This window comes from Fibrobacter sp. UWT3 (genome assembly GCF_900230125.1).
Lineage (GTDB): Bacteria > Fibrobacterota > Fibrobacteria > Fibrobacterales > Fibrobacteraceae > Fibrobacter.
On sequence record NZ_OCSS01000002.1, the window covers coordinates 643,701 to 700,684 of the forward strand.

A 56,984-nucleotide genomic window follows, 5' to 3' on the forward strand; every position below is an offset into this window, starting at 1 on the left:
GCGTCCGCTCACGTGATAGTCGATGAGCTCGCGGGCGTATTCCTCGTGGTCGCGGCGCAGTTCCTCGTCATCCGTTTCTTGCAACAGCATGTCGTAACGCACGCCGCTCCCGATAAACAGGTGCTTTACCTTCGGGTGGTTGCGCACTTCGCGGTAGAGGCTCAGAATTTCGGCATGGTGCGTGTCCATGTTGTCGCAAATCTTGGGCGTGAGGCAACTCGGTCGTGCGCATTTCTGGCATCGGCTCTGGTCGCGGCCGCGCATGTTGTACATGTTCGCGCTCGGGCCGCCCAAATCGGTGATGGTGCCGGCGAATCCGTCCATCTTCGTAATCAAATCCACTTCACGTAGAATGCTTTCGCGGCTACGGCTTGCGATAAATTTGCCCTGGTGCGCGTTGATGGCGCAAAAACTGCAACCGCCAAAGCAACCGCGGTGCGTGTTGATGCTGAACTTTATCATGTCGAACGCGGGCACGTTGCCGCGCTTCTTGTAACGCGGGTGCGGTTCGCGCGCGTACGGGTATTCAAAGCTCTCGTCTAACTCGCCGTATTCGAGCGGCGGGTACGCGGGGTTTATTACCACAGTCTGTTCCGCGACATCCTGCAATACGCGGCGCTGGAACCACTTGTTGCATTCGATATCCACCTTGCGGCAGTTCTCTATCTGGTTCCGCTTGCTCTCGAGGCATTCCTCGTAGCTGGCGAGCCGCAGGTCTTCCCACTGGTTGCTCTTCGGCACATTCCCCTTGGGCGCCAAGTATGCGGTTTGCGGTATGGAATGCAGGCTCGAGAACGGCACGCCTTTTTTCAAGAGTCGCACCATCTCCTTCAGGGGTTTTTCGCCCATGCCGTAAACGAGAAGGTCGGCCTGCGTGTCGAACAGGATGCTCGGTTTTAATCTGTCGCTCCAGTAGTCGTAATGCGTCACGCGGCGCAGGCTCGATTCCAGCCCGCCAATCATCAGCGGCACATCGGGGTAGAGCTGCTTTAAAATCTTTGCGTAGGTGTACGTCGCGTAATCTGGGCGGAAACCCGCCTTGTTGCCCGGCGTGAAAGCGTCGTCGCTTCTCAGGCGTTTTGCGGCGGTGTAGTGGTTCACCATGCTGTCCATGCCGCTACTGATTGCGAAGAACATTCGCGGGCGTCCGAGTTTCTTGAAATCGCGCAGGTCGTCGCGCCAGTTGGGCTGCGGCAAAATTGCAACGCGCAAGCCCTCGTGCTCGAAAAGCCTTGCCACCACGGCATGCCCGAAGCACGGGTGGTCCACGTAGGCGTCTGCGCTGATGATAATCACGTCCACGTAATCCCAGCCGAGTTCGTCTAGGTCTTCCTTGCAGATGGGGAGGAAACGCGGATCGTACATGGGGCAAAAGATAGTTAATAGTTGTGCCGCCGGACATTCCCGGGCCGTCGACAAACTTATGCCGTGGACAAGGGCTTTCCCGCCTCCATATGAAACGCTGTGTTTCATAAAAAGCCTAAATAACGGAAAAATCAATAAAAAATATGTTATTTTTGTTTAAAAATCGTTGATTTTGTTTCATCATTAGGGTAGATTTATAACAGGGTAAGCCATGAAACCGATAACTGAGTATTCAGACTACCGTAAGTATATGCGGGATTATTACGAGGAACGCAAGAAGGGTTCCTATTTCTCGTGGCGCGAGTTCGCGAAGCTTGCGGGGTTCACGTCGTCGGGGTACCTCAAGCTGGTATGCGACGGCAAGACTCGTCTGAGCCGCGGAGGGGCGGCGAAGGTTGCCGGTGCCATGGGCCTTACCGGGTTCGGTGCGCAGTATTTTGCCTGCTGGTAGAATACTGCGATGCGCCGGACGCAAACGTTCGTCTCGAGATTTTCTCCCGGATGCGCGCCCTGATGGAGGAGAACGGGGTCCGCATCCTGGGAGCCGAGGCGTTCGACTATTTCAAGTCGTGGATAAACCCGGTGGTGCGCGAGCTGGCGCCTATCATGCCGGGCGCGAAGCCTTCCGAAATTGCAAAGATGTGCGTGCCCGAGGTGACTGCGGGCGATGTACGCAATGCGCTTACGCTTATGGTGCAGGCGGGCCTTTTGCAGTTGAGACCGGACGGTTCTTACGTACAGACTAACAAGGGGCTTTCGGGCGACCCTGCGCTTGTCGCGGGCGCAATGCATGCCATGCAAAAACAGTTGACGCTGCTTGCAGCCGATGCTCTCGATGGTGTCGCCCGTGAAGACCGCAACATTTCTGGCCTTACCTTCGGTGTGGACGAGAAGACTCTGTGGCACCTTTCCGAGGAACTGGACCTTTTTCGCCAGAAAGTCAAGGATATTCTTTCTAAAGTTGAAAACTATGACCGCGTATATAGATTAAATTTGCATTTATTCCCGCTGAGCAAGGCAAAGGAAGGCAAAAATGAAAATCAGGGCTAGTTTTGTACAAAGTATCGTTACGCCGTGTGTGGCCTTGCTCGCTTTGCTTTCGGGCTGTGCCGGCTTTACCGAGGATGTTGCCGGGAATGCGATGGCGGATTCCGAAAACGCCGCGCCTGATGCTGGAACTTCACCCGATGCCGGCACGAAGGATGGTAATGGCTTGCCGGATATAAGTGCACCGCAGGGTACATCTGACCCTGTCGAACCGACTCCGAGTGAAGATATTCATCCCACGACTCCGAATGGGAGTGCTTATGACATTGTTGTCGCTGCAAGGTTCGAGTCGGCGAAAATTCGGAGCACGGGCAAGCTCTTGCGCAGCGCTGCTGGTGACTCGATAACCATTGTCCTCGAAATAAACGGCGGTTGCGTCAAGGATGGAGAATCGTTCGCATACGACCAGAACTTCTTCTTTGCGGATTCGAATACTTTTGCCTACAGTTTCCGTGGCGATACGCTCTTGCTCTCGAAAATCTCTGAACCCGACCCGTATGAAGCGGACCAGCAGAAATACGAGGAATCGTTTATCTTCGTGGGCGGTACGTCGGGCAAGCTTGATGGAATCTGGAAACATTCGCAGTGCCGCTATCGCGAAGACAAGATGTACTGCATGAATGATGGCTACGATCAGTTCTTCAAGTTCGATGGCGACAAGGTGGAATACCGCGTCACGGACCGTGTAGATTACGACTACATGCAGACGGTATTCGTGGACCAGCTGTTCGATTTCATCGGGAACGGAGGCTCCATCCAGCTCGAAACACCCTATTACTACTCGAGTACGAAATTCGGGCAGGAACGCTCCGGCATCGTCATTCTGGAAAAGACGAATACTTCGGTGAAGTTTACCCAGGCGGAAAGGACGTTCGACCTGAGCGTGGATTATGCCCGCTATAAAGACAGCCTGCACGTGACGCTCAAGTCGGGAGATGTTTCATGCGTGGGGACGGTCCGCAATATGGATGATGTCTTGCCCGGAATGTGCTCTGATGACAATGCAGATTATTTGTGGAAATCGAGCTCGGGCGCGTACACGTACGAGCGGATGAACTCTCGCGAGTTCGAGGCCTGCATCGACGGTATTCTCGGGCGCAATCAGAACGATTGATTCGCGTGTGATTTGGGGAAGGAGGAAATGTGAGACGCTTGGGAAGGCTATTCCTGTTGCTATTAGTTTGTCTGCCATTGCTTGCGTGGGCTAGCGAAAAATCAAGTGACAAGTTCAATATCGGAGTTCGCCTGGGGGCGCAGATTTCGAATCTTATGACGGATGCGAATTGGGGGCCGTATCCCGACATCTCGGGGCCGGGCGGAGTGCTTTCGGTTGATTTCTCGCATGGGTTTACGGATAACTTTTACCTGCATACGGCACTTGGGCTGGATTTTCGTGCATACTATACGCATGTCGAGATGGGCATCGCCTGCGATGGTGATTGCGGCGGGGCGTGGGACGGCGACGAAATATATTCATACCTCTACCTGGAGGTCCCCGTGATGGCGCAGTGGCGCACGTCGGTACTGTTTTTTGAGGCGGGGCCGGTTGTAGACGTGATGCTGCTCTCCGACAAGGAGTATGTTATACCCGAGAGGTATCGCGGCCAGAGCGACGGTTGTTACGATGATAAGCGCTTCGGTGCGGGTGTCGTCGCGGGTGTCGGCCATATGTTCGATTTCGGGCTTTCGATAGATGCGCGCGTGTTGTTCCAGTTCACGGATGTCGTTGATGGCGGCAAGAAATGCCTCACGATGCATTCCGAAGAAGTCGAGATGCGTTTTGACCCCGAGACGGAAGAGACTACGACCAGGGTTCTCTGGGAATCCGATGATTATATGGGCGGATCCTACTACAAGTTGCTGAAATACCAGATTGGTATTGGCTACTGGTTCTAGGGTGTAGCGCCTTCGCTTTTCTTGGCTTCGCGCTCTTCGGCTTCGCGTTTTGAATACGCACACCCGCAGTAGTTTTGACGGTAGAGGTTGTATTCGGCAGAGAGTTCTATGGAACGCTTGTTGCCGCCCTTGCGCTTGAAGTCGCTGGGGAGCGCCTTGACGCCGTAGATTGCCCCCTGTTCCTTTGCGACCACGTTCAGCACCTGCTCGTCCTTCTTGGGGCTGATGGTGAGCGTGGTGGTAAAGTAGTCGAATCCCAATTCCTTCGCGAGCCTTGCCGTTTCGCCGAGTCGCAGTTCAAAGCACTTGCGGCAGCGCTTGCCGCCTTCTTTCTCGTCTTCGAGCCCGCGTGCAATCTCGTAGAACTTCTTGGGGTCGTACTCCCCCTCGATAAATTCCACCGGATACTTTGTCTTGAATGTGGAAACGAACCGCTTGATTTCGGCGACGCGGTGGGCGTATTCCTCGGCGGGGGCGATATTCGGGTTGTAGTAGAAAATCGTTATCTTGAAGAACTGCGAGAGGTACTCGATGCAGTAGGTGCTGCAGGGCCCGCAGCAGGCGTGCATCAGGAGCGTGGGCACGTTGCCCTTGCGCTGGTTCCACCGGATGATGTAGCTCAGGTCTCGCTGGTAGTTGTGATACGCTTCAGGCATTCTGCAAACCTTAGATTCTTTCGTCTATCGTCTATCGTCTTTCGTCTAAAAATCGAGCGTTCCGAACGCGGTTATCCAGAAGCAGATGGTTGCCCCGATGGCAAAGAGCCCCATGACGGTCTTTTCCTTGTGGCTCGTGCTGAAGAGCACCGTGGCGGTGTAGAACGTGAGGTAGACCGCAAAGAAGAACGCGAGAATGCGCGTAATCTCGAACGGGAAAAGCATCGGGAGAACCTTGCCCGCGCTGAGCAGCGTGTACATCGCGATTAGCTGCATGCAGATGGGGATGATGAACGCCTTGCGCACTTCCTTGGGCACCACCCTGTTGCAGCCGTTCATGGCGTACATGCCGAGAGGTGCACCGAACGCGAGAGCGATATTCAGTGCGATGGATGGCAGGAACAGAACTGCCCCGATGACGGTCGCGATAATCATGCCGTAAAGATAAAAAAAGGACCCCTTCAGGTAAAGGAGGTAACCTAAAGGGGTCAGGGAGTGTTTGGGTATCTATAAGATACCTATTTGCAGGGTGGATTTGCTAAAAAATCGGAGCATTCTTGTTTACACACGTGAACATGGGAAATGGCGAAAAATGCCGTTTTTGAACGAAAATCGCCGTTTTTGGGTGTGTACAGGGCGGTTACTGGCTGGTTACGGCGTTCCTAGAAAAGAATTTTTGAAGAAATTTGGGCGTGGGCGGGCCGGATTTTGGCCCCTTCGCTTTTCTTGAAGGTGGCGATGAGCGAGAACTCCAGGAAGTCGCAGGTGAGGCGTGTTTCGCTCCGGATTTGGAGGTTTTCGTGGGGGAGGGCGTCGGGTGCGACGAGGGTGACCTTGAACAGGTCCTCGCGACCGCCGGACTTTTTTTCGGAAACGGATGCGCCGATTTCGATTCGGGGCCTGCTCCAGGATTTTTCTGTGCGGTCGTGCTGCGTGCGTGCGCTGCCCGTAAGCATTGCCGAGAGCGTGCTGAATTCGCGGGTTGTGCCTGCGGTTCCCTGGAAAATAGTTTGTCTGCAATTCTCGGAGGCCTCGACGCATGTGAACTTTGCGCCCATGCGGAGTGCGGGCGGCCCGCCGGAAATATCGAGCGCGAACCTTCCCGATACGCTGTCGGAGTGGAGCGGCGAGAGTATGCGGGCGCTTGCCGATACCCGCGTGTCAAAAAATTTCTTTGCGCGGTACGTGACGCTCTGTGTGGTCCAGAACCTGCGTTTTGCAATGCTCGGGCTGAGCCTTGCCGGCGGGGGGAGGAAATCGCCGTGTATGTAGCCGGTCGTTCGCCACGAGAAGGTGGAGGAATCCCTGCCGTGCAGGCGGAAGTGTATGAGCGGGGCGGGCTCCCCGAATTGTTGCCAGTATGCGACCTGCCCGAAGGGAAAGGCTGCCTGCGCCATGACGGAATACGTGTCGGCGGTTTTCCACAGCGATGCGCCTGCCGTGAAAGCCTTGCCGCGCGTGTAGCTGGCGTGCGCCCGCAATATCCCGGAGGTGTCGACGAGTCCGGCGAGCCCGAGTGCACCGAAGGAGTAGGCGAGTGCGGTTCCCCAGAGCGTGTCGAGCGGGATTCCGGAATGCAGCTCGCGGGTGGAAATTTGCCCGAAGTGCGCCTCGCCCCGCTTGCCCTTGTACGTGAGCAGTTCCTGCGTGCCGAGCCGGAGCGTTGCCCGGTGGAAATTGAACAGCAGTTCCTCGCGATGCGCCGTAACGTGGCCCGCGGAATCGTACCGCACTTTTGCCGCGAGGTGCCCGCTGTAGTGACGGGAAGGCTTTTTGACCCGCGACTTGCCCGCGGTTTTATTGCCCGCGCGCTTCTTGCCTGCGGGCGTATCGCCTGCGGTCCTGTTGCCTGCGAACTCGTCGTCCGCGAAAACTGCCTGCTCTCCCGTTCCGCAGGGTTCGTTCGCGTAGATTTCTGCAAGCGCGCACACTTCCTCCATTTTGCCCTCGTCGATAAGCGTGAGCATCTCGTTTGCCTCCTCTGCCCCGATGGTGCCGTCGTCCCACCATTCAAAGACCTGCGCTTCCGTGACGTCCGCAGCTTGCGCCTCCGCGATTTCCGCAGCCTGTGTCGCGAGCGGGGAGAACAGCATTCCGACTAGCGCTGCGGCAAGCGTGAAAAGTATGCTTATCGCGGATTTTGCCCGCTTTTTTTCCGTATCCATAGGATTCCTCTACCTATATAAACGGTTTCGCACGAAAAATGAGCCAAAACGCCCTTTTTTTTCTAGGAGGTTTTTAAATTTGGGCTATGGCAAGCGATTCCTGGCATAAGAGTCCCAAGAAATGGTCCGGCCGTACCCCCGCTCGTGCGGGCAGTACCGCCGGCCGCGATTTCGTGCCGCACCTCAAGGCTCCGCGCACCGAATTCCCGCTGTTTAACGGGAAGCGCGTAAAGCCCTCGCTTGAGGGACTCGACAAGTTGTTGCATTACTACGGCGTGGAACTCGAACCCGCGACGCTTGCGCAGTTCTGGGAGTTCCACCAGCTGCTGCGCGCGAACAACGAAGATCAGGACCTGACGCGCCTCAATGCGTTTGAAACGATGGTGGAACGCCATTATGCCGACTGCACCCTCATCAATGCGTACGTTCCCGAATGGCCCGCCCGCATGATCGATGTCGGGAGCGGCGCCGGATTCCCCGGAATTCCGCTCAAGCTCGTGAACCCGCATATCCGTCTCACGCTCTGCGAGCCGCGTCCGAACCGCATCAACTTTCTCAACATGGTCATTGAGAAGATGGGACTGAAGGGTATTGACGTGTTCGGCCACAAGGTGACGAGCCGGAGCATGACCCTCCCGGTCGACGGAGTCATCAGCCGCGCATTCGAATGGATGGAAAAGACCCTCCCGCGCCTCGCGAATTCCCTCAAGGTAGGGGGCCGCGTGTACTTCATGAAGGGCCCGGGCGTTGCCGACGAGCTGAAGGTCTTCCACCCCGAAGATTTTGGGTACAAACTAATCGCGAAGCATTTCTACACCATCCCGAACAGCACGCAGGACCGCGCACTCGTTATCCTCGAACGTGTAGAGCAGTTTCCCTGAATTTCTGCTTTTCTTCGCTCAGGTTAAGGCCCGGTATTTTCTTTTCAAGTTCTCCGGCTTGCGCCAATATCTTTTCGGCGAAGGCGTGCGTGGCGGGCGATTCCGGGTCGGCAATTCTGTGGTTCGCCATCTTCATGAGCTTTTCTACCTGTGCGATATCCGCGCGGGTCTTTTCGCTGCAGTAGCTTTCTGCCATGCGCTCGAAGATGTATTCCTCGGCGGTTTTGGATAAGTGAACCATGTCGTCGGCATAGAAGCGGTAGTCGCGCAGCTCGTCCATCACGATTTCGTAACTCGGGAAGTAGCTGACCGGCAAGGTCCCTGAGCTTGCCGAAGGGACTGTGGTGACTTTGTTTATTACGTTGTTTACAGCGAGTTGCAGCGTCGCCTTCGAAAGCGTGTTGTTGTGCGCACCGTCGCCCATGTGCCGCAGCGGCGATATGGTAAACACGATACGGATGTCGGTGCGGATTTTTCGCAGGTCGTGCACGATTTCCCGAAGCGCCTGTGCCGCTTCCTCGACCGTAATCATCCTGCGTTCAAAAAGTGCGGGGTCTTGCCGGTGGCAGTTTGCGACTGCGCGGCCGTGCGCATCCCCGTTGCCCGTCGTGGCGGAAGCGTCCTTGAGATAATACACGAACGCAGTCCCGAGCGTGATGAACACGACATCGGCTTGCTGCAGGAATTCCCGCGTGCGGGTTGCCGCGTTGTTCAGTTTTTCGATGCATTCCTCGCGCGTCGAACCCGAAAGCGAACTGTGCGCATCCCAGCTGTGCCAGGGCCTGCGTGCATCTTGTTTCCATCTGGCGTCCTGTTTCCCGCTATCATCCTGAAGTCCACGGGCATCTTGGAAAACATCTTTTTCCCCAAAAACTTTCCCGTCGGCAATCGCCCTAATCTGCCTTGCGATAGATGCCGGGTTGTACACCGTCCCGAACGGGTTCGCGAGCACGCCAAACTTGCGCGCTGCAAACTGTGCCGATATGTTGTCTGCAAAGCACGACCCGAAAAACGCGATGCGGCTCGTGTAATCGATGCGAATGCTCGATGCGGGAATGTCGATTTTGGTGAAAAGTTCCATGCCGTAAATATAGGTAAAGGCGGACTCCTTGAAAATAAGCGTGTCGTTGCATTATAGAAAAATGCATATTTTTTATGATTTTTAAAATAACTGTTGAAATTTGAATAAAAACGCAATTTTTGTATTGCGAAATAAGTTGACTTTTGCAGAATAAGAGGTATATTTAGAGCGTAACCCACCCAGAAACTGGGAATCGGTTAGGAGGAAAAATGAAAGATGTCTTTGAATATACAGGCTACCGTCAGTACATCGCGGACTTTTACGCCGAAAGGAAGGTGAAGTCTGCGTTTACCTGGCGGGAGTTCGCAAGGATGGCGGGGTTCTCCTCGTCGGTCCACTTGAAGTACGTGAGCGAGGGGCGTTTCAACCTGGGCGAAGATGCCGTTGAGCGTGTGGCAAAGGCCATGGGGCTAAGCGGGAACCGGCTGGAATATTTCCGCGCGATGGTGGAGTTTGATCATTCCGTTACGGACAACATAAAGAAGGAAATCTTCGAGCGGATGCTTTCCATTGCAAAGCAGAGCAATGCCAAGGTTATCGAGGGTGACGCTTTCCGCTATTTCGACAGTTGGAAAAATCCGGTGCTTCGCGAACTTGCTCCTGCCATGCCCGGGGCAAAACCGCTTGCGCTGGCAAAAGCGTGCCTCCCGAAGATCACTGCCGCTGAAGTCAGTGAATCGCTGAACTTTCTTGTCAAGGCGAATCTGCTCTTGAAAGATGCTAATGGCAACTACGTGCAGACCGACAAGTTCGTGACGACCGGCCCGATGGAGGCTGCACCCGTCGCCATTCGCGGGCTGCACCGCCAGATGGGTGAAATCGCGCTCGATACAATCGAGGGCGTGCCGCAAAACGAACGCCACTTTTCGGGCGTGACGCTGGGTGTCACGCGCAAGGCCTACGACAAGATTGTCGCGGAACTGGATGCGTGCCGCAGGAAGATTATCGAAATTGCCACTGGGGAAGACGAGACGGACGAAGTGTACCGCCTGAATATACAGTTCTTCCCGATGACGAACAAACAGAGCTTAAATAAAAAGGGTTAGGAGGAAACCATGAGTTACTTAAAAATGAGCAGTAAAATTTTCTGCACACTGGCGATGCCGTTCGCCATGATGTTCACGGCATTCCAGGCAAGTGTACTTGTCGCGTGCTCCGACGACAAGTCTGTTACGGGGGGCGCTTCCGAAGAAACGAGGGGCCTCGCTTCGCTGGAAAACATTACTGTTGCCGGCCGCGCACTGAATCTGTCCGTGTCGGCGCAGTTGATGGGTAAGGGCGAAAATGAACATATGACGGTCTTTTCGGGGACCGCCTACGCTGAAGATGCCCTGGTTAAATTCTTTAGTATCGATACGGCTACATTTGAGATGTCTGAAGAGCCTTTTGCTCAGGTGAAATCGGGCAAGGAGGGAAATTTCGAAGTGAAGGGAATTTCTCCCGAGAGCCCGTACGCCGTTGTCGAGGTCTCTGGAAAGATTGCCGTTGATGCGAAGAACCCTTATGCCAGAAAGAGTTCTTTCGATTCTCCCGATAATTCGCTGGGCTGGACGACTTACCGAAACGTCGTAGATTTACGCGAAACAAAAGACGTGAAGGTCAATATCCTTACGACTCTTGCCGCGTCCCGCACCGTGGGTCTCGCGAAGTCGGGCATTACCTTTGCGGAGGCGAAAGTTCAGGCGGAAAAGGACGTGCTGCTTGCGCTCGGAATACGCGACTCGCTGGCTGCTTTTGACGAGGTGTCCTATTCCCAAAAATCGAGTTCCGTTTTCCCCGTGTTTATCATGGCCAGCTACCTATTCGGCGGTTCTTCCGATGCGGTTGACCTCGCTGCGGCAGACATTGCCGAGAATGGAACCTGGAGAGCCCTTACTTATGAACGTAACTTGGATGCTAAGGGAACAGAACGCGATTTTCACCTGCTTCGCGAAATGGATTTCCTTGCCCTGCTGGGGCTTGGTTTGGGTGATATCCATGTTGCGGAATTGGCCGAAAAGTATTTCTTCAATGTGATCGGAGTGATTCCCATGAGGAAGGGACTCTGCACCGACGACAGGGAGGGTGAGAAGAATGACTTTGGCTCTTTCAACGAATTTGTTTGTGAATCTGGCTATTGGGTGCTGCACGATAAGGAATTGGCCTACCAGAAAAAGTTCGGGACAATGACGGATGAGCGTGATGGAAAAACGTACAAGACGTTTACGGTTGAATATGATGGCGAATCTAGGACTTGGCTTGCAGAGAACCTGAACTACACTGTTGATAATTCGTGGTGCTATAACGATGATCAGGCCAACTGCGAAAAGTACGGGCGTTTGTATTCGACGTGGGCCGCTTTCGATATTCCCCGTGATACCCAGTATATTGCCGCGAGTTGGGCGAATGATTCCGCATGGTATTTTGAAGTTGAGGATGCAGAGGAATACGCGTATGCTTATGATACGGCATATGACCATCTGGTAGATGTCCTAGATTCAGTGGATGGTCAGGGTGTTTGTCCGGAAGGCTGGCGAATCCCGACTCCGGATGATTGGGGTCACCTGCTCAGCGCCATCTATGAGGTCGACAAGAATGCCAACATTCCCGCTGCCTTGAAATCAAAAACCTGGACAATGGGGATGGATGGGTTGGATGTCGTAGGGTTCAACATGCTGCCTTCTGGTTTTGCCGACAGGCGGATCATTCCGGACTGGTCTATTGCCGATGGCTACCTCGAAGAATTCTTCCCTAAGGATGGTTTTACGCGTACGAACGGATTCATGGATTATGATTTGGAAAATTCGGCTTGCTACTTACTTTATGGAAAGAATGGCGAAACGGTGATCAGGTCAACGAATGCTGTGTTCCAGGTTGGTGGATTGGTGCCTTGCATTGATGTTTCCAATGATGGCAAGATGAGGGTACTCCAAACTGAACCGGAATATGGCAACCCTGTCCGTTGTGTCAAGGACTAATATGTCACACTTCTGTTAGGAGGGAAAGCAGGAGGAGAAAGGGGAAGGAGGAAAGAGGAGGAGAACAGGAAGGCGTGCGAAAGCCCGCCTTCTTTTATATTCTGAATTTATTGTGTAAATATGGCGATTTTTAAAATAAATAGCAAAAAACTGCAAAATTTAAGCAAAAATTTTAAATTTTTATTGTAAAACTATTGACTTTTGAAAAAATTGGAGTTATATTTGTTCTTGTTAGGAGGAAAAATGAAGGATATACTTGAATATACGGCGTACCGCCGGTACATCGCGGACTATTACGCCGAGAGGAAGGCGAAATCCGCGTTCACTTGGCCGGAATTTGCAAATGCGGCGGGGTTCACTTCGCCGGTCTACCTGAAGTACGTAAGCGAGGGGCGTTACAACCTGAGTGGCGAGGCGGCAATTCGCGTTGCGCAGGCAATGCAACTTGCGGGCTTTGAACAGGAATATTTCTGCGAGATGGTCAGGTTTGACCATGCGAAGAAGGATGCCGAGAAGAAGGCGGTATTCAACAGGATGCTCGCGATTGCCGATGCGCACAAGGCGAAGGTTCTGGAGGGGGACTCCTTCCGGTTCTTCAGTGATTGGAAGAATCCGGTGATTCGCGAACTTGCTCCCGCCATGCCGGGCGCAAAACCGCTCGCGCTTGCGCATGCTTGCCGCCCGAAGGTAAGTGCCGCCGAGGTGAGCGAGGCGCTCAAGTTCCTCGTGAATGCGGACTTGCTCAAGAAAGACGAAGACGGCAATTACCAGCAGACGGAAAAATCGGTGACGACCGGCCCGATGAATGCGACTCCGGTCGCGGTGCGTGGGCTTCACCGCCAGATGGGCGAAATCGCCCTCGAAACAATTGAGGGCGTGCCGCAGGATGAAAGGAATTTTTCGGGCCTTACGCTCGGTGTCACGCGCGATGCCTACGAGGAGATTGTGCGGGAGATTGCCGAGTTCCGCAAGCGCGTCATTGCGATTGCTACACGGGAAGATAAAACGGATGAAGTCTATCGTATGAACATCCAGTTCTTCCCGATGACGAACAAGAATACAAATAAGAAGGGTTAGGAGGATATCATGAATTACTTTGAAATGAGCAGGAAGTTTATCTGCAGTGTGGCGATGCCGCTCGCCCTGATGTTCGCGGCGTGTTCTGACGACAAGTCTGTTGCGGGCGGTTCTGCCGAAGAGACGGGGATTGTTGCCTTCGAGAATATAACCGTCACGGCTGCTGCGCACCGCGTTGTGCTGGAAACGCAGGAAGGTGATTCCCTGCAGAGTGGTGCATTTGCCATGGAAGGGTACGAGTCCCGTTCTGTTGCGTGGCTTTACGAACTGGATTCGACCGACTTTGTCGAGACTGGTGTTTCGTATTCGGATACGCTCCAGCACGATGGCGACAAGTTTAACTTCGAGAATGTTACCCTTAAGAGCCCGTACGTCCTGGTCCGCATATTCGGTAAGAGCATCCATGGCTACGGGGGGACTGTGCAGGCGATTGCTGATGTCCGGAAAACGAAGGACGTTAACCTGAATTTGTTGACGACTCTTAAGACATCGCTCTGGCGTTATCTGGCAAAGGAAGGCGTTGCTAGCGATAGTCTTGACGCTCGTGCGGAAAGGGCCACCCTGGATGCGCTTGGCATTGTCGAGAAGTTCAGTGGATTCGAAAGCAAGGAAATCCTGGAGAACCAAAAATATGTCATGGCGGAAGCCGCTGTTTCGTCGATGCTTATTTATGAATGGACTCTTATTCGCTGGACAACCCTTGATTCTACCATGAACACCCTTGAATTGTATGGCAATCTGGATAACCTGGATTCCCTGGTGCGGATTGAGTTTATGAAGAACCTTGCTAATGACCTTGCGGACATGAAATGGATTACCCGCGGGAAAGAAGATGTTCTGGATTCTTCGACCATAGATGATGAAGTCAAGACCCTCTATGACTTTAGGCGAACCTTTGCTAAAGTTCTGGCGGATGTGTATGTGAAGATTGCGGGCGAAGACCGCTGCACGGAGGCCCGTGAAGGGGATGAATTGAAACTTGCAGGTGTCGACTTGTCTATAGTCTGCCGATCGGGTGGCTGGAGGGTCGAGGTTAGTAATGCCGGTAAGGTGCTCCCGGAAAACGGGACAGTGATCGATGCTCGCGATGGCAAAGCATATCGGACGGTGACCTACAATTTTGGCGGAAAGTCGCAGACCTGGATGGCGGAAAATCTCAAGTACGAGTACGGAAAATCCCGTTGTCTCGATGATAGCGAGCGTGAGTGCGGATTGTTCGGTCGGCTCTATACGTGGGCGGATGCGCTTGCCCTTGATTCGTCAATCGTCTGGACCAAGGAAGAATGCGTTGAAAACTTTAGTCAGGATTATGCACAAGAATATATTGAAGGATATGAGGCGTGTGTAGCGAAATATAAGGATCGTGAAAAATCGGATATCGAAGAGGAATGTGGTTTTCCCTTGGACGTATCTGCGGAGTGTGAATCATCGATGAAGGAGGGGGGCATCGAAAATTACAAATACTACATGGCGAAGGATCTGATTGACTCGGTGAATCACCAGGGTGTTTGTCCCGATGATTGGCACGTTGCAACGGCGGACGATTGGAAAGGCCTGTACAAGTACATAGAGGATGCATACAATGTGGAGGAAAGGGATGTCGTGTGGTACCTTTTGCAGTCCGAATATACGGAAGGGCCTGTTGGATTTGGCCTCCAGTTGTTGCCGACATCGGAAGGTTGGCGCACATACCGTCAACAGGAATGGGAAACAACCGGTAAGCGGCGCCTGTTCTATGTGTACACTCCGATTTATGCGACTCCAATTTACAGGTATGGAGATGAACCTGCTGAGGAATTTTCCGAGGCGTACGAGCCTTGGCGTGGTTTGCCATTGGGATACCAGAATGTGTGGCATGTGGAGGGGGACTTATGGGGCGTAATGTTTGGTTACGAAAGATACGGAACCTTGCTTGTTCAGTCAGGGAAAGATAATGAGTGGGCGACTGTAAATATGCCTGTCCGTTGCGTGAAGAACTGATATGTTGAGAATCTGTTAGGAGGAGAAAGGGGAAGGAGGAAAGAGGAGGAGAACAGGAAGGCGGGCTTATGCCCGCCTTTTTGTGTTATATATCACGCGCGGGTGTCGTTTTGGGGTGAAACGCGTTCCAAGTTGGAATAAAAATGGGGTCGCAATCGGGCCTGCTCTATACTATATTGAATAGGTTAGGGCCTGCCTATGAATAGAATCAAGCTTACCGCATTTTCGCTTGTCGCATTCCTCGTGCCTGCCGCCTTCGCGCAGGACGTGTTCATTACCGTCGACCAGTTCGGGTATCGTCCCGATGCAAAGAAGGTCGCCGTGCTGCGTAGCCCCGAGTTGGGTTACGACGCCACGCTCTCGTACACTCCGGGCGATGTGATGGAAGTCGTGGATAGCGCGACGGCGAAGGTCGTGTTCTCCGGCGCACCGGTCGCCTTCCTGGAAGGTGCAATCGATACTGCGTCGGGCGATAAAGTCTGGTGGTTCGACTTCTCGCAGCTCAATACGCCGGGTACTTACTTTATCCGTGACAGGGCGGATAACCTGAAGCAGTCATTCTACTTCCGCATCCGGGACGATATTTACAATGACATCTTGAAGGCGGCGATGCGCATGATGTTCTACCAGCGCGTCGGCATGGCGAAGGAAGAAAAGTATGCGGGCAAGGACTGGGCCGATGATGTGAACCACGCGCAGGACAAGGCGGCCCGCCTGTTTACGGACAGCACGAATGCCGCGACGGAACGTGACGTGAGTGGCGGGTGGTTCGATGCGGGTGACTTCAACAAGTACACCATCTGGAACGGCAACTACATAGAGACGCTCCTGCGCGCCTACATGGACGTGCCACGTGCATTTACCGACGACTACAACATTCCCGAATCGGGCAACGGGATTCCCGATGTTCTCGACGAGGTGAAATGGGGTATGGATCATTTGCTCCGCATGCAGAACGAGGACGGCTCGGTGCTCTCGGTGGTCGACGAGGACCACGTATCGCCCCCTTCGGCGGCGACGGGCCGCAGTTACTACGGTGCTCCCAACGCGATGTCGGCCTACTCAGCGGCGAAGGCGTTCGCGCTCGGTTCCATTGTGGCGGGCAAGCGCGGGAATACCGAATATGCGGCGGCGCTCAAGGATGCCGCCCAGCGTGCCTACAAGTGGGCCGAGGCTCATCCCGATTCCATGTTCTACAACAACAAGGCGGAATACGGCACCAAGGACCTTGCGGCGGGCCAGCAGGAAATAGATACCAATTACACGTCGGGCGCGCGTTTTGTGGTGAAGGTGGCTTCGGACTTCGCGATGTACGAACTCACCGGCGATGCGAAATACCTCGGGCGTTTCGAGGCGGCTCCCGATAGTCTGCCCCTGATGCGGCAGTACGGCAGCTGGGCGCTCGACCAGTACCGCATTGCGCACGACCTGCTCTACCTGCAGTACCTGGGCTACAAGGATGCGGATGCCGACGTGAAGGGAATCGTGCAGGAACGCTTCGTCTCGATTTTTGGACAAAGTAAATACATTGCGGCGGGCCTGGAGCACGACGGCTACCGCTCCTACATCCGCGACTACAACTGGGGTTCCAATTCGCACAAGGCTTCGAGCGGGCTCCTGTTCGACCTGATGGCGGGTAGCGACGGCGCGACCTCTGCGGAGGCGGGCAAGTGGCACGATGCCGCGGAAGATTACCTGCACTACCTGCACGGCGTGAACCCGTTCGGCATGGTCTACCTCTCGAACATGGGTGGTTATGGTGCCAGCAAGAGCGTCACCAAGTTCTATCACGGGTGGTTTACGGGCGACAATCCCGCTCCGGGCTACGTGACGGGCGGCGCGAACTCCCGCTATGCGTGGGCGGCCTGCTGCAAGCAGTACGATGCCGACAACAGCGCGAAGGGCTGCGGGAGTGCCGCGAACAACGCGCTCTGCTATGCGGTATCGCTCCCAGTCGGGGAACCGCACGCGAAGATGTACGCGAACATCAACGAGGGCTGGCCCATCGATTCCTGGGAACTCACGGAGCCCTCTCTTGGGTACCAGACGGCGTATATCCGGCTCATCTCGCGCTTCGTGAAGCAGAAGGGCGTGGATATCGGGGAAAAGTTCGGGAGCGACTCGACGGATGCCGTGAAGCCTGTCGCCGCGCCCGCGCTGGACATGAACGTTGCGTTCGCGGGCAATAGCCTTGAGGTCGTGAGTTCGGGCGACATTCGCGAAATCCGCCTGTTCGACGTGAATAATCGCGAAACCCTGCGCTGGAATGGTAATGCCCGCCGCGTTTCGCTGGATATTTCCACGCTGAAGCCGGGAGTGTACGCCGTGAGGGCGGTTTCGGGCGCAAAAACGGTGACTCGCCTGGTGCTCAGGCGGTAGCCGCGCCGAAATATTGTATCTTTATGGGACATGTTCCGCTCGTGAACGAAGGAATTGATTATGAAACCTGGTAAGACCGAACTTCGCCTGAACGCTGAAATCGAGAAACGCGGTGCGCTTTTTGCCGTGCTGCTGGACCCCGATACATCGGACGAGGCCGCGTTCGTGAAGGCGGGTGCGATGGCCGCGGAGAACGGCGCCGACCTGCTTCTGGTGGGCGGTTCTTATCTGGGTAACTTCACGCTCCCTAAGCAGGTGGCGGCCCTCAAGGCCAACGTGGACCTGCCCGTGGTTCTTTTCCCGGGTGGCGCTTCGCAGGTGGTTCCCGGTTTCGACGCGATGCTCTTCATGACCCTCGTGAGCGGCCGCAACCCGAACTACTTGATTGACGAGCAGGTGCGCGGTGGCGCGCTCGTGCGTGCGCTCAACATGGAAGCCATCCCGACGGCATACCAGCTCATCAACAGCGGCAAGCGCACTACTGTGGAATACATCAGCGGTACCATGCCCGTACCCGCGAACAAGCCCAAGCTCAGCATGGTGAACTCCATCGCGGCAGAACTCATGGGTATGCGCTATGTGTACCTGGAAGCGGGCAGCGGCGCCGAAGAGCCCGTACCCGTGGAACACATCGCCTATACCCGCAAGGCGACCGAGATGACCATCATCACCGGCGGTGGAATCAAGGACCCGCAGACGGCCGCCATCCGCGTGGCTGCAGGCGCGAACATCATCGTGACCGGAACGCTGTGGGAAAAGGTCGAAGACCCGAAGTTGCTCAAGGAATTCGCCGCCGCAATCCACGTGAAAGGCTAAAAGCGTCGCAATACTTCGTTGCCCCCGACCTCAATGGTTGTCACCCTGGAGCTGTAGGCGATAGGGTCCATACATTTTATACCCTCACTTTTTCTGCCTAGCGCGGGCTGTGCAAACTCGACCCGGATTTTGTATATTCTATCTGTTGTATGCAAATAACTAAGATAACAGTATCCCAAGCGGTTCAGTTTTTTAAAAAGAAGGATTTGTGGGCCAAAATAGCCCTTACTGTACTCTTCCTTTCGTATTTGTCTTTTTGTCGAGCATGTTTTTTTAATCCGATTGCGGGGGAAATTTATCCTATTTATAAATACGGAGATAAAAATCTAAATCAGTGCGAACTGAATGGCAAGAAAATTTTCCTAGAACGGGAGAATCAGAACGAATCTTTTTGGTATGATTTTTTTGTTGATACCAATGCTCCTTGTGTTTGGCATCTTCAATATCAGGATGATGATGGTTCTAGAAAAAATATTTTGACATATAGGTTTGTGATCGATGGAGGTGTTGCGGGCGGTGGTAGTCTAGGACCAGATATTGGAATTGATGAACGACAAGATTCTATCGTCATTATTTATGATGCAGAACCATTTGATGGTTTCACAATAGAGCCAGGCCCGTTCAGCGATAAAATTGTACTTCAGAAAGGAGCTTCGAGGAAAGACATTATTTCAGCTCATTGCGCTATGGAGTAGTCCAATTGATTAAGAAATTGATAGAAAAATTCTTTACTTTGACTGCGTTTATTTCCGCAGCATGTTTGGCGGTTCATTATGCACCAACGTCCATAATTTTTGTAGGTAATCGTCTTGATTTTATTGCCGACAGACCGCTTGGCTTAATTTCGTTTTTGCTTTCTTTAATGATGCTTGCCTCGGCTATTTTGTTATTACTTGATATGTTCTCGCAGAAATTCAAGGTTGTCCAAAGAAAGGCTTGGATGGTGTTTGCGGCGATTGGAACCGCTCCGATTTTGCCTCTTGCCTTGTTTTCGTTAGTCGCTTCTGTGTGGCTTGTTATCTGCGGGATATTAAAGTAGTTTTTGCGGAATTTATACTTCGCTTGTTTTAGAAAGGGTATCTTTTTTCCAAAAAATAGAGTATATATAAAAGCATATACTCGAGGTGTTTATGGACAAAAGGTTCACTTTCGCGTTTGCGCTTGCCTTGGCGGCACAGGCGTTCGGAGCCGTGTATTACGTGGCGACCGATGGAAGCGACAGTGCGGCAGGTTCTAAGGACAAGCCCTTCGCGACGCTCAACAAGGCGAACAAGGTGGTGGCCGCGGGCGATACCGTTTGGATTCGCGGCGGCATCTCTTTTTGAACTGCGACTCCCACGACAACTATGACCCTACCGGACGCCAGGGCGATGGCGAGAACGCCGACGGATTCGAATACGATCTTTCGAGCAGTTCTGTGGCGTCATCTGGTTCTGTTGCTGAATCATCTTCTGGAACGGCACGAATCATGCCGCAAAGGACGCCTGACGGCGAAACGCCCGCCCGCAAGGGTTACCGCGACCTTAAGGGCCGCCACTACGAAAAGCTGATCCGCTATCGCGTGATGTTCTAGCGGTTTTGTTTGCTACAACTTGCGAATCTCTTCTTCGGAAAGGCCGGTCCGGCGAATGATGATTTCCATCGGGACTTTGTCGTCACGCAATCCCTTTGCCATTTCGCGAGTTTTGTCAAGGACACTCTCGGCAACCTTCGCGTTGATCTCGTCCGCGAATTCTTCAAAGATGCCATCGACCATGGCGTTGTGGTCCCATTCCTTGTGATACACTTTCTGGTAGGCCTCGAATTCCTTCTTGGAAAACTTAGACACTTTTGAACTTTCTGTCAAGTGTTCGAACTTCTTCTCGTCCAGTTCTGCAGGCAGTTCCTTCAGCCGGTTCAAAAAACGAAAGAAAAACAACCACTTGCTCAGGTCGTCGGACTTCTTTTTAATAAAAAAGGGGACCTTCGAAAGTTCGATGGCCGTGAAGTTGTAGGAGTCCACAAACTGTTCGCCGGTTTCCAGGTCACAGACGGTCGCGCGGTGAACGATGCGCTCGTCTTCAAACACCTTGTGTTGGGCAAACGCAATCACGTATGTCGGTTTCACGTTGAATTTCCAGCCTGAGCCCGTTTGTGCCTGGTTCGCGACCATCTCGCTGGCATAAAACGCGAGCCGCTTGCGGAAGTTCTTCAGCTTGCGGATTTGTACCTCGATCTCTATCAGATTTCCGGCATCATCCTCGCAGTGCAGGTCAAAAATCGCGGTGCGCGATTCCTTGCTCCCGCTCAGGTTGTGCGCCACGTTGCGAGTCTTTACCGTCACGATAGGCCGCTTGAGCTGCGGTTCCAGCAGGTCGTTCAGTAGGTTCACGAGGTTCTGCCGGCTGGCAGGCTTGTCGGGGTCGAACGCCTTTTTGAAGGCGAGATCCACAAGCAGGTTTGCGTACGGGCTCTTCTCACCCGGCTTAACGATACAGTCCTTGAGCGGCTTGCGCTTTTTCTTGGAATGTTTTTCCATGTTGTCTCCGTTTTCAAAACAAAAAGGACCGCCCCGCATTGCGCGGAAGCGATCCTATAATACCACCCTTTCTGGTGCTGGAGAGAATATACAAAAAAATCCAACCGCTATTCGAAGTTAGAATATACGGATTTTCGTGCAAATAGGTGATTTTTCTCAATATTTGGCTAAAAAATTGATTTGATGCAAGTTTTTTTGTCCGCTTCGTCCAATTTTATATTAGTTTTTGAAGTGTAAAAGAGTTTTTGCTCTTGCCCTCCAAACGAAATCTGCAAATTTCACAAGAACGAGGACAAGGCGAACGCTCACGCAAGCATGCTACATTCTGGCGTGCTTCAGTTTGCTGTAGCCGGCCGTTAGGCCGGTCGTTGGTCGCATGACCAGGGGCAACAGCCCGTTTGGGGCGTGGGTCGTTTGCGTTTATCGTTCTTAGGCTTTGCAGAGCCTCGTTTGGATAAATGCAACGACTTGCGCCTTTTTTTGTTTCCACAAAATTTGGCACGGATCTTTGCAGAGCGGGGCAAAACACCGGGTTATGACTGAACCTGGCCATGGCTTTTGCATACGCAAAACGCACTGTGCCGAAACCCGCACGGCATGGTGTGAAACAACCTGCGGGATATACACTCATGAGGTATATTATGAAGACAACAAAGAAGATGGCCTACAAGAAGCCCCGTCTTATCGCAAAGAACAATCCGACCGGTAGCTTCGCTGCTGGCTGCCCGACCAATGACAGCCATTCTACGGAATCGTGGTGCAAAGTTTGCGAATTGGTTCACTAAAGTATTGTTCCCTAGAATAGGGCCTAACCGCCCTGCTCTAGGGAATTTTTACTCAACAATTAGGATTTATTATGGATAAGGAAACTTTTATTGCGAAAGCTCTCAAGGACCATTTTGATGATGGTAGTATAGAATTTAACTCTAAAAAAGATCTTTTCGTTCAGAGATTAATTTGTATTTATGAAAAAGAAAAGTCTAGGCTGGATGAAGAGAATATGGATTCTATTTTGTTTGAAAATGGAATTGTTTGATTTGTTTTAGCAAGTGAGTTTTTTATGGAATTTGAAAAAGTATATCTTTATGCTCCATTACATGATGAATCTTTTAATCTGCCAACAGAATATGTGGTATCTTCTACAGGGTGTACTATAGAAATGTTGCTAGAGGAATTAACTGAGAAATATTTTGCCTCAAACTGTGGTGTAGATTTTAGTATTATCTTACTCTTTTTTAATGAATTAGCATTGTCTGATAATGGACAAGATGCGTTAGGAGATTCATTTTCCTTAAAATTAATTGTATCGGAATTGAAATGTGACTTTAAGCATTTTTATTTAAATCTATTGAAAGACAATGTAGAGCATAATCTGCTCAAGTTGGATGATGAAACTTTGACCAGATTAAAAAAATGCTCCGATATTGTAGAAAAGACTTTTTTGTTCATATTACGGAATTGTCTTATTTCATACCCCAAAATAGATAACGAAAAAATGACAGGTTTGCAATCTGAATTATTTAAAGAGATTCAGAATTTTCTTAGAAAACAGATCGATGAGGAGTTGTTGCGTGCCTATGTCGGGATTATGCGAGAACTATATAACCATTTTGAGAAAAGAGTTCTTCTTAAATGTAAGTATTCAGAGGAAGATGTCGCCGAGAAAGAAGAAAATATAGGATTGGAAAAAAGTTTAGAATTTCTAGCTAACTGCGTGAGTCTTAAGGAAAACTAACATATGTTTTATCGTCAATCTCGTGATACTTTTATCCGTTCCATCGGTGAATACGGCTACATCTATAGCCAACTGACAAAACATGACCGTACTTATACCCAAGAAGGTAGAGCCTTTCTTTCTGTGATTTCTCGTGAACCGCAAAGCTTAGAAGAACTTTCGGCAAAAGCTTGTGAATACTTCGAAGATGTTACTTTTGAAGATATTCAAGAGGATATGAAGGAATTCTTAGAATCCTTGGTTGCTGATCGTTATTTGGTTTCCGCAGAAACCGCCGAAGAGTGTGCTGCTAAGGATACTTTCTTTAGTTATGCTGAAAATCCGAAAACATTGTTCACCTACAACGCTCAACAAAATCCTGACGATGAAAAGTTGTATGCCGATACTCAGGAAGTTCTAGGAGATTGGTATCGCGAACATCCGCAAATTCACAGTTGCCAAATTGAAACAACGAATCGCTGTAATGAACGATGCATTCATTGTTACATTCCGCATGAATTGAAAAATGTAGTGTTGCCTTACGAAGTAATTGAAAATGTTCTTGGGCAGTTGCACGATTTGGGTGTTATGGGATTGACACTTTCGGGTGGAGAATTTTTTACTCATCCAGATGCCGAAAAAATTTTGTGCAAGGCTCGTGAACTTGATTTTAGTTTCAATGTATTGTCAAACATCACTTTGATTACGCCGCACATGATTGAGGTGCTTAAAGAAGTTAATCCGAGTTATGTGCAAACATCGCTTTACAGCGTTATTCCTGAAGAACATGACCATATCACACAACTCAAGGGCTCTTGTGAAAAGACCAAGGCTGCTATTGACGCCTTGATTACAGCGAACATCCCTGTGCAAATCAGTTGCCCTGTAATGAAGACTAATTATCAAACTTATAAAGATGTGCTGAAATTCGCCTATGAGCGTAATTGTAAGGCTCAAACCGACTTTGTAATGATGGCTCGATATGATTTTACTACAGACAATCTTGCCGAGCGCTTGACTATGGAACAAACTGAAGAATTGCTCAAGGATATTATTCAGTTTGACAAAGATTATCTTGACTTTACTGATACTCCTGTGCCGTCCGTTTCTCGTGAGGAATGGGGGAAACGTCCGTTCTGTGGTGTGGGTATGGATAATCTCTGTATAGCCAGTGACGGTATTGTGTATCCGTGTAGTGGCTGGCAAGGAATGGCTTGTGGCAATGTGCGAGAACAGCCCATCAAGGATATTTGGGAAAAGTCTCCGCAGCTGAATAAACTTCGTAACCTTACTAAGTCTGCGATTCCGCAATGTTATGATTGTGAAGATAAACAGTTCTGTGCTCCATGTCTTGTTCGTAATTTCAACGAAAGCGGCGGTGATTATCTGAAGGTTGCTCCACATTTTTGCAAGGCCGCTCACTTGAATCGCAAATTGGTTGAAGAAGCTAAAGCGAAAATGCGAGGAGAGTAATGCTCTTCGATTTTCATGTACATATGGGGCAGTATTTTGATGACTATTACACGCCGCCACGAATACTGCGTACCTTGCGACTTGCGGGCATTACACACTTTGCATATTCTAGCACGAGTACCATTGTTACTGATGATCCTATTTTTTTGCAAGAAGAGCGAGTTGCAATGCATAAACTTTCGGAAGGTCGTGCCAAGCCAATCTTGTGGGTGACGCACGATATGCTGAAACGTTCGCCGGATCTTTCGTTGTATATGAATGATACCGGTGGTAAAATTTGTGGGATGAAAATCCACGGAGTATCTGAAAAATGGTTGCCCAATGGTCGCGAACTGCAACGGGTATTTAAAATAGCCCAAGAACGGGGGCTGTTTGTGAAACTCCACACTGGCGAACGCGAAAATTGTGAAGCGGGAATGTATCAGGAAATCTGCACAAGATTCCCTGATGTCCGAGTCGTTCTAGCCCACGGACGTCCCATTGGGCAGGCAATCGCCGTGTTACGAGAATGCCCCAACACGTTTGTCGATATTTCGTTTATGCCTCTTTGCCAATTTCAGCAACTTATGGTCGCCGCACGGCAAGATTGCTTCACAGACCGAATTCTGTTCGGGACCGATACTCCTATTCCGGGGCGTCACTTAAAAAGTTCCCTGCCGCGCCACTTGCGCAGCCGTATTTCGCAAACAAAACGCATCGCGGGCAAGGACTGGCATAAAATTTCCTGGGAAAATGCGCAAAATCTCTTGACTTTTGCACCGAAATAAGCGATATATTATAAGAAACAATCCTGGCAACAAAAAGCACATCCAAGGAGTATTTATGGCGATACGGATTCTCGAAGGCTCACTTCCATGGGCCCCCGAATTGAGGGCATCTATGTCACGTTTGATGTATGCATTCGAGACATCCGTTCGCATGAGGTCTGGCGGCGAGGTCTCGCTTTTTCTTGACGACGCCCTGGTTACAAGAGACGGCGACGCGAATACGTTCTTTTTTACCATGGGCAAAACTCCCGATTTGTTTGAATGGGAAGACGAGAGAGACTCTAGTCTCAATACACAGGTCGTAATAACGCTATATATGAATCATATGGTCGATTCGGTGGTAGACCTGATGCGCTTTGGAGAAACGGAGCCTTTCGCCTCGTTCCTGCTGCACATGGATACGTTTGGTGACGACCTTGCAAACGCAGTTCCTGGACTTTTCCCAGATGCTCCCGACTTCCATAATCAAAAACCTTCGTGAGCGCTTGTGATTTGTATGAGACTTTTCTTGCCATTCATCCTTGTCACCCTGCTGCTTTCGGGCTGCGGGCTCAGCGACGACACCCAGGAACAGCTGGAAGAGGCTGTTGGCAGGGCGGCTGCAGAAGCGCTGGACTCTGCAAAATCAAAATCGGCGTGGGCGGCTGACGAAATTTCGACAACTATCGAGGAACATGGTGGGGTTCAAGGCATTTTCGATAAAATTGTGCAATTCTTTGACGGACTATTTGGAGGTTCTGAAGGCGAGTGCGAAAAAAGGTCTGCCAGTAAGACGGAACGCTTTGCCCCTAGGACAGTCATCAAGCGCAATGCGGAGCAACAGAACTACCACGAAGAGGTACTCAGCCTCACAATACTGAAAGCGGCTTCTGTAAATATCGACTGCTTGCGACCCGAGGTGGATACCGCCATCAACATTGTGGCTTCGGTCTACCACGAGGTGTTCAAGGATGACAATTACCGCCCGGTAATCACCAGCGGGAACGATTCCGACAAGCATGGCGAACGGTCTGCCCATTACGCCTGTGCCGCCGTGGATATCCGCATCAAGGATGTCGAAAATTTGGGAACCCGTAAGGTTATTGCTCAGAAGATCCGCGATGAACTGGGCTCCCGGTACACCGTTCTGCACGAAGGTGTCGGCATGGCAAACGAACACCTGCATGTGCAGCTACGCAGTGGAACATACGACCGGAATATCATGTGGAAATAATTTATTTGTAAAACCGCTTATGCAAGAATCTTTTAGTTCATTCAACAGGCGAATTGATGCCGGCCTGCCGCTTGTCAGCGACGAGGAAAAGGAATTCGAAAACGAGGAAAAGGAAATCCAGTCGGTTCTGGACCGTCGTCGCGAGCGTCGAGAAAAACTTCTGTGGAAAAGCATACCCCTTCTGGCAAGGAACTGGAAACTTTTCCGCAAGTATCCGAAGCTATACAATATCCCGATAGACTTCGTCTTTTTCGGAGATTTCTTTGGTTCTGAGATGTGGTGGGAAAATCCGTATCCAAGTAGGCCCCTAGGCGGGCTTGTCGCCGCATGGAAAACGGAAACCTGCCAGTTGTCGTGTCCGTGTTGCCAGGGCAAGGCCTACCTAGTGCCGCAACATAAGCCCGAAAGATCCTTTTCTTGCATCGATTTTTTTGACGGCCCATCTAATTCCGAAGACGATGATTTCTGGAATCCCCTAAAGTATTCCAATCCTTATCATGTATACTGCGAAAAGTGTGGCGAAATTACCAATTGCTACGATTTGGATGCCGAGATGAGTGAAAAGTGCTCGAAATTCGGGAATATCATGCGCCAGTGGAACAGACGGGCCAATCCTGCGGTACCGCCCCTGCAGTTCGAACACGCTCTGCACCTGCTTGCCCTGCGCGAAACTTGCGGAGAGGAATCCGACGAATTCCAGTACAGAGTTTATAAGGATACTGAAAAGAAATCAGGTTACGACGAATTTGATTTTTGAGAAAGTTTAACGATTAAAGCGAAGGCCCTGTTTACTTTTGCACACTTGAATTTTTCGCAGCAAGTCGAGCCTTCGCCTCGGCAATCACTTCCGGAGATACTCCCAATTCCTGGAAGATGCTGAGTGTGTTGGCTTCGCCGCGTGCTTCAGCTGCAAGTTCCTTTCCGGCAGCCCAGCATTCGTAATCTTCTTTCGTCGTCATGTCGTGCTCCTGTGCTTCCAAAAGTTTGCAAGGAAAATATACTTATTTTTCTTTGAAAGCGGTACCGCCATCCCGTTCCTGATGGCGTGCCTGCTGTAGAGAGCCCATTCATCCCAGTATTCGTTCTTTGCCTCGGGCAGGTCAAAGTCACAAATCCAGACGGAAATGGTCTCCGGCTGCTGATAGCGGCGTTTTTCCCGTTCCTTCTTAGGCAACGCCTTGAATTCTGCGGATTCTTCCATTTCCTTCCGCCCCTTGATTACCAAAAAGGCCTTGTAGAAAGCGTCCTTGAAGAACTACCACAACGGAGGCTTATGGAAACTTTCTACTTATATATCGTTCCTCGCGTTGCAAATGTCAAATTTTTTGTATATTGTGCATACGCACCAGAAAAGGTGGTATTACGGATCATTCCCGCGCGGGCGGGATGGTCCGTTTTTGTTTATAATGAGGTGAAAATGAGGAAAAAGACGGAAATGACGGCCCCTGACCTTGCTTCGACTGCGATCAGCTCAGGCGTCGGAGGTGACAATTGGGGCGAAATCGTGATGTACCAGCCGGAGGGTGAGATGAGGCTGGAAGTACGTGTCGAGAACGAGACGGTGTGGCTCACACAGGCGCAGATGGTAAAATTGTTTGACAAAGACCAATCTGTTATTGCTAGACATATCAAAAACGTATTTAAGGAAGGCGAACTACCGCAAGAGAGTAATATGCAAATTTTGCATAATACTCTATCAAAATTCAAACCTACTACTATTTATTCTTTAGACGTCATTATTTCGGTTGGTTATCGAGTAAAATCCTTTAGAGGTACTCAATTTCGCCAATGGGCAAACCAAGTTCTTAAAGGCTATATACTTAAGGGCTATGCCGTGAATCAGCGGAAGATCGCGACGGATTTGCAGATTGCGGACCGCCTGCATGAACAGCGGCAACTTATCGAGAGCCAGGGTGCAGAAATCGAGGATGTCCGGAAGTCTGTCGTCGAGCAAAATTCCCGACTTTCTGCAGTCGAGCAGCGGATAGACTTTTTCGTGAATGCCGCGCAGTCGCCAACCGGAGGCATTCTCGCCACGGGAACCCGTTTCGACGGGCTCGTGTTGATTGCGGACCTCGTGAAGTCGGCCAAGCTTTCCGTGGCGTTCATCGACCCTTTCGCCACCATCGAGGTGCTGAAATTTGCGGCGATGCGCGCGAAGGGCGTGCAGGCGGCTATTTATTCTGCGCACATCACTCCCGAGTTCAAGGCTGCTGCAGATTTGCACAAGAAGCAGTATCCCGGCCTGGATTTAAAGACGATGCGCACAATTCACGACCGCTTTTTGCTCGTCGATGACAAGGTGTATCACTTCGGGGCGTCATTCAAGGACATGGGCAACGAGATGACAGCATTCAGTGTCTTGGACTTTGTGACCCCCGCAGAAGTCATCGAGAAAATCCAGGAAAGCATGAAAGGGCGGTGAAAATGGAAAACTGCACCAGTTGGTGCAGAATTCCCCCTCCTTTTTCGCCCGTTTCCTGTGGAGCGGACTTTTTTTGCGCCCATAATTGTGTATTTTTCATAGAAAATCGGTCACACCGCGAGGTGTGGTTTTTGAGGTATATATGCAGAAGCTAGTTATAGTGACTTTCGTGCTCCGTGCACTGGGCTTTGTGCTCGTGCTGTTGAGCCTTTTCGGGCACGACATAATTTTGAACGTGTTCCCCGGACTCGAGGGAATGTCCATCAACCCGATTTTCTATTCGGGTATCGGCGTGTATTTTGTCGGTGCGGTAATCTATTTCTTCATCAAGAAGAAGGAGAAGGCCGACCGCCGCCGCGAAGAGATTGCGGAAGCCGAACAGCGTGCCTTCCAGAGTTCCGCCAAGGAACAGGGCACGGACGGCAGCCAGGATGCATAGGTGAATTATGGGTGATTTGATGATACAGATTGAGCATTTGCACAAGACCTACCACAGTGGGTTCTTGATGAAGCCGAAGCTTGCGCTCAAGGACGTGAGCTTCAGCGTGGAGCCGGGCCAGGTGTACGGGTTTATCGGCCCGAACGGTGCGGGCAAGTCTACGACTATCAAGGTGCTGACGGGCCTGTTGAATTTTGATTCGGGCAAGGTGCTGGTGAACGGCATCAGCCCGCGCGACGTGAAGAGCCGCCGCTACATCGGTTACTCCCCGGAGCAGCCGTACTTCTACGATTACCTCACGGGGCGCGAGCTCCTGCGCTTCTATGGCAAGCTAGTGGGGCTTGACGGTGCGGAACTTGACAAGCGCATCACCTGGGCGCTCGAACTTCTGCACGCGAACAAGGACTGGATTGACCGCCGCCTGCGTTCGTACTCCAAGGGCATGATGCAGCGTGTGGGAATCGCCCAGGCGATTCTCGGCAAGCCGAAGCTTTTGATTCTCGACGAGCCGATGAGCGGGCTTGACCCGATGGGCCGCCGCGACGTGCGCGAGGCCATACAGCAGCTGAACCGCGATGGCGTGACTATCTTCTATTCGAGCCACCTGCTGAGCGACGTGGAAAGCATTAGCCACAAGGTCGCGATGATCGTGGATGGCAAGATTGTGCGCGAAGGTACGGTCGACGAGATTACCGAGTCGTGCGGGGTGGAATACCACGTGCGTACGCGCAAGGCGATTCTCGAGAGCGACCTGCCGCAGGGCGTTTCGCTTACGGGACACCCGGAAGAATTCGTGTGCGAGGACGATGCTGCCCGCGACCGCCTGCTGGGCTACTGCCTTGCGAACGGGATTGCGGTCGAGAAGATGGACCACAAGCGCCCGAGCCTCGAGGACATTTTGACGGAGGAGATTGCACGTGCAGACGCTTAAGTATATTGCGATTATCGCTCACAACACATTCCGCGAATCCATACGCGACAAGATTCTCTACAACATCGTGTTCCTCGCGATTGCGCTCACCCTGTTCAGCATCGTGCTTGGCGAATGGTCGGTGTTCGACCGCGCCTACGTGATCAAGTCCACTACGCTTTCGGTGATGAGCCTTTCGGGCCTGCTGATTTCCATCTTCGTGGGTATCAGCCTGGTGCAAAAGGAAATCCAGCGGCGCACGGTGCTCACGTTGCTTTCTAAGCCGATTAGCCGCGTGACGTTTATCGTGGGCAAGTACTTCGGCCTCCTCGCCGTGGTGGCGGTGCACCTCACGCTCCTGACGGTCATCTATTACCTGATGCTCTTCGTGATGAACGCGGAACCGACGGCGAGCCTGCTCCTTGCCATATACCTCATCTTCTGCGAGATGGCGGTGGTGATTGCGGTGGCGCTCCTGTTCAGCAGTTTCAGCAGCACGATTCTTTCGGCTCTCTTCACGCTGGGCGTTTACTTTGCGGGCCACCTGAGCAACGAGTTGTTGGAACAGGTGAGGTTTGCAAGCCGCATGGGCGAGATGGGCGATACCTCTACGGCACTGTTCGAGAAGGCCGCGGTGGTGATTCACGCGATTTTCCCGGGGCTCTACCGCTACAACGTGACGAGTTATGTTGTGCACGGGCTTGCGCTCCCCGATATGTATTTGTTCTGGAACACCATCTATGCACTCGGTTACGTCGGGGTATTCCTCGCGATTGCAAGCTGGTGGTTTAGCCGGAGGGATTTCCTATGAGAAACCAGTATATGGCGAAGGTCCTCGTCCACAACAAGATGGTGACGCAGGACCAGGTGGATGCCCATTGGGCAGAGGCGAATGACCAGGTCGATATCGGCCAGGTCTTGGTGAAGGCCGGGCTCTTGCAGCAGGCGGTTTACGAGAAGGTGCTTGCCTTCGTGAAGAACCTTGAAGCGAAGAATGCTGCGGCCGCTCCCGCAAAGCCTGCTCCCGCTCCGGCGGCAGCTCCGGCTGCTCCGGCAGAAAGCGCGGCCCCCGCTCCGGCGCCGAAGCCCGCCCCTGCGGTAAAGCCCCAGGCATCGGCGCCTGTGGCTCCGGAAGAACCTGCGTTGCAGATCGAGGGCAACAGCATCTATGGCGAGGCGTCTTCTTCTAACATGGTGGTGGAGAAGGTTTCTGGCCTGGAATCCACGAGTATCTCGAACATCGGCATCTCTACCGAAGACGTGTCTGAAGATGAATCCGCGGATGGCGAACTGCCTTCGCGATTCGCGGTGGTTTCGGGCGAAGGGTCCGAGGTCATGGCTCCCGAGAACCTGCTGGTGACGATGAGCCTGAAGAAGATGATTGCGTATGCCCGCAAGTTCGGCGCGACGGATATCTACCTGTTTGCCGGTCGCGAGGTGATGATGCGCCAGTCCGGGTCGATATTCCCGGTGACCGAGCAGACTCTCGACCGCACCCGCGTGGCAGACTTGCTGGCCGAGGCGTCCGAGGGTTTTGCCGACGGCTACAAGGTTGTCGCGGGCAAGAACTTCAGCAAGACATTCGGGCTCCCGGGTGTCGGGCGTGCACGCATTTCCGTCGTCTGGAACGACGTGAACCCGAGTATCTCCATTCGCGTCATCCAGAGCGAGTCCATCTCTTTCGAGAACCTCTTCTTGCCGCCGTTCTGCCAGTCGTTTGCCGAACTGCAGAGCGGGCTCGTGCTGATTGCGGGCCCGTCGGCGAGCGGGCGCTCTACCACGATGACCACGTTTATCGAAACCGTAGCCGCAAATCGCCCGTGCTATATCCACACGATAGAACGGCCTATTGAACGCCTGCTCAAGAACCCGAACGGGGCTCTTGCCCAGAAAGAGGTCGGGCTCCATGTGAAGAGCGGCATCGCGGGCATTGAGCTTGCCATGCGTGACGGTGCCGACGTGATATGCTTCGATCACCTGCAGTCGATGGAAGAACTGAACCTGCTGCTGCAGGCATCGAATGCGGGCGCGCTCGTGTTTGCCGTTACCGGCGGTAACAACATTCACGCCCTGCTCTCGAAGTTGCTGGTCGAGGTTCCGGAATCGAGCCGCGCCGCGTTTGCGTGCACGCTTGCCGACCAGTTGAAGGGCGTGATTGTGCAGCACCTTATCCCGGTGGTGCAGAACCAGGGCCTGGTGCTTGCCTGTGAGGCGATGCGCGTTACCTCTACGGTTGCGAACATGATTCGCCGCTGCGACCTGTCGCAGTTGGTTGCCGCAATCAGCAGCCAGAAGGACCAGGGCATTACTTTGGACGATTCCCTGCAGAAGTGCGTGGAATCCGGTTATATCGACGGTGCGGAAGCCTGGAAGCGCGCTTACGATAGCCGCCGCTTTGCGGCGTACAGGCCGGCATAAGGAGGTTTCGTATGGCTACAGAAATTGAATCCCTCTTGGAATATGTGGTGAATGTCGGCGGTAGCGAACTCATCGTTACCGAGGGTGCCCCTTCCGCGGTGCGCCTCGCCGGTCGTGTTTGTGCCGTTCCCGATGCACCCGCAATTGAGTTTGGGACCCTGCGGGAATTCCTCGGTTCTATGGAAGGCGACGAAGGCTCCATGATATGCGGCCCGTGGGCCGGTGTCAAGTGGCGCGTGCGCTTTTTCCGCGAGGCTCTCGGGAATGCCGCCGTTTTCCGCCCGCTGATGGATGAATGCCCGGACTTTGCCTCGCTCGGGGCGCCGGAATCTGTACTCGGGCTGGCTGGCCGCAGTTCCGGCCTGATTGTCTTTGCGGGCCCCGCGTGCTCCGGTAAAACAACCTCCGCGACCTCGTTTATCAGCACGTTATGTTGTTCTAAAGTGCTTCGCGTAAGCCTGCTGAACGAATCCGAGGAGATTCCGGTGAAGACGGGCGAAAGCCTCGTGCTCAAGGATTCCGTGGGTTCCGTGAACGAACGTATTTTGCAGGCTCTCCGTAGCGGTTGTGACCTGTTCTGGCTGGGCGATTTTGCGGGCGAGAACGTGATTGCGATGCTTCGTGCCGCAGAGGCCGGGGCCCTTGTGGTGTGCTGCGTGACTGCGGGTAATTCGGCGGGCGTGCTCGATACTTTGCTTGCGTCGGTACCGAATACAGAACGCGACCTGTGCCGCGCGATGCTTGCCGACCAGCTGAAGGCTGTCGTGGTGCAGCGCTTGTTGCCGGGTGCTGCCGAAGGTAGCGGCGCCGTCCCCTCGTGGGAAGTCATGCTCAATACGCAGAACGTGGCGACGCTCATCCGCAGTGGCGAATTCTTCAAGTTGCCTTCCATCATCGCGGCATCGCCTGCAGAGGGAATGCTCCTGATGGACGATTGCCTTGCGGAACTTGTGAAGTCCGGTTATGTAGCACGTGAAGACGCGGAGAGGTATGTTTCTAACCCGGCAAGGCTCGGCTAGGCACGCTCTTGCGTTTGCCTGCGCTGCCACCCTGGCGGCGTTTTCGCTGTTGCCCGCGCAGCAGATTGACGCGCTTGCGGCGGAAGTTCCCGTCGCGACGCCCGCACCTGCCGCACCCGCGGCATCTTCCGATTCTGCGGCAGTCGCATCTCCAGATTCCGCGACGGCTGCAAATTCTGTTCCCGCCGAACTCCCGCTCACTCCTTCCGCGCTCGATTCCGCGGTGGCCTCGGTTGCGCTCCCGGCAAATGCGAAGTCGGTACTGTACCTGGGCGGTGGCGAGAATTCCCCGTGGTTCCACCTGGGCGTGCTCTATGCGATAGAGGCGTACTCCGTGCCGGTCGATTCCGTCGTGGGTACATCGTGGGGCGCGTTGGTGGGAGCGCTCTGGGCGAAGGGTGTATCTCCCGACAACATCCAGCGGATACTTCTCGACCCCGACATGGCCACGATTTTCGATGCGCTTGAGAACGGCCTGTATCAGGAGGGCTCGCGCCAGAATGCGTCGCGCCCGAGCATTCCTGTTTCCGAGACGGGCGTGCCGAGCCTTCGCGAGCGTTTCTCCATCCAGCTGGATTCTTCGGGCCGCCTTCACCGGCAGTTGAAACCGCTCTCGCCGGATTCCTCCGCAATCGAATCCGCGCTGGCCCGCCTCCGCCTGCAGGAATCCGTACTCCGTCACCGGGAAGGCTTCCGCATACCGTTTGCTACCCTCGGGTGCGACGGCGTTACGGGCGATTCCTACGAAAGCATTTTTGCGAGCCTTCCCGTAAGGGGCAACGACAAGTCCGGGGAATATTGCCCGTACCTGGCGCTCCCTCTGGAAGATTCCCCGAACGAGGTCGCGATTATCGCTGTCGCCGACCCGATTCGCGGTACATCGGGTGGTCCCGCGTGGCATCGCGTCATCCGGGATGCGGCCCTCAGGACTCTCGGTTCCCAGCCGGGTGTAATCGTGCGTGCGCATTCCCTGCAGGATTCCTCGCATAACGGCTGGATTCAGGCAGGTTTTTCTGCGCTGGAATCAAGGCTCACGCAGATGTCTGCCCTCGGGAGCCGCAAGGCGGACTACGCGGCAAAACGCATCGCCTCGGTTCCGTGGTTCAAGTTCAAGCCGGTCTATGATAGCCTTCCTCCCGAAACGCACGGCCCGGTAAAGTCGTACTGGAATGCTTCCGATACGGGCCTTGTCGCTCCCCGCAATTTTGCCTATGGAGTTTCGCGTTTCCCCTCGTTCGATTCAGTCTCGTTCGATATGCTTTCCGATGGCGACGTGCTTGTTGCCTCGAAGGTTCTGCCCACGTTCGACGTGGCGGTGGGCGGCTTCGGGTCGAATGCGGTTGGCCCGAATGCATACGCGGAACTTTCGTTCTACTATGTGGACCAGATGCAGATAGAACTTTCGCTTTCGGGATTTTACGGCGGGCGTTCCTACGGCTTTTCGCCGAGCATCAGGGTGGAACGCCTCTGGAGCAAGGATTGGGGGCTGAGCGTCCGCTACGACTGGAACCGCATGCGTCCATTTGAATCGTTTGTCGAAAACCAGCTGGCGTACAAGCGCGTCTACGCCGAAGATAAAAGCGATATTTTCGCGTCGCTCTACTACAGGTTTGAACCGCGCCAGTCCGTTTCTGCGAACTTCCTGTTTGCCGACAGGTCGGTGGAACTCGAGAGCAAGATTTACGGTGATGAACCGTACAACTACTATCCGGCGTCGCAGAAAATCCGCTATTCGTTCGAGATGGGCGATACTGCATCCTGGTTCCCGCTAGGCGGCCTTGCCGCGCATGCCGAGTTCGGGCTCACTTCCGTCGGGTACGATTTCGGGTTCGACGAGCACGTGCCCTCGTTCTACACCTTCTATGCCGATGCAGCCTACTCTGCGTCGCCCCGCCCGTTTGTGACCCTCGGTGCTTTCGCCGCGTTCGCGATGAACAAGTACCACAAGGATGGCTATGGCTACGTGTATCCGGAATCGTTCGAGATTTCTGCACTCGACAACTGCATCCGCCCGCGCGTCGCTGCGACCCCGTGGAGCACGGAATGGCTGAACCCGGACTTGGCTTCGCACCACTACGGGCTTGTGCGCCTGAATGCGGGGCTACATTACAAGGGGCTCGGTGCCTGGGTGTATGCGGCCTACGTGCGTGACTTCGAGGAGAACCCGACGGCTAGCCTCGGCAGTGACCGCTTTGTATTGGAACCTGCGTTGCGGTTTGCGTACAAGTCAATCAATATCTATGCGGGTATGTCGCGCATCGTGGACAGCGATACCTTCGGCGACCTGAAGAAGTTCGGCGACTACGACCTGTTCTTCCGCATCGGGAATTACTAGGCCTTATTCCCCGCGGTTCCTCGCCGCCACGTCCTTGTACTTGTTGTGTTCGGAGAGCGTCTTGCTGAAGAAGTGCGTCATGCTCCCGTCATCCTTTGCAACAAAGTAAAGAGCCTCGGTTTTGTCGGGGTGTAGCGTCGCCTGTATTGCCTTGCGCCCGGGGTTCGAGATGGGCCCGGGCATGAGCCCCTTGAACTTGCGGGTGTTGTACGGGCTGTCGCTGTTGAGCTGGCTCTTGTAGATGGGCCCGGTCAGGTTCCTGAAGATGAACCGCACCGTCGGGTCTGCCCCGAGCGGCATGCCAATCCTCAGTCGGTTGTGGAATACTCCGGCGATAAGCGGGCGTTCATCGGGAATGCCCGTCTCCTCCTCGACTACGCTTGCCAGTGTAAGCACCTTGTGCCAGCTGCCGAGCGTCTTCCACATGGAACTTGCCGAGTCGGGCATGAACTGGTCGCGCACCTTCAGGTTCGCTGCCACCATCTGCTTGAGTATCGTCTCCTCGTCCGCGTCGATGGGGAAGGGGTAGGTGTCGGGCAGCAGGTAGCCTTCCAGCGTGTTCGCGTTTACTCCCAGGCTGCGGGCGAACTTCGGGTCCTGGACCAGGTCGTTCCAGCGCTTCTCGTCAAGTTCGGGGAATACCTTCTTTATGTAGGCGGGCATCTCCCACGAGGCCCGACCTTCGGGTATGGTCACCCGGCGTACCGCGGTCTTGCCGCTCCCGATGATGCCTGCAATTTCGTCGAGGGTCTGGTGCGGGGGTATCTCGAACCAGCCGGCCTTCGGGGAGGGCGGGTTAAGCTTGCACCAGACCTTGTAGGCCAGTTCGTCGTCCCAGATTCCCTTCTCGCGGAGGATGCCGAAAACGTGCCCGGCGGAACTCCCCTTGGGTATGTTTATGAGCACGGTTTCGCCGTTTTTGGAGGTCTCGGCCAGCCGATTTTTCATCTGGAAGGCGAAAAAGGCACAGGCGAGGGCTAAAAAAACGCAAAAAATGGCAAAAATCTTCTTCATGATGTAAAAATTTAAAAGAAATTGTGACCAATTGCAAAAATAAAAGGTATATTCCTTATGCATTGTTGAATATTTTACCTTGCTTTTGAGGAACGATATGAAAAAGCTTTTCGCTATGACGCTTGCTTTGATGGTTGCGGCCGCCTTTGCTGCCCCCAATAAGGTCAAATCCAAGCTGGGTGATGTTGAACTCACTAAGGAAAAGGGTGGTGGAAGCGTGGTCTGCACCGCCGGGTTCAACGACGAACTTACGATCGTCAAGGATGGTGACACCGATGTGCTGGTCAAGGGTAGCTGCGGCCAGGGCTGGGTCCCCAAGTCCAAGGTCGAATACGTTGCCGCTCTCGCTGGTGACAAGTCCATGAAACTCGATGGCGTGGACGTGGTTGGCTGGCTCGATAACCCGAGCGCCGTGTTCGTGTTGGAAAACGACGACATGGACTTCGACGGTGTGAACATCGACCGTGACTTCAAGGAATACCTGCAGCACACGATGGACCGCGAAACCATGGAAATGCACAACAACGAAAACTAATCGTTGTCGCGTTTCGAACCGTTTTACGCCCCGCCTAGAGCGGGGCATTTTTTTTTACCCTCCCTAGTCTCATACAGCGCCGAAAGGCGCACATGCACATAATTGCTATTGCCTTAAGTAAGTATTTGAGATTAGGCAAATATGTGCGTGTCGGGAGGGTCTTAGGGAGGGCGAGTCGTGTGTGGCCCTCCCTAGTCTCTTATAAATTATCGTCGATCCAGCGGGTCCTTTCCCGCACCCACGATTTCAGGTCTTCGACCGCTTCGGCGTAATTTGAGTATGCCTTGGTGTGGGTGAACTCGTTCACGTTGCCGAGCACGTCGGGCCATCCGCGGTAGTTGTTCTCTGCCGCCTTCGCGATGGCTTGCGCGAAGGCGTCGATGGAATCGGGGAGTGCTTCGAATATGGCCCTATTCCTTTTCCAGAAGAGCTCTGATGCTTCCTTCACGTTGGGCATTTTGAGCATGCGCCTGTACCAGGAGTAGTCGCGTATGTACCAGCCGTCGGTGCCTTGCAGTTCGGCGGTGGCGCCGAACGCCGCGTCGAAATCCCATACCGGCCCCATGCGGATGACGCTCCCCGCGACCCATGTGAAAAACACGCTTGTGAGCGGGATGGCGTCGGGGTTCTTCGTGAATTCCTGTACCCAGTAGTGCTTGATGAAGGCGTCGACATCGAACCAGTTGTCTGGCACGCTGTCGAGCGCGAGCGAGTAGTCCTGGTGGATATACTCGAGGTAGCCTTCCAGGCTGTCGAGGTGGAGCCTGAGCCGGTCCATCGTTTCTTCGGTCGGGTCCTTCGGGGCGTGTATCCGGAACGCCATTTCGCGCTCGTTGATGACTACGGATTCGTCGTCTCGGTACTTGCGGTCCACTTCGACTAGGTACGAATCCTGGTTGTCGGGTATGTTCACGCGGTTCTTGCCCACCTTGATGGTTTCGCATAGCTGGTACACGCCGCGGTAGTTGCCGTTCAAGAAAAGTTCCACGAAACGGGAACGCGGGCTGTAGGCCATCCCCAGCCACTCCGAAAGCTTGAATGCGGTATAGTTCTTGACGAGGGTCTTGTCGCCGTAGTTCGCGAGGAGTGCCCAGTCCCTGTTTTCGGGCATGTCCAGGAGTGTTACTTTGTCTGTGAACGTGACCTTGAAACTGCGCTTGGGCATGGCAAGCGAGGTGTTGCCCCTTATGCGGATCATGAGCGGCATGGTGTCTGTAATGGCGGCGCCCCCCTCGGTAATTACGGCGTAGGCAGGGACGTCGGTTGTGTCGTCATCGGGCCTCTCCGGCGAGAGTGTTGCGATAAGCATCCTCGGGATTCCTGCATCGGGGTAGTAAGTCCGGTCGTTCTTGGTCGGGGCAAGCCTTTCGTATGCCATCAGGATCGAGAGAGAATCAATGGATTTGTCGAGGGTGTCGTCAATGGCGTTGGCGGTGTCGCTTGCTGTAGAATCCTGTGCAGTTGTTTCCTCATCCCACGGCGAGGAAATTTCCCTGTCGGAGCCGCTGTTGGAGCATGCCCAGCAGAATAGGGAGGCCATTATGGAAAGCAACGCCTTGCGCATATACTAATTATATACAATTCAGGCTCTTTCGGACCGTTTTTTTTCGGAAAAAATCGGAAACGTTTACCCATGTAACCGGCAAAGCCTTTTCCGCGGTTTTTGTCACGTGAAATATTGTCCCGAAAAATATAGATTTACACTTATTGCGGGAATGGCTCTTGAACCAGTTTTGGATAGCGCCTGCAGAAGGATGTGTATGAAGAAGATTGCGCTTTTGATGGCTGCCCTTTTGGCGGCGAGTGCGTTTGGCCGTATCGGGCCTGTGAGCCAGTATGGCCAGCTCCAGGCAGGCAAGGTTGGCAATGGCCCGGGCCGGATTTACGGTTCCTGCAAGGGCGTTACCAGCGGTAACGAGGTCGCGGTACAGGGCATGAGCCTCTTCTGGAGTATTGCTGCCGGTAGCGAAGGGGCTGATTATTGGAAGGCCCAATATGTGGACGGCTTAGTGGAAAAACACAGGATTCAGTTGATTCGTGCTCCGATGGGAGTCGACGAAGCGTTCTCTGCCAATGCTGGTTATTATTTCAATAAAAAAGAGTATTATCAGAACATGATGAATGAGGTAGTCCAGGCTGCCATCGATAACGACATCTATGTAATTATTGACTATCACAGTCACTGCGCGGAAACGAATACGAGTGGTGCTGCGGAGTTCTTTGAATACATGGCAAAGACATGGGGAAAGCATGACAATGTGATTTTTGAAATCTACAATGAACCGAAATTCGGAAATTGCAAGGACGATACCTGGCAAGATTTGAATGGTGCCAGAACCTATTGGACGAATGGTATTGCGCCCTATGCAAGGACCATTCTCCAGACAATCCGCAAATATTCGGACAACCTGGTCTTGGTGGGGACTCCGTATTTTGACCAGTATACGAATGCTGCCCTTGCGGCTCCGTTGAGCGATAGCAATGTCGCCTACACGTTCCATTATTATGCGGGGGACGACCAGTACGCCCATTCTATTGATAATCAGGGCGCAAATGCTGTTGCTGCCATGAACGGAGGACTTTCTGTTTTTGTGTCCGAATGGGGAAATTCCGCGCCCAGCGGTAATGGTGGCTTTAATGCTTCCAGTAGTGAAAAATGGTATAAATGGATGAAGAATAATAATCTTTCCGGAGCGAATTGGGCTGTGTCTGCAAAGAATGAGACTGCGTCGTATTTTACTACTTCTGGAGCGTGGAACTATTCTGAAAGTGGCCAGTGGGTGAACGATTCTGTTTTTGCTTTCCTCCCCAAGTCCTATACCGCCTGTTCTACGTCTCCGACCTCCAGCAGTTCCATTGCTAGTTCTTCTAGCTCGCTGCCTGCTGGCTACACCGACTACATCGACGACTTGGAAGACGGTGACGGCTTCGCCTATACTGGCGGCGAATGGTACGCCTATACCGACAAGGGCGACAAGGGTGCATCTACGATTTCCAATGGCCCAGGCAGGAACGATGGCTACAATGTTGTCGTTTCGGGCTCCACGGCGGGCAATTCCTCCAAGTATGTGGCTGGCGTGACTGGCGTGAAACTTTCTCAGGGTGCAAATCCGTACGATCCGTATGTGGCTCTCGGCGTTGCGTTGAACGAGGCGCAGACTGCCTACGACCTTTCTGCCTGTAATGAAATCAGTTACAAGTACAAGGGTGCTGCGCACAACTTCAAGGCCGAAGATACCAGCGTTACGGATTACGGCTACCACCAGATAACAAAGGCCGCATCGTCTTCTTGGACGTCGGTAACGGTTCCCTGGAACATGCTGTCGCAGGAGGCTTGGGCTAAGCCTGTGACGCTTTCCAAGAAGCGTGTCGCCAAGTTCACTTGGGAAATCAAGGGAACTCAGCCTGCGTACAACTACCTCTATATCGATGATGTGCGCTGCTCCGGTTTGGCGTTCAAGCCCGTGCCGTCTCCGGCATCGAGCAGTTCCTCCGTGAAGAGCAGTTCGAGTGTTGCGTCTTCTTCGAGCATGGTTTCGAGTTCATCGCAATCTTCGAGTTCTTCCAAGGTCCAGACTGTGTTCCAACTTACGAGCGGAAATGCTGACCAGACAGTGACTGCGGGGAATGCCATCAAGTCCATTGTCTATAGCATCAAGAATGTGACGAAGGTGAGTGTGAGCGGCCTTCCTGCCGGATTGATGGGCGCGATAAACAAGAGCAACACGACCTTCATGATATCGGGAACTGTAGCCGATAGTTTGACGGATAACGAATATGCATACACGATTGCCGTAACGGGAGTTGATTCGAATACAACTGCCACAGGCAAGATTACCGTGAAGCACAAGCCGGTGACGACGGTGTTCGAACTCATCAGCGGGAATCCTACGCAGACGGTGACTGCTGGCGACGAGATATCTCCGATTGTTTACCGGTACGAAAAAATCTCGTCTATTCGAGCGAACGTCATTTCGGGCTTGGATGCGGTAAAGGATGAGTCCGCGAAGACATACACAATTTCTGGCCGCATTCCGGAAAATACCGCTCCGGGTGAATATGGAATTCAGTTGGGCGTGCTTGGACCGGACACAAACTTCACCGTGAGTTCGGTAATCAATGTCAAGCGCAAGCCGGTTGTGACGACGATTGAACTTGTTAGCGGGAATGCGGAACAGACGGTAACTGCGGGCAACGCCATCGAGCCGATTGTCTACAGGTACGAGAATATGAGGCAGATTACCTTGTCTGGAATACCTGCAGGCCTGAATGGAACGAAGGACGACAATGCGAAGACTTATACGATTTCGGGTATTGTTGCCGATAGCCTGACTGACTACGTGTATGACTACACGATTGCGGTGACTGGTATAGACAACAATACTTCTGCAACGGGCAAGATTACGGTACGTCATTCCTCGAGTAGCGTTGCTTCGTCTAGCAGTGTACTGGAGTCTTCGTCCAGCGAGGAATCTTCTTCTAGCATGCCGGAATCGTCCTCTTCCTCTGTCGTTCCCGCTTCGAGTAGTGATATTTTGTCGTCTTCTAGTATGGAAGAATCCTCTTCGAGCGAAATTATTATCGTGGAATCGTCCTCTAGCCAAGTTATTATCGTGGAGTCTTCTTCAGGTGAATCGTCTTCTAGTAGTGAAGTTGTGATTGTAGAATCTTCTTCAAGTGCTCTGCCGGAATCGAGCAGTAGTGAACCGCCTTCTAGCAGCAGCGAAAGCACGCAGGTTGTTGTTTCGGGAAGCCTGGAGCAGACGGTTGCTCGCGGCGAAGCATTCGAAACTATCACGTTCAGCAACGTGCAGACATTCAATCGCGATACATGGAATATTTGGTTCTTTGATTTCAAGAAGTCTGGTGATGTGGTGACTGTCGAAGGTTCTGTGCATGAGGGCTTCCCGGTAGGTAAGGCTGTAGAAACCGTGACGGTTAACGGGCAGAAGTATGAGATTACGTTTGTCGTGACCGCTCCTGAAAGCAGTTCCTCCGTGGCGAGCAGCTCAAGCTCCGCGCCTTCTTCCTCCAGTGAAGTGCCGGTGTCTTCTTCTGGCGAGGCTTCGTCCTCCAGTGTCGAACCCGAGTCTTCCTCGAGTGCTGAGTCGGAAAGTTCTTCCAGCGAGTCTCCGACGCTCGCGATGTCGCGCGTATCAAGCCCGCTTTCGATGGTTGTCGCGGGCCGTACGCTCCATGTCTCGGGCACAAACGACATGTCGGTAGAAGTCTTCGACATGCAGGGCCGCCCGCTCATGGCGATTGCTCATGTGAAGGGCTCCGTGAATCTCGAAAGCCTGCACCAGGGTAACGTGGTGGTTCGCCTCCGTGCGGGCTCCAACACGCTGGTTCGCCGCATTGTGGTGAAGTAATCAAGAGTAATCTTGCACCGATAGGTGACCGCGCGAATAATCCGCGTAGTAGGGAAGGCAAAGCCTTCCCTTGTTTTTACACCTTCTTATAAAATGCGTAAATTTGCATATTTGCATAGATTTCCTATAGAATTTTTCTATATTTGTCGCCATGAAGTTTTCTAAAGGCGTCCAGGACGGCCTTCCGATAGGCCTCGGGTACTTCGCGGTGTCGTTCTCGTTCGGCATCGCAGGCTCCAAGCTGCTTTCCTGGCCGCTGGTCACGTTCATCTCGATGACGAACCTCACCTCGGCGGGCCAGTTTGCGGGTCTCCAGATTATGGCCGATGCCGCGGGCACTTTTATCGAGATGGCGATTGCGACTTTCTTTATAAACCTGCGTTACAGCCTGATGGCGATTTCCCTCTCGCAGAAGGTTGCGCCGAATTTCGGGACGTTCAAGCGCCTGCTGCTTGCAACGGGCATTACGGACGAAATCTACGCGCTTGCGGTAAGCCAGGCGGAACCAGTGACCGCACGGTACTTCGCAGGTCTAATGGTGCTCCCCTACATCGGGTGGTCCTCGGGTACGCTCTGCGGGGCGGTTTGCGGTGAAATCCTCCCTGCGGTAGTGACGAACGCCCTCGGGGTGGCGCTGTACGGCATGTTTGTCGCCATCGTAGTCCCGCAGATGAAGGCGCATCGCCCCACGCTTATCGCCGTCCTGATTGCAATTGCCTGCAGTTGCGCGTTCAGGTACGTGCCTGCGCTCAGTGGCGTGACTGTCGGGTTTGCGATTATCATCTGTGCGCTGGTCGCCTCGCTCCTCGGTGCAGCCATCTTCCCGGTAAAGGACGATGAAGATGATACGCCCGATGGCCAGGCCGGCGGGCAACCTGCCGGCATGCAACCTTCCGGCGCGCAACCCGCGGGGGAATGCAGACAAAGTAAGGAGGGCACATGAACCTGAGGGATTACTGCTTCTTCCTGCTCGTGATGGCGGGTGTCACCTACCTGCTGCGTGCGGTGCCTTTCGTCCTTTTGAAGGGCAAGATCAAGAGCCGCTTCTGGCGTTCCTTCCTCGCGTACGTTCCCTACACGGTTCTCGCCGCGATGACGGTGCCTGCCATCTTCTATTCCACGAACAGCGTGCTTTCGGGAGCGTGCGCGCTCGTTGCCGCGGTCATCGCGTCGCTCCTCGGGCGCGGCCTCGTGGGGGTTGCCGTTGTCGCCTGCGTTACGGTGCTCGGTGTCGACGGCATCATGCTTTTGCTATAAACTATAAACGACAAACGAATTGCAAATAAAAAAAGCGCCCCGTGCAGAGCGCTCTAATACCCATGTCCGGAATCGAACCGGAATAACCTCCTTCGGAGGGAGGGACACTATCCATTGTGATACACGGGCCCGGCCAATGATGCGCCGCTTGCGCGTCGCTTCATCCGGTTTTGTGCCTGCAAATATAGTAAAAGCGCGTCGTCATGGCGGACCTGCTCCGCCATCTCACTGTATGGACTAATCGACTATCTTGACAATCAGCTCGTGCGGTTCTGCGTCTACCACCAGCGCGTCGTGGAATTCGCCCACGTCGGCGTCGCCTTCCAGCACCTTCACGATATCGTCGTTCTCCATCGAGTTGCCTTCGGTGCGCCCGTAAAAATGGTATTCGCTTTCTTCCGCCACCTGGTCAATGATGATGCGAACCTTTTTCCCGATCATTGATTCGGCGTGTTCCGCGTCGATTTCTTCCTGTAGGTCGGTCACGGCATCGAGCCTTGCGCGCGCCTCGCTCTCGTCTACCGCGGGCAGGTTCATCTCCATCACGGGCGTGCCTTCTTCGGGGCTGAACACGAATCCGCCCAGGTGGTCGAACTGGATGTCTTCCAGCAGTTCCATCAGCTCTTCAAAGTCCTCGTGCGTCTCGCCGGGGAACCCGACAAGTACGGTCGTGCGGAGCGTGACTCCCGGAATGCGCTCGCGAATCTTGTGCAAAATATCGACGAGTTCCTTTTTGCGGTAGTTCCTCTTCATGTTCTTGAGCACGTTGTCGCTGGCGTGCTGGATAGGCATGTCCACGTACTTCACGAGGCGCGGTTCGTTTGCCATCAGGTCTAAAAGTTCGTCGTCCACGAACATCGGGTACCAGTACAGCGTGCGAATCCACGGGATGTTCGTGTTGTCGAGAATCGCGCGGAGCAGGCCGGCCAAGGTGCCGCCCTTCTTGCCCTTCTCGCGCCCGAAGTATGTCGTGTCTTGCGCGATGAGGGTAATCTCCTGCACGCCCTGTTTTACAAGTTCCTTGGCTTCTTCGACAATGTCTTCGATGCTGCGCGACACCTGCTTGCCGCGGATGAGCGGGATGGCGCAGTAGGCGCACCGCCTGTTGCAGCCTTCCGCAATTTTCAAATAGGCGTGGTGCTTGAACCCGCCGAGGTTCATGCGCGGGAGGTTCTCTGCATCGCAACTTTGCGGGGCGACAATTCCCATCTTCTTCAGGAGTTCGCCCGGCTTGTACGTGCCTACCCAGTAGTCCACCTCGGGCAGTTCCTTCACGAGTTCCTCGCCGTAACGGCCCGAGAGGCAGCCCGATACAATCAGTTTCTGCTTGGGCTTCTTTCCGTTAATTTGTGCGAGAATCGCGTTGATGGATTCTTCCTTCGCAGCCTCGATGAACCCGCACGTGTTCACCAGGATGTAGTCCGCCTTGGCAGCGCTGTCGCAGGTGGCAAAGCCCGCGTGCAGCATCTCGCCGACGAGGTTTTCCGCGTCGACCTGGTTCTTGGCGCATCCTAAATGGACAACGAAAACTTTGGGTTTCTTTGTAGGCATGTTTGCAAATTTAGAAAATAGAATTTGCTTTGCAATGATTTTTTAGGGTATGAAATTCATGCGGGAGGGGCCCCAGCTCGGAGTGGACGCCTATGGCGTCCATGGCTGCGCTCGGTCATAGCGGCAATAAATTGCCGCTGCGACGCTCGCTTGCACACTACTGCGAAGGCCGCACGGGCCCCTCCCTGCACCCTCCCCATCCTGGCGCAAGCGCCAACCTTACGGCTCAGCCATGGCCATACAAGTATGGCCGCGGCACTCGCCTTGATCGGTTGTGGCCGACGCCTTCCATATATTAAACTGCATCGTTTATTTCAAATTTAAGACTGTGGATTCTGGAATAAGAACGTTTATTTGGGTGGTGAAACTGTTTATCTCAAAAGAAAAAAAGAACTCCGATTGGAGTTCTTTTTTTGAATGGTTTTTCGAACCGCTTATTCCCAGTCGTCCACGAAGTCTTCTGCAGGCGGGGCAGGGGGTGCCGCAGGTGCAGGAGCGGGCGCCGGAGCAGGTGCCGGTTCGGGTGCGGGAGCAGGCGCAGGTGCGGGTTCCGGTGCGGGAGCGGGTGCCGGTTCAGGCTCGGGTGCGGGCGCAGGTGCCGGTGCAGGCGCGGGTTCAGGTTCCGGAGCAGGAGCAGGCGCGGGTGCCGGTTCGGGTTCAGGGGCCGGGGCCGGTTCGGGCTGGTTGTCCTGCGGAGGAGCGTAGTACGAACTGGATTCGCCTCCGTTGTCGGAATCTCCGGCCGGGTTGCCGACCTCGTCGTTTCTGCTGTTGTCAACCCACCACTGGAAGTTCAGTGCGCTAAGCACCTGCTTGCCGTATTCCTGGGCATTCGCGAAGGTCGCGAAGTAGCCGATACGCACGCGGTAGTAGGTACCCTCGAGTTCGCCCGGGTTTTCCACCTCGGCGACGTAGGCCTCGATTTTCTGTTCTGCAAGTTTCTTCACGATGGCGTCGGCACCCTTCTTAGAGGGCTGGATGCTCACCTGGATAACAAACTGGCCGTCTTCCTGGGGCTGGATGTTGCCGGTAACTGCCGGGGCTTCCTTGGCGGGTTCGGCCTTCTCGTCCTTCTGGGCGTTGCCCTGGGAAAGGGACTGGATCGGCACGAGTTCCGGTTCATCGGCGGGTGCCGGAGCCGCTTCGGTCTTGGTGACTGCGGGTGCCGGTTCCTTTTTCTGCATGTCGGGGACTATTTCCTCTTTTTCGCCACATCCGCAAAGGAGGGCGCCTGCGAGGGATACGACGCATAAGCTAGACGACCATGTCTTTTTCATTAAATACTCCGGAAAATGAATGGCATGCCTGTTAGGCAACACTAAAAATATATATAAGTCTTTGATGTTCCGCAAGTTATAATTAAAAAAATGCCCATTTTTTGTCCAAAAAACGCCTGATGTGCCCCCACCCTTGACGAAATCGGCAGAGTTAAATATATTTGGGCTCTCAAACTGAATTTTTAACCAAAGGATAATCGTGATCGGCGTTATTGTTAAGTCCAACGAACCTTTCGAACGCGCTCTCAAGCGTTTCACCAAGTCTTGCGAAAAGAACGGCATCATTTCCGATGTCAAGAAGCGCCAGCGCTTCGAAAAGCCCTCCGAAGAAAAGAAGCGCATCGAAACTGCGGCCCGTCGCAAGCGTCTCAAAGAGATTGCTGACCAGAACCGCAAGCGTCTCTACTAATAACAATTAGTATATTGCGTAAAGGTGAGTCGCCGATCCATGATCGGTGGCTCGTTGCGTGTTTTATAACAAAAGCGGTGAGACCGCAAAGGATTCACTATGGCAAGCGAACTTCTTGCAAAAATCAAAGACGATATCAAGACAGCCATGAAGGCGCACGACGCCGAGACTCTCGGAACGCTCCGCACCCTCCATTCCGACATCAAGAACGAGGCCATGAAGGCTGGCGCCACTCCGGCCCAGATCGAGGAGACTATCACCGACGCGATGTGCGTGGACGTGCTCGCCCGTAGCGTGAAGCAGAAGCAGGAAGCCATCGACATCCTCAAGAAGGGCGGTTTCATGGACAAGATTCCGGCCGAGGAATCCTGCATTGCGCTCTACCGCAAGTACATGCCCGCCGAAATGACCGAGGACGAAGTCAAGGCCCTCATCGCCGAAATCAAGGCCGCGACCGGCGCCGCAAGCCCGAAGGACATGGGCAAGATCATGAAGGAACTCTCCCCGAAGGTCAAGGGCCGCTTCGACGCCAAGCGCGCATCCGCCTTGGTTCAGGAAGCGTTGAAATAGAAGGAAGTGTCATCCTGAGCTATACGAAACTAAGAACTTTAGTTCTAAAGTTGAGTTATCCTCTTTGTGGAGGAGAGGCGTAGCCTCGAAGTCGATATACAAGACTTGGGGCTTTAGCCCCATAGTCGCGTTAGGTTCGAAGGAGCAGGATCTAGTCCCTCATTGTTATGCCCGGCCTGACCGGCAATTTTTCATCCCCGCGCAAGCGGGGATTTTTTGTTAATTCTTTTATCCCTTCTTCCCGCTGATTTCGTTCTTGAGCCCGATGAATTCATAGACGTACGGGCTCTTCACGACATCTTGGAGTTTCAGCGGATGGCCTGATTGCGCAATGCGGGACTGGACGATTGCACTCATTTTTGCGGGATCCTTGCTCAGGGCCGTGCGTTCGAAGTAGTTCGAGTCAATTTGGCGTTTGAGTTCGCGGAAAGACCAAACGCCTTTGATAGATTCCAGTTCGTAAAAGACCCTGCCCAACGGATTTTCGACACCCATAATGAGCAAGAAGTGCGAATACGAGAGATGATTAAAGAGTTTTTCAGACGGAATTTCAAGTTTTTCAGATTGGGCAAACGGTGTTTGCCCAATTTGGCAAACAGTGTTTGCCAAATCTGTTTCCGACGGTGGCAAAACGTCCAATTTTGCCCCTAAATCAGCCGTCAATGCCCTGGTTGCCCCGAATTCTGCAGCAGTAAATTCCAGAACGGGGCGTGTCGCGCCTGCAAAGAGGACGGCGTCAAGCAGAGAGTTGAACTACCCGCCCGGAACGAATGCGCTGTCAGCGGGATTGACTGCTATTACTGAATTGTAATATATAAAAACGCGTGACAAAAAACAAGAGGAAGGTTATCTTTACTCCCGTGTCCACATTCACCAAGTACATCCAGAACGAGGAGCATTACTCCGAGGTCATCGCACGGATTGCGAAGGTCCGCGAGACGTTGTGGATTGGCACTGCCGACATCAAGGATGTCTACGTGAAGCAGGATGGCGAATCGATGCCCTTGCTCGGGCAACTGGCCGCACTCCTGAAGCGTGGCGTTGGCGTGCGGCTTATTCACGCGAAGGAACCTGGCCCGAACTTCCGCGAGGACTTCGACCGCTTTAAGATTTTGGCGACCGACCTTGAGCGCGTCATGTGCCCGCGGGTGCATTTCAAGATGATGATTTTTGACTTGGAAACCGCCTACATCGGTTCCGCGAACTTGACGGGTGCGGGCATCGGCATGAAGAGCAGCTTGCGCCGCAACTTTGAGGCGGGTATTCTCACCAACGACCCCGAGCTTGTACAGCCCGCTATCGAACAGTTCGACACGCTCTGGATGGGCTCGCACTGCAAAAATTGTGGTCGCCAGGAATTCTGCGGCGACCGGATTAAGTAAATTTCATATATGCCCACGTCGCAATCCAAAATTCAGGAACTGGAACTGCTCTACAAGATCAGTTCCATTCTGAACCAGACGCTCGATTTCGAGAGCGTCGCGCACCCGATTCTGGAAGTGGTGGAATCGACGATGGGCGTGGAGCATGCGACGCTTACGCTTTACAACCGCCACACCGGCGAAATATCCATCGAAATTGCGGAAGGCTTGAGCAGCTGCCAGGCGCGCAAGGGCCGCTACAAGGTGGGCGAGGGCATTACCGGTCGCGTCGTGGAAACGGGCAAGCCGATTATCATTCCCTCGGTCGCAAAAGACCCGGACTTCCTCGACCGTACGGGGCGCGGCAAGACGGAGGACAAGGCGTTCCTCTGCGTGCCTGTCATCATGGAGCATCAGGTGATTGGCGCCTTCAGTGCCGACGTCCAGAATCCGGTAGAAGATGAACTTCCCGAAAAACTTCGCCTGCTGGAAATCATCGCGCAGATGCTTGCTGCGGCAGTGAAGCTCCGTCGCGAAGCCCGCGAAGAAAATGAACTTCTGAAGGCCGAAAACGAACGCTTGACATTGGAACTCAAGGACCGTTTCCAGCCCGACAACATTATCGGGCGTTCCAGCGAGATGCAGCGAGTGTACGCGCAGATTGACCAGGTTTCAAAGAGCCCCCTACCCGCGCTCATCGTGGGTGAGGTCGGCACGGGCAAGGGGCTTGTAGCCGAAGCTATCCATTACCGTTCCGACCGCAACATGGGCCCGTTTGTCCGCGTCCATTGCGCCTCCATGCCGGAATCGGTACTTGACCGCGAACTTTTCGGCAGCGTGCGCGGTGCCCTCGTGGGTGTGTTCGCCGAGACGCCCGGCCGCGTAGAACAGGCCGAAGGTGGCACGCTGTTCCTGGACGAAGTGGGCGAGCTTTCGCCAAACCTTCAGGTAAAGCTATTGCGCCTGTTGCAGAATGGCGAGGTGGAACGCATTGGCGCCCGCATTCCCAAGAAGGTGAACGTGCGCGTGATTGCGGCCACCACCAAGAACCTGCAGCAGATGGTCGAAGAAGGAACCTTCCGTGAAGACCTCTATTACCAGCTGCACATTTTCCCGATTTACGTGCCGCCGCTCAGGAACCGCAAGACAGACATCGTGCTCCTGGCGGACCACTTTGTGGAGCATTACTGTCGCATCGTAGGCAAGAACGTGCGCCGCCTTGCCCGCACCACCATCAACATGCTCATGAGTTACCCGTGGCCCGGAAACGTGCGCGAACTTGAAAATGGAATCGAGCGCGCCGTCCTCGTTGCTGACGAAGACGTCATCTACCCGCACCATTTCCCGACCACGCTGCAGACCGCCGAAACCAGCGGCACTCCCGTGAACGGAAACCTGAAACTCATGGTGGAAGCTTACGAGAAGGATATCATCTGCGATGCCCTCAAGAGTAGCAAGGGAAAAGTCGCCGCTGCTGCGCGCAGTCTTTCCACGACTCCGCGTATTTTAACGTATAAAATCAACCAACTTGGCATAGACCTCGCCAGTTTCGGTAAATAAACTGACTGCAGTCAACTCTCGATAGCCGACTAATTCTATATTTATCCCGTATGATTATCCATTCCTTCTACATGGGCTTTCAGTGATTAGTGGTTTAGACTTGTAATTTCCCTAACCACTAACCACCAAACACTAACCACTGAGAAAATTATGCAATTCCGTCCCGTTAAGGAACAGCTTGATATTTTGATGCGCGGCGTTATCGATGTCGTGCCGCAAGAAGAACTCGAAAAGAAACTCCAGAAGTCCTACGATACCGGAGTCCCGCTCCGTATCAAGATGGGTGTTGATCCGACTGCCCCGGACGTTCACTTCGGCCACACGGTCGTGATGCGCAAGCTCCGCCAGTTCCAGGACCTGGGCCATACCGTCGTGCTCATCGTGGGTGACTACACTGCCCAGATTGGTGACCCGAGCGGTCGCAACAAGGCACGCCCGCGCCTCAGCCACGAGCAGGTGCTCGAGAACGCGAAGGAATACCAGGAACAGTTCTTCAAGGTCGTCCGCCGCGACCAGGTGGAAATCCACTACAACGGCGAATGGTTCTCCAAGCTCCCGTTCAGCAAGGTGACCGAACTCATGGGCCAGTTCACCGTGGCCCAGATGCTCGAACGCGAGGATTTCCACAACCGCTACACGGCCAATACGCCGATTAGCCTGCACGAGTTCATGTACCCGATGATGCAGGGCTACGATTCCGTGGCCATCAAGAGCGACGTGGAATTGGGCGGCACCGACCAGAAGTTCAACGTGCTTCGCGGTCGTGACTTGCAGATTTTCGAAGGTATGGAACCGCAGATTGGCCTCTTCATGCCTATCCTTCTCGGTACCGACGGCAAGGTCAAGATGAGTAAGTCCATCGGCAACTACGTGGGCCTGAACGAGCCCGCCGACGTGATGTACCACAAGATTTACAGCCTCGCCGACAGCATCGTCGAGAACTGGTTCGAACTCCTCACCAACATCCCGCTTGCAGAAATCAAGCAGATGATGGCCGATATCGCCGCGGGCAAGATGAACCCCAACGATGCGAAGCACCGCCTCGCCATCGATATCGTGACGCAGTACTACGGCGCAGAAGCCGCCGAGGCCGCCGCCGCGAAGGAACGCGAAATCCACAGCGGAAACGCCATCCCGAGCGATGCTGCCGAATGCAGCGTGGCGGCCGGCACCTACGGTGCCCTGGATCTGCTTGTGGAAATCAAGGCCTTTGCATCTAAGGGCGAAGCCCGCCGCATGATCCAGAACGGCGGCGTCAAGATTGCGGGCGAAAAGCTCGCTGACCCGCAGGCCTCGTTTGAAATCAAGGGCGGTGACCAGCTGGTTGTCCAGGTGGGCAAGCGCAAGTTCTACAAGGTGAATTTCTAGTACCATGCCGCAAGAAATCCTCATACTCGGTCTCAATCCCGCCTGGCAGCGTTTGTTCTTTTTGGACAAATTCACTCCGGGCGAGGTGCACCGCATAACGAACGTTGAAGAATACGCTTCGGGCAAGGGAATCAACTGCAGCCGCGTGTTGCAGAACCTGGGCGGAAAGCCCCTCCTGATGCACTTCCTCGGGTCCGACCACGGGTCCCGCATTTTCGACGAGATTTCCGGTTGCGGCATAAGCCAGGCCCCGATATGGATTAAGGAACCGACACGCACCTGCACGACTATCGCCTGCGGGGGCGAAGCGACGGAACTTATCGAGCCTTCTCCGGTACTTACCGATATCGAGAACAAGGATTTCGCGCAGACTCTTGGGGAATACTGGAACACGGCGCAGTGCGTTGCCCTCTGCGGGTCTTTCCCCGGGAACTTTAACGTTGAGTGCATCAACGATCTCGACTTTACGGGCAAGCGCGTGTTTGTCGATGCCATCGAGAATATCGACTCCTGGCTCGAGAAGGGCGTGGAACTGCTGAAGATCAACATGCACGAGTACAGCAAGTTGCTCGACCGCATGGAAATTCCGCAGGTGAAGTCGAGCCCGCAGTTCTGGAAAATGACCGCGACCGCAGTGCTCGAGCGCCTTCCCATCAAGAACCTCGTGGTAACCGACGAGGAATCGCCGGTACGCGCGTTCCGCCTGGTCGAAAAGAAGTTTCAGAGCGCGATAGTCACGCCTCCCGCAGTCGAGGTGCAGAACAGCGTGGGTGCGGGCGATTCGTTCTTTGCCGGCTGGCTTTATGCCGATAGCATGGGCCTCGAATTCGAGGAATGCCTCGTGAAGTCGACCGCCGTCGCTGTGGCCCGCTGTGAAGTCGACAAGCCCTGGATGCTTTCGCTTGAGCGCGTTGCCGAGCTGGAAGAAACTATCCGCGAAAGCCTCGAACAGCAGGAATAGGCAGGCCGGCATGAACGGGACGCTTGTCGTATTTGCCTCGAAGCAGGAATTCAACACGATTTTCCCGCAGATATCCGCTGTGGTGGCGTCCACTACGCCGCAATCCATAGACAACCGTTTCGATGTCGCCGTGTGCGGGGTGGGAATGCTCGACTTTTCGGCGAACCTCGCGTACCTCCTGGCGAAGAACCGCTACGAGCGCGTAATCCAGGTGGGCATCTGCGGGGCATATCCCAATCGCGGGATAGAAATTTGCGACGTGGTGCGTGTCGATACCGACGTTGTCGGCGATATGGGAATCCAGACACGTGAAGGCCATTTTGTCGCCTGGAAGGATGCTTCTGGTGAAGACGGCGTATATGCGGGCGAGTCGCCGCGATTCCTCACGATTGCGCTTGCGTCTATACGTTCCGTTGCCGGCGTCTCGGTGAACTGCTGTACCGGTACCAAGTACCTGGCGCTCCGTCGTGGCGGGCTCTTCAAGGCCGATGTCGAGAGTATGGAAGGCGCGGCATGCTTTGCCGTGTGCAGGCGCTTTGGCGTTCCTGCCTACCAGTTCCGTGCGGTAAGCAACATCGCGACCGACCGCGACATCTCTACCTGGAAGATTCCCGAAGCCCTCATGGCCCTCAAGGAACAGGTCCTAGACAACCTTTAACCCGCGATAAACATTCATCGGCCAGCGATAAACATCTTTCGTCCCGCGATAAACATTCTTCGCCCTGCAATAAACATCCCGCCCCCCACATCATCAATTATCCATCATCCATCATCAATCATCCATCATCAATTATCCATGCGTCTTTCTCTCGGCATTTCCACCTGTCCTAACGACACCTACATCTACGAGGCGCTTGTCGCCGGTCTCGAGAATTCCCCTTTTGAATGGGACGTGCATTTTGCCGACGTGCAGACATTGAACGAGATGATTATCGCGGGCAAACTCGACGTGGCCAAAGTGAGCGCGCAGGTTTACCCGAAAATTCGTGACAACTACGTATGCCTAGGGTGCGGCGGCGCCATCGGGTATGGCTGCGGCCCGCTCCTGCTTTCTTCTGTGTCCGGCGCCTTCGACCCTGCAAAAGAAACTGTACTCCCTGGAGCGAACACGACGGCCGCGCTCCTTTTCCGGTTCTGGTTTGCCCACGAGTTCGGCGTAAAGTCCGGCCGCCCGGGTGCGTGTGCGCCGCAGGTGCGCTATGCGCTTTTCAACGAGGTCTACTCCTCGCTGCTCAACAAGTCTGCGGTTCAGGGTGTAACCATTCATGAACATCGCTTCACCTGGAAACGTGACGGGCTTCACATGTTGCAGGACCTCGGCGCCTACTGGGAACAGGAAACGGGCTCGCCGATTCCGCTCGGGATTGCAGTCGCGCGCCGCTCGCTTTCGTACGAACTTGTCAGGAATATCGAGAAGGAGATTCGCGATAGCCTCTCGATGGCTCGGAAAAGGTCGGAACTTGTGACCCCGTTTATTCGTGAAAAAGCGCAAATTTCCGATGAAAAAGTCATCGAATCGCACATAAAAATGTTCGTGAACGACTTTTCCGAGAGCGTGGGCGAGGCGGGTCGGCGCGCGCTCGAGTCCCTTTGGGGTATCGCAGATTGTTGATAACCTGTTGATAACAACAAAAATCGTGTAATAATCCGTAAACGTAAAATTGTTTTTACAAAACTGCGAATTTTTGCGAAAAACTTTATTTATTTTCCAAAAAGCACTTTTTTTGGGAGTTCGCTTATGAGTTTAGTCAACGACCTCGATCTCGAAGTTGAAAACTTCAAACGTGAGTACGAAAAGTTCGAACGCGGCAACAATTCCGCTGGAACGCGTGCGCGCAAGGTTCTGCAGGATATCAAGAAGACCTGCCAGGAGATTCGCGTGTCCATCCAGGGGGCGAAGAAGGAGGAGGAAAAGTCCAACCTTTCCCCTGAGAATTGACGTTCAAGGCCTGCCTAACGGGCACTTTTTGCTTTTTTTAAGCGTTTTTTTGGGTTATTTCTCAAAAAGCGTTTGACTAGAGCCCGTTATGAAGGTATATTCCCATTCGGGTTTTGAATTTGTCGATTCGGCAAACCAAAAAACAAACGATTTTATGTGTTCTATGATTGGAGAAACGTAGCAGTATGACCCTAAAGAAACTGGTCTTAATTACGGCCGGGGCTTTGCTTCTTTCCGGAACCGCCATGGCAAGAATCATCAACGTGCCTGGCGAATTCCAGAAAATCGGTGACGCTCTCGGTAATGCCGATGCTGGCGATACCATCAAGGTAGCGCGCGGCACCTACAACGAAAACATCACTCTCGTGATGGGCGTGATCCTGAAAGGCGAAGATCCGCTGACAACAATCATCGATGGCGGCCGCAATGGTCCGACCGTCATGGGTACTTCGGGCGCAGAAATGTCGCACTTCACTGTGAGGAACGGTCTCGAAGGCATCCTCTGTGAAAACGCTGCCCCCTACATTCACCACTGCTACGTGATGGATAACCACGCTACGGGTATCGGTGCGTTCATCTCGCTGCCGCATCTCCGCAACAACGTGGTGTACGGCAACCGCTGGTCCGGCATCCTCGCTTGGGGTGCAAAGTCCCTCGATGCCTTCATCGAGCACAACGTCGTGCTCCGTAACGGCTATTCGGGCCTTGCCCTGAAGGGACCGACCAACGTGGTCGCCCGTAACAACATCTTCATGGAGAACCACTACTACGGTGTGTTCGCCGACCCGGCCGCCGGCCAGACGAAGGTGGAGTACAACAACATCTACAAGAACTACTACCCGTTCAACCACTTCATCAAGGTGAACCGCACCAACGTTTCCCTCGATCCGAAGTTCATGAACCACTCCCTCTCGAAGCCGAACTTCTACTGCCAGTCCACCTCGCCGATGCTCAAGCGCGGTAAGGGCAAGCTCGACATCGGTCTTACGACTGTCGAGGTTGTGAAGGAAGAAGAACAGGCCGAAGAAACCCGCAACCCGGATACCGATGCCGATGGCCTCTGCGATCCGTGGGTTTCCGAAGAAGGCGTTTCCGACAAGTATGCTTCTGTTTGCACCGGCATCGACAACTGCCCCGAAGAAGCCGAAGACTTCGACGGTTACCAGGATGACGATGGCTGCCCGGATGCCGACAACGACCGCGACGGTCTCTGCGACCCGTGGGTCGAAGCCAAGGGCTTGCTCGCAAACTTTGCTCATGTGTGCCAGGGTGTTGACCGCTGCCCCGAACAGGCTGAAACCCAGAACGGTTACAAGGACGACGACGGATGCCCGGACGAAGTCCCGCAGCCGCCGAAGAAGGTGTTCGTGCTTGAAGGCGTGAACTTCGAATCCGGCAAGGCGACCATCACTCAGGACTCTCACGTGTCCCTCATGAAGGTTGTCGACATCATGGAAACCTTCCAGGAAGCGACGTTCGAAATTGTGGGTCATACGGACAACGTTGGTTCCAAGGAAAAGAACAAGCAGCTCTCCGCCGACCGCGCCGCTGCAGTGAAGAACTTCCTTGTCGAAAATGGCATTAACGAATCCCGCATTGTTACAAGCGGTAAGGGCGACTCTCAGCCGGTTGCCTCTAACAAAACCCCCGAAGGGCGTGCGCAGAACCGTCGTATCGAGTTCATTCGCACGGATATCAAGTAAAGGAGTAGGTGATGATGCATACTAGTTTCATCAAGACATCGGTCCTCGGACTTACAGTGGCGGCCAGCTCCCTGTTTGCTGACGCTACCTACTCTCCGCACAAGTATCAGCAGAACGACTGGTTCGCAGAATTCGGCGGCAACACCGCCATGTACGTGAACCCGGCCAGCATTGCTGAAACGGAACAGTTGGAATTCAGCGCTGCGTTCTTCAGCTCCATCAGCGGCGAAGCAAGCCAGGAATACGTGAGCTTGACTTTCCCGATGGACTACAAGCACACGCTCGGCTTCTCGTTCTTCGAGAACGGCGCTTCTATCGACGGTGGCAAGTCCTACGGTGAATACGCGTTCATGTTCGGCTATGCCTACAACCTCTTCCAGTTGATCTCTCTCGGTGTGGACATCTCGGTGCTCTACATCAACCAGTTCGACGACGTGAAGCAGGTGACCTTCGGTTCTGACATCGGTATCAGTTGGAACCCGCTCGCTTCTTCCAAGCTCGGCTACCTCCTCGTGGGTGTCGCCTTGCAGAACGTGCTGCAGCCGGCCATCGCCACGAGCGACGACGCTCCGGCAG

The 56,984-nt window shown here is 53.6% G+C and carries 55 protein-coding genes, 1 tRNA gene and 3 pseudogenes (2 of these 59 cut by a window edge); 44 read left to right on the forward strand and 15 right to left on the reverse strand.

Translation table 11 applies throughout. The features are described from left to right. Positions 1-1,365, reverse strand: partial view of a YgiQ family radical SAM protein gene (locus CRO08_RS10430; RefSeq protein ID WP_097036141.1) — the 5' portion only. 879 nt of this gene lie to the left of the window's left edge; only the first 1,365 of its 2,244 coding nucleotides appear in the window; it begins with the start codon at positions 1,363-1,365; its stop codon lies off the left edge, out of view. Between the two features lie 250 nt (positions 1,366-1,615). On the opposite strand from CRO08_RS10430, the pseudogene CRO08_RS10435 reads away from it, so the two are divergent. The 3 genes and pseudogenes from CRO08_RS10435 to CRO08_RS10445 all read left to right on the forward strand — a co-directional run bounded on the left by CRO08_RS10435 (position 1,616) and on the right by CRO08_RS10445 (position 4,308). Further along, positions 1,616-2,415: pseudogene (locus CRO08_RS10435) on the forward strand (TIGR02147 family protein). Further along, complete coding sequence (locus CRO08_RS10440; RefSeq protein WP_141398327.1) at positions 2,399-3,526, forward strand: hypothetical protein; 1,128 nt, start codon at positions 2,399-2,401, stop codon at positions 3,524-3,526. Before CRO08_RS10435 ends, CRO08_RS10440 begins: the two are co-directional and overlap by 17 nt. 29 nt (positions 3,527-3,555) lie before the next feature. After that, positions 3,556-4,308 carry an outer membrane beta-barrel protein gene (locus CRO08_RS10445; RefSeq protein ID WP_097036143.1) on the forward strand — a complete coding sequence of 251 codons (753 nt, stop codon included), beginning with the start codon at positions 3,556-3,558 and terminating at the stop codon, positions 4,306-4,308. On the opposite strand, the gene CRO08_RS10450 is transcribed toward CRO08_RS10445, so the two are convergent. The 3 genes from CRO08_RS10450 to CRO08_RS10460 form a co-directional block, all read right to left on the reverse strand. Continuing rightward, on the reverse strand, positions 4,305-4,964 hold the full coding sequence (locus tag CRO08_RS10450; protein ID WP_097036144.1) for an epoxyqueuosine reductase QueH: 660 nt from the start codon (positions 4,962-4,964) through the stop codon (positions 4,305-4,307). The genes CRO08_RS10445 and CRO08_RS10450 overlap by 4 nt on opposite strands. A 45-nt stretch (positions 4,965-5,009) precedes the next feature. Then, positions 5,010-5,399, reverse strand: a complete 390-nt coding sequence (locus tag CRO08_RS10455) for a hypothetical protein (RefSeq protein WP_097036145.1) — start codon at positions 5,397-5,399, stop codon at positions 5,010-5,012. 227 nt (positions 5,400-5,626) lie between these two features. After that, positions 5,627-7,129, reverse strand: a complete 1,503-nt coding sequence (locus CRO08_RS10460; RefSeq protein ID WP_097036146.1) for a hypothetical protein — start codon at positions 7,127-7,129, stop codon at positions 5,627-5,629. A gap of 86 nt (positions 7,130-7,215) precedes the next feature. Here CRO08_RS10460 and rsmG point away from each other — a divergent pair, with 86 nt between their 5' ends. Further along, on the forward strand, positions 7,216-8,010 hold the full coding sequence (gene rsmG / locus CRO08_RS10465; protein WP_097036147.1) for a 16S rRNA (guanine(527)-N(7))-methyltransferase RsmG: 795 nt from the start codon (positions 7,216-7,218) through the stop codon (positions 8,008-8,010). Here the strand turns inward: rsmG and CRO08_RS10470 are convergent. Then, positions 7,979-9,091: a GSCFA domain-containing protein gene (locus CRO08_RS10470; RefSeq protein WP_097036148.1), complete on the reverse strand. Its 1,113-nt coding sequence runs from the start codon at positions 9,089-9,091 to the stop codon at positions 7,979-7,981. The genes rsmG and CRO08_RS10470 overlap by 32 nt on opposite strands. Before the next feature lie 209 nt (positions 9,092-9,300). Here CRO08_RS10470 and CRO08_RS10475 point away from each other — a divergent pair, with 209 nt between their 5' ends. From CRO08_RS10475 to CRO08_RS17370, 10 genes and pseudogenes are all read left to right on the forward strand, one after another. Further along, positions 9,301-10,137, forward strand: a complete 837-nt coding sequence (locus CRO08_RS10475; RefSeq protein WP_097036149.1) for a TIGR02147 family protein — start codon at positions 9,301-9,303, stop codon at positions 10,135-10,137. 9 nt (positions 10,138-10,146) lie between these two features. After that, complete coding sequence (locus tag CRO08_RS16570; protein ID WP_101956419.1) at positions 10,147-12,048, forward strand: FISUMP domain-containing protein; 1,902 nt, start codon at positions 10,147-10,149, stop codon at positions 12,046-12,048. A gap of 243 nt (positions 12,049-12,291) precedes the next feature. Then, positions 12,292-13,125 (forward strand): TIGR02147 family protein, encoded by an 834-nt coding sequence (locus tag CRO08_RS10485; RefSeq protein ID WP_097036150.1) that lies wholly within the window; start codon positions 12,292-12,294, stop codon positions 13,123-13,125. 9 nt (positions 13,126-13,134) lie between these two features. After that, entirely contained in the window at positions 13,135-15,105 is a 1,971-nt protein-coding gene (locus CRO08_RS16740) for an FISUMP domain-containing protein (protein WP_141398328.1), read from the forward strand. 198 nt (positions 15,106-15,303) lie between these two features. Next, positions 15,304-17,484, forward strand: coding sequence for a glycoside hydrolase family 9 protein (locus CRO08_RS10495; RefSeq protein ID WP_097036151.1), 2,181 nt, complete (start codon positions 15,304-15,306; stop codon positions 17,482-17,484). A 60-nt stretch (positions 17,485-17,544) separates the two neighbouring features. Next, positions 17,545-18,300 (forward strand): geranylgeranylglyceryl/heptaprenylglyceryl phosphate synthase, encoded by a 756-nt coding sequence (locus tag CRO08_RS10500; RefSeq protein ID WP_097036152.1) that lies wholly within the window; start codon positions 17,545-17,547, stop codon positions 18,298-18,300. Positions 18,301-18,449: 149 nt separating this feature from the next. Next, a complete protein-coding gene (locus CRO08_RS10505; RefSeq protein WP_097036153.1) occupies positions 18,450-18,995 on the forward strand; it encodes a hypothetical protein in 546 nt (181 codons plus the stop codon). A gap of 5 nt (positions 18,996-19,000) precedes the next feature. Then, entirely contained in the window at positions 19,001-19,339 is a 339-nt protein-coding gene (locus CRO08_RS10510) for a hypothetical protein (RefSeq protein WP_097036154.1), read from the forward strand. Positions 19,340-19,430: 91 nt separating this feature from the next. After that, positions 19,431-19,613 (forward strand): annotated as a pseudogene (locus tag CRO08_RS10515) (pectate lyase); the annotation flags it as partial. A gap of 8 nt (positions 19,614-19,621) precedes the next feature. Next, complete coding sequence (locus CRO08_RS17370; RefSeq protein WP_097036156.1) at positions 19,622-19,873, forward strand: hypothetical protein; 252 nt, start codon at positions 19,622-19,624, stop codon at positions 19,871-19,873. 12 nt (positions 19,874-19,885) lie between these two features. Here CRO08_RS17370 and CRO08_RS10525 read toward each other — a convergent pair whose 3' ends face one another. After that, positions 19,886-20,818 carry an Rpn family recombination-promoting nuclease/putative transposase gene (locus CRO08_RS10525; RefSeq protein WP_097036157.1) on the reverse strand — a complete coding sequence of 311 codons (933 nt, stop codon included), beginning with the start codon at positions 20,816-20,818 and terminating at the stop codon, positions 19,886-19,888. Positions 20,819-21,459: 641 nt separating this feature from the next. Between CRO08_RS10525 and CRO08_RS17030 the strand changes: the two genes are divergently transcribed. The 8 genes from CRO08_RS17030 to CRO08_RS10560 all read left to right on the forward strand — a co-directional run bounded on the left by CRO08_RS17030 (position 21,460) and on the right by CRO08_RS10560 (position 26,742). After that, positions 21,460-21,603, forward strand: coding sequence for a hypothetical protein (locus CRO08_RS17030; protein WP_176495126.1), 144 nt, complete (start codon positions 21,460-21,462; stop codon positions 21,601-21,603). 71 nt (positions 21,604-21,674) lie between these two features. Further along, on the forward strand, positions 21,675-21,854 hold the full coding sequence (locus CRO08_RS10530) for a hypothetical protein (RefSeq protein WP_097036158.1): 180 nt from the start codon (positions 21,675-21,677) through the stop codon (positions 21,852-21,854). Positions 21,855-21,878: 24 nt separating this feature from the next. Continuing rightward, positions 21,879-22,553 (forward strand): hypothetical protein, encoded by a 675-nt coding sequence (locus CRO08_RS10535; RefSeq protein ID WP_141398329.1) that lies wholly within the window; start codon positions 21,879-21,881, stop codon positions 22,551-22,553. A 3-nt stretch (positions 22,554-22,556) separates the two neighbouring features. Beyond that, the gene (locus tag CRO08_RS10540; RefSeq protein ID WP_097036160.1) at positions 22,557-24,005 is read left to right on the forward strand and encodes a radical SAM protein; all 1,449 of its coding nucleotides are present in this window, start codon (positions 22,557-22,559) and stop codon (positions 24,003-24,005) included. Then, complete coding sequence (locus tag CRO08_RS10545; protein WP_097036161.1) at positions 24,005-24,772, forward strand: amidohydrolase family protein; 768 nt, start codon at positions 24,005-24,007, stop codon at positions 24,770-24,772. Before CRO08_RS10540 ends, CRO08_RS10545 begins: the two co-directional genes overlap by 1 nt. Before the next feature lie 55 nt (positions 24,773-24,827). Next, complete coding sequence (locus CRO08_RS10550; RefSeq protein ID WP_141398330.1) at positions 24,828-25,253, forward strand: hypothetical protein; 426 nt, start codon at positions 24,828-24,830, stop codon at positions 25,251-25,253. A gap of 15 nt (positions 25,254-25,268) precedes the next feature. Then, positions 25,269-25,985: a hypothetical protein gene (locus tag CRO08_RS10555; RefSeq protein ID WP_141398331.1), complete on the forward strand. Its 717-nt coding sequence runs from the start codon at positions 25,269-25,271 to the stop codon at positions 25,983-25,985. A gap of 19 nt (positions 25,986-26,004) precedes the next feature. Continuing rightward, positions 26,005-26,742 (forward strand): hypothetical protein, encoded by a 738-nt coding sequence (locus tag CRO08_RS10560; protein ID WP_097036164.1) that lies wholly within the window; start codon positions 26,005-26,007, stop codon positions 26,740-26,742. 31 nt (positions 26,743-26,773) lie between these two features. Here the strand turns inward: CRO08_RS10560 and CRO08_RS17035 are convergent, their stop codons facing one another. Together CRO08_RS17035 and CRO08_RS10565 are read right to left on the reverse strand one after the other, a co-directional pair. Beyond that, a complete protein-coding gene (locus CRO08_RS17035) occupies positions 26,774-26,944 on the reverse strand; it encodes a hypothetical protein (protein WP_175547257.1) in 171 nt (56 codons plus the stop codon). Then, a complete protein-coding gene (locus CRO08_RS10565) occupies positions 26,941-27,186 on the reverse strand; it encodes a hypothetical protein (RefSeq protein WP_141398332.1) in 246 nt (81 codons plus the stop codon). The genes CRO08_RS17035 and CRO08_RS10565 overlap by 4 nt, the downstream gene beginning before the upstream one ends. 471 nt (positions 27,187-27,657) lie before the next feature. Between CRO08_RS10565 and rhuM the strand changes: the two genes are divergently transcribed. From rhuM to CRO08_RS10600, 7 genes are all read left to right on the forward strand, one after another. Then, positions 27,658-28,410 (forward strand): RhuM family protein, encoded by a 753-nt coding sequence (rhuM, locus tag CRO08_RS10570; RefSeq protein WP_255252341.1) that lies wholly within the window; start codon positions 27,658-27,660, stop codon positions 28,408-28,410. A gap of 142 nt (positions 28,411-28,552) precedes the next feature. Next, on the forward strand, positions 28,553-28,849 hold the full coding sequence (locus tag CRO08_RS10575; protein WP_097036337.1) for a hypothetical protein: 297 nt from the start codon (positions 28,553-28,555) through the stop codon (positions 28,847-28,849). Positions 28,850-28,856: 7 nt separating this feature from the next. Then, on the forward strand, positions 28,857-29,780 hold the full coding sequence (locus tag CRO08_RS10580) for an ABC transporter ATP-binding protein (RefSeq protein WP_255252326.1): 924 nt from the start codon (positions 28,857-28,859) through the stop codon (positions 29,778-29,780). Beyond that, positions 29,767-30,570 carry an ABC transporter permease gene (locus CRO08_RS10585; RefSeq protein ID WP_072807987.1) on the forward strand — a complete coding sequence of 268 codons (804 nt, stop codon included), beginning with the start codon at positions 29,767-29,769 and terminating at the stop codon, positions 30,568-30,570. The genes CRO08_RS10580 and CRO08_RS10585 overlap by 14 nt, the downstream gene beginning before the upstream one ends. Further along, the gene (locus CRO08_RS10590) at positions 30,567-32,177 is read left to right on the forward strand and encodes a type IV pilus twitching motility protein PilT (RefSeq protein WP_097036167.1); all 1,611 of its coding nucleotides are present in this window, start codon (positions 30,567-30,569) and stop codon (positions 32,175-32,177) included. Before CRO08_RS10585 ends, CRO08_RS10590 begins: the two co-directional genes overlap by 4 nt. An 11-nt stretch (positions 32,178-32,188) precedes the next feature. Further along, entirely contained in the window at positions 32,189-33,196 is a 1,008-nt protein-coding gene (locus CRO08_RS10595; RefSeq protein WP_097036168.1) for an ATPase, T2SS/T4P/T4SS family, read from the forward strand. Further along, on the forward strand, positions 33,168-35,531 hold the full coding sequence (locus CRO08_RS10600; protein ID WP_097036169.1) for a patatin-like phospholipase family protein: 2,364 nt from the start codon (positions 33,168-33,170) through the stop codon (positions 35,529-35,531). Before CRO08_RS10595 ends, CRO08_RS10600 begins: the two co-directional genes overlap by 29 nt. Before the next feature lie 3 nt (positions 35,532-35,534). On the opposite strand, the gene mltG is transcribed toward CRO08_RS10600, so the two are convergent. Next, complete coding sequence (gene mltG / locus CRO08_RS10605; protein WP_255252327.1) at positions 35,535-36,545, reverse strand: endolytic transglycosylase MltG; 1,011 nt, start codon at positions 36,543-36,545, stop codon at positions 35,535-35,537. A 97-nt stretch (positions 36,546-36,642) separates the two neighbouring features. Here mltG and CRO08_RS10610 point away from each other — a divergent pair, with 97 nt between their 5' ends. After that, entirely contained in the window at positions 36,643-37,080 is a 438-nt protein-coding gene (locus tag CRO08_RS10610) for a hypothetical protein (RefSeq protein ID WP_097036171.1), read from the forward strand. Between the two features lie 199 nt (positions 37,081-37,279). On the opposite strand, the gene CRO08_RS10615 is transcribed toward CRO08_RS10610, so the two are convergent. After that, a complete protein-coding gene (locus CRO08_RS10615) occupies positions 37,280-38,644 on the reverse strand; it encodes a CotH kinase family protein (protein WP_097036172.1) in 1,365 nt (454 codons plus the stop codon). A gap of 196 nt (positions 38,645-38,840) precedes the next feature. On the opposite strand from CRO08_RS10615, the gene CRO08_RS10620 reads away from it, so the two are divergent. From CRO08_RS10620 to CRO08_RS10630, 3 genes are all read left to right on the forward strand, one after another. Beyond that, a complete protein-coding gene (locus CRO08_RS10620) occupies positions 38,841-42,452 on the forward strand; it encodes a cellulase family glycosylhydrolase (RefSeq protein ID WP_176495127.1) in 3,612 nt (1,203 codons plus the stop codon). A gap of 151 nt (positions 42,453-42,603) precedes the next feature. Next, positions 42,604-43,395, forward strand: a complete 792-nt coding sequence (locus CRO08_RS10625) for an AzlC family ABC transporter permease (RefSeq protein ID WP_097036174.1) — start codon at positions 42,604-42,606, stop codon at positions 43,393-43,395. Further along, on the forward strand, positions 43,392-43,709 hold the full coding sequence (locus CRO08_RS10630) for an AzlD domain-containing protein (RefSeq protein WP_072807790.1): 318 nt from the start codon (positions 43,392-43,394) through the stop codon (positions 43,707-43,709). Before CRO08_RS10625 ends, CRO08_RS10630 begins: the two co-directional genes overlap by 4 nt. A 57-nt stretch (positions 43,710-43,766) precedes the next feature. Here CRO08_RS10630 and CRO08_RS10635 read toward each other — a convergent pair. The 3 genes from CRO08_RS10635 to CRO08_RS17165 all read right to left on the reverse strand — a co-directional run bounded on the left by CRO08_RS10635 (position 43,767) and on the right by CRO08_RS17165 (position 46,537). Further along, positions 43,767-43,838 (reverse strand) — tRNA-Arg (locus CRO08_RS10635). A gap of 108 nt (positions 43,839-43,946) precedes the next feature. Next, positions 43,947-45,260, reverse strand: coding sequence for a 30S ribosomal protein S12 methylthiotransferase RimO (rimO, locus tag CRO08_RS10640; protein WP_097036175.1), 1,314 nt, complete (start codon positions 45,258-45,260; stop codon positions 43,947-43,949). 434 nt (positions 45,261-45,694) lie between these two features. Further along, positions 45,695-46,537 carry an SPOR domain-containing protein gene (locus CRO08_RS17165; protein WP_217990586.1) on the reverse strand — a complete coding sequence of 281 codons (843 nt, stop codon included), beginning with the start codon at positions 46,535-46,537 and terminating at the stop codon, positions 45,695-45,697. A gap of 199 nt (positions 46,538-46,736) precedes the next feature. Here CRO08_RS17165 and rpsU point away from each other — a divergent pair, with 199 nt between their 5' ends. After that, positions 46,737-46,946 (forward strand): 30S ribosomal protein S21, encoded by a 210-nt coding sequence (gene rpsU, locus CRO08_RS10655; RefSeq protein ID WP_014546541.1) that lies wholly within the window; start codon positions 46,737-46,739, stop codon positions 46,944-46,946. Positions 46,947-47,045: 99 nt separating this feature from the next. Continuing rightward, complete coding sequence (locus tag CRO08_RS10660; protein WP_072807791.1) at positions 47,046-47,516, forward strand: GatB/YqeY domain-containing protein; 471 nt, start codon at positions 47,046-47,048, stop codon at positions 47,514-47,516. Between the two features lie 228 nt (positions 47,517-47,744). On the opposite strand, the gene CRO08_RS17375 is transcribed toward CRO08_RS10660, so the two are convergent. Beyond that, the gene (locus CRO08_RS17375) at positions 47,745-47,873 is read right to left on the reverse strand and encodes a hypothetical protein (protein ID WP_255252328.1); all 129 of its coding nucleotides are present in this window, start codon (positions 47,871-47,873) and stop codon (positions 47,745-47,747) included. 39 nt (positions 47,874-47,912) lie between these two features. Beyond that, positions 47,913-48,179, reverse strand: a pseudogene (locus CRO08_RS17625) (DUF1016 N-terminal domain-containing protein); the annotation flags it as partial. A gap of 161 nt (positions 48,180-48,340) precedes the next feature. On the opposite strand from CRO08_RS17625, the gene CRO08_RS10670 reads away from it, so the two are divergent. From CRO08_RS10670 to CRO08_RS10710, 9 genes are all read left to right on the forward strand, one after another. Then, positions 48,341-48,898, forward strand: a complete 558-nt coding sequence (locus CRO08_RS10670) for a phospholipase D family protein (protein ID WP_255252329.1) — start codon at positions 48,341-48,343, stop codon at positions 48,896-48,898. A 9-nt stretch (positions 48,899-48,907) separates the two neighbouring features. After that, a complete protein-coding gene (locus CRO08_RS10675) occupies positions 48,908-50,437 on the forward strand; it encodes a sigma-54-dependent Fis family transcriptional regulator (protein WP_097036177.1) in 1,530 nt (509 codons plus the stop codon). A gap of 150 nt (positions 50,438-50,587) precedes the next feature. Further along, on the forward strand, positions 50,588-51,805 hold the full coding sequence (gene tyrS / locus CRO08_RS10680) for a tyrosine--tRNA ligase (RefSeq protein WP_097036178.1): 1,218 nt from the start codon (positions 50,588-50,590) through the stop codon (positions 51,803-51,805). Positions 51,806-51,809: 4 nt separating this feature from the next. Next, positions 51,810-52,766 (forward strand): 1-phosphofructokinase family hexose kinase, encoded by a 957-nt coding sequence (locus CRO08_RS10685; RefSeq protein WP_097036179.1) that lies wholly within the window; start codon positions 51,810-51,812, stop codon positions 52,764-52,766. Positions 52,767-52,776: 10 nt separating this feature from the next. Further along, positions 52,777-53,424: a futalosine hydrolase gene (mqnB, locus tag CRO08_RS10690; RefSeq protein WP_097036180.1), complete on the forward strand. Its 648-nt coding sequence runs from the start codon at positions 52,777-52,779 to the stop codon at positions 53,422-53,424. A 138-nt stretch (positions 53,425-53,562) separates the two neighbouring features. After that, the gene (locus CRO08_RS10695) at positions 53,563-54,378 is read left to right on the forward strand and encodes a 1,4-dihydroxy-6-naphthoate synthase (RefSeq protein ID WP_097036181.1); all 816 of its coding nucleotides are present in this window, start codon (positions 53,563-53,565) and stop codon (positions 54,376-54,378) included. Positions 54,379-54,504: 126 nt separating this feature from the next. After that, positions 54,505-54,705, forward strand: coding sequence for a hypothetical protein (locus CRO08_RS10700; protein WP_097036182.1), 201 nt, complete (start codon positions 54,505-54,507; stop codon positions 54,703-54,705). 245 nt (positions 54,706-54,950) lie between these two features. Continuing rightward, positions 54,951-56,408, forward strand: a complete 1,458-nt coding sequence (locus CRO08_RS10705; RefSeq protein WP_255252330.1) for an OmpA family protein — start codon at positions 54,951-54,953, stop codon at positions 56,406-56,408. Between the two features lie 11 nt (positions 56,409-56,419). After that, positions 56,420-56,984 carry the 5' end (the start) of a tetratricopeptide repeat protein gene (locus tag CRO08_RS10710; RefSeq protein ID WP_097036184.1) on the forward strand. The gene runs 1,661 nt beyond the window's last position, so the window shows 565 of its 2,226 coding nt (coding positions 1-565); its start codon is at positions 56,420-56,422; the stop codon falls past the right edge of the window.

Coding starts and splice junctions, on each gene's coding strand:
- CRO08_RS10440 (WP_141398327.1), top strand. CDS start 2,399: ATGAAAATCAGGGCTAGTTTTGTACAAAGTATCGTTACGCCGTGTGTG.
- CRO08_RS17035 (WP_175547257.1), bottom strand. CDS start 26,944: ATGACGACGAAAGAAGATTACGAATGCTGGGCTGCCGGAAAGGAACTT.
- CRO08_RS10550 (WP_141398330.1), top strand. CDS start 24,828: ATGGCGATACGGATTCTCGAAGGCTCACTTCCATGGGCCCCCGAATTG.
- CRO08_RS10555 (WP_141398331.1), top strand. CDS start 25,269: ATGAGACTTTTCTTGCCATTCATCCTTGTCACCCTGCTGCTTTCGGGC.
- CRO08_RS17375 (WP_255252328.1), bottom strand. CDS start 47,873: ATGAGTGCAATCGTCCAGTCCCGCATTGCGCAATCAGGCCATCCGCTG.
- rsmG (WP_097036147.1), top strand. CDS start 7,216: ATGGCAAGCGATTCCTGGCATAAGAGTCCCAAGAAATGGTCCGGCCGT.
- CRO08_RS10625 (WP_097036174.1), top strand. CDS start 42,604: ATGAAGTTTTCTAAAGGCGTCCAGGACGGCCTTCCGATAGGCCTCGGG.
- CRO08_RS10620 (WP_176495127.1), top strand. CDS start 38,841: ATGAAGAAGATTGCGCTTTTGATGGCTGCCCTTTTGGCGGCGAGTGCG.
- CRO08_RS16740 (WP_141398328.1), top strand. CDS start 13,135: ATGAATTACTTTGAAATGAGCAGGAAGTTTATCTGCAGTGTGGCGATG.
- CRO08_RS17165 (WP_217990586.1), bottom strand. CDS start 46,537: ATGAAAAAGACATGGTCGTCTAGCTTATGCGTCGTATCCCTCGCAGGC.
- CRO08_RS10525 (WP_097036157.1), bottom strand. CDS start 20,818: ATGGAAAAACATTCCAAGAAAAAGCGCAAGCCGCTCAAGGACTGTATC.
- CRO08_RS10475 (WP_097036149.1), top strand. CDS start 9,301: ATGAAAGATGTCTTTGAATATACAGGCTACCGTCAGTACATCGCGGAC.
- mltG (WP_255252327.1), bottom strand. CDS start 36,545: ATGAAGAAGATTTTTGCCATTTTTTGCGTTTTTTTAGCCCTCGCCTGT.
- tyrS (WP_097036178.1), top strand. CDS start 50,588: ATGCAATTCCGTCCCGTTAAGGAACAGCTTGATATTTTGATGCGCGGC.
- CRO08_RS10610 (WP_097036171.1), top strand. CDS start 36,643: ATGAAAAAGCTTTTCGCTATGACGCTTGCTTTGATGGTTGCGGCCGCC.
- CRO08_RS10630 (WP_072807790.1), top strand. CDS start 43,392: ATGAACCTGAGGGATTACTGCTTCTTCCTGCTCGTGATGGCGGGTGTC.
- CRO08_RS10595 (WP_097036168.1), top strand. CDS start 32,189: ATGGCTACAGAAATTGAATCCCTCTTGGAATATGTGGTGAATGTCGGC.
- CRO08_RS10535 (WP_141398329.1), top strand. CDS start 21,879: ATGGAATTTGAAAAAGTATATCTTTATGCTCCATTACATGATGAATCT.
- CRO08_RS10470 (WP_097036148.1), bottom strand. CDS start 9,091: ATGGAACTTTTCACCAAAATCGACATTCCCGCATCGAGCATTCGCATC.
- CRO08_RS10540 (WP_097036160.1), top strand. CDS start 22,557: ATGTTTTATCGTCAATCTCGTGATACTTTTATCCGTTCCATCGGTGAA.
- CRO08_RS10545 (WP_097036161.1), top strand. CDS start 24,005: ATGCTCTTCGATTTTCATGTACATATGGGGCAGTATTTTGATGACTAT.
- CRO08_RS10575 (WP_097036337.1), top strand. CDS start 28,553: ATGCAGAAGCTAGTTATAGTGACTTTCGTGCTCCGTGCACTGGGCTTT.
- rimO (WP_097036175.1), bottom strand. CDS start 45,260: ATGCCTACAAAGAAACCCAAAGTTTTCGTTGTCCATTTAGGATGCGCC.
- CRO08_RS10705 (WP_255252330.1), top strand. CDS start 54,951: ATGGCAAGAATCATCAACGTGCCTGGCGAATTCCAGAAAATCGGTGAC.
- CRO08_RS10600 (WP_097036169.1), top strand. CDS start 33,168: ATGTTTCTAACCCGGCAAGGCTCGGCTAGGCACGCTCTTGCGTTTGCC.
- CRO08_RS10500 (WP_097036152.1), top strand. CDS start 17,545: ATGAAACCTGGTAAGACCGAACTTCGCCTGAACGCTGAAATCGAGAAA.
- CRO08_RS10505 (WP_097036153.1), top strand. CDS start 18,450: ATGCAAATAACTAAGATAACAGTATCCCAAGCGGTTCAGTTTTTTAAA.
- CRO08_RS10565 (WP_141398332.1), bottom strand. CDS start 27,186: ATGGAAGAATCCGCAGAATTCAAGGCGTTGCCTAAGAAGGAACGGGAA.
- CRO08_RS10615 (WP_097036172.1), bottom strand. CDS start 38,644: ATGCGCAAGGCGTTGCTTTCCATAATGGCCTCCCTATTCTGCTGGGCA.
- CRO08_RS10675 (WP_097036177.1), top strand. CDS start 48,908: ATGCCCACGTCGCAATCCAAAATTCAGGAACTGGAACTGCTCTACAAG.
- CRO08_RS10685 (WP_097036179.1), top strand. CDS start 51,810: ATGCCGCAAGAAATCCTCATACTCGGTCTCAATCCCGCCTGGCAGCGT.
- CRO08_RS10450 (WP_097036144.1), bottom strand. CDS start 4,964: ATGCCTGAAGCGTATCACAACTACCAGCGAGACCTGAGCTACATCATC.
- CRO08_RS10460 (WP_097036146.1), bottom strand. CDS start 7,129: ATGGATACGGAAAAAAAGCGGGCAAAATCCGCGATAAGCATACTTTTC.
- CRO08_RS17030 (WP_176495126.1), top strand. CDS start 21,460: ATGAAGACAACAAAGAAGATGGCCTACAAGAAGCCCCGTCTTATCGCA.
- CRO08_RS10560 (WP_097036164.1), top strand. CDS start 26,005: ATGCAAGAATCTTTTAGTTCATTCAACAGGCGAATTGATGCCGGCCTG.
- CRO08_RS10590 (WP_097036167.1), top strand. CDS start 30,567: ATGAGAAACCAGTATATGGCGAAGGTCCTCGTCCACAACAAGATGGTG.
- rhuM (WP_255252341.1), top strand. CDS start 27,658: ATGCAAATTTTGCATAATACTCTATCAAAATTCAAACCTACTACTATT.
- CRO08_RS10495 (WP_097036151.1), top strand. CDS start 15,304: ATGAATAGAATCAAGCTTACCGCATTTTCGCTTGTCGCATTCCTCGTG.
- CRO08_RS10695 (WP_097036181.1), top strand. CDS start 53,563: ATGCGTCTTTCTCTCGGCATTTCCACCTGTCCTAACGACACCTACATC.
- CRO08_RS10455 (WP_097036145.1), bottom strand. CDS start 5,399: ATGATTATCGCGACCGTCATCGGGGCAGTTCTGTTCCTGCCATCCATC.
- CRO08_RS10700 (WP_097036182.1), top strand. CDS start 54,505: ATGAGTTTAGTCAACGACCTCGATCTCGAAGTTGAAAACTTCAAACGT.
- mqnB (WP_097036180.1), top strand. CDS start 52,777: ATGAACGGGACGCTTGTCGTATTTGCCTCGAAGCAGGAATTCAACACG.
- CRO08_RS16570 (WP_101956419.1), top strand. CDS start 10,147: ATGAGTTACTTAAAAATGAGCAGTAAAATTTTCTGCACACTGGCGATG.
- CRO08_RS10660 (WP_072807791.1), top strand. CDS start 47,046: ATGGCAAGCGAACTTCTTGCAAAAATCAAAGACGATATCAAGACAGCC.
- CRO08_RS10485 (WP_097036150.1), top strand. CDS start 12,292: ATGAAGGATATACTTGAATATACGGCGTACCGCCGGTACATCGCGGAC.
- CRO08_RS10580 (WP_255252326.1), top strand. CDS start 28,857: ATGGGTGATTTGATGATACAGATTGAGCATTTGCACAAGACCTACCAC.
- CRO08_RS10530 (WP_097036158.1), top strand. CDS start 21,675: ATGGATAAGGAAACTTTTATTGCGAAAGCTCTCAAGGACCATTTTGAT.